General features: G+C 71.4%; 50 protein-coding genes and 1 tRNA gene (2 of these 51 cut by a window edge). 11 read left to right on the forward strand and 40 right to left on the reverse strand.

Annotated features, from left to right (window positions below):
* On the forward strand, positions 1-1107 hold the 3' portion of the coding sequence (locus BJ984_RS15320) for a class II fumarate hydratase (protein WP_179548724.1). The gene continues 351 nt to the left of window position 1, outside the view; 1107 of the gene's 1458 nt are visible here — the last part of the coding sequence; the start codon falls outside the window, past its left edge; its stop codon occupies positions 1105-1107.
* Positions 1108-1109: 2 nt separating this feature from the next.
* Here the strand turns inward: BJ984_RS15320 and BJ984_RS15325 are convergent, their stop codons facing one another.
* The 3 genes from BJ984_RS15325 to BJ984_RS15335 form a co-directional block, all read right to left on the reverse strand.
* Positions 1110-1610 (reverse strand): prepilin peptidase, encoded by a 501-nt coding sequence (locus BJ984_RS15325; protein ID WP_179548725.1) that lies wholly within the window; start codon positions 1608-1610, stop codon positions 1110-1112.
* 96 nt (positions 1611-1706) lie between these two features.
* Positions 1707-3077, reverse strand: coding sequence for a PhoH family protein (locus BJ984_RS15330; RefSeq protein ID WP_179548726.1), 1371 nt, complete (start codon positions 3075-3077; stop codon positions 1707-1709).
* Between the two features lie 204 nt (positions 3078-3281).
* The gene (locus BJ984_RS15335; protein WP_179548727.1) at positions 3282-4070 is read right to left on the reverse strand and encodes an isoprenyl transferase; all 789 of its coding nucleotides are present in this window, start codon (positions 4068-4070) and stop codon (positions 3282-3284) included.
* Positions 4071-4154: 84 nt separating this feature from the next.
* Here BJ984_RS15335 and trhA point away from each other — a divergent pair, with 84 nt between their 5' ends.
* The gene (gene trhA / locus BJ984_RS15340) at positions 4155-4913 is read left to right on the forward strand and encodes a PAQR family membrane homeostasis protein TrhA (protein WP_179548728.1); all 759 of its coding nucleotides are present in this window, start codon (positions 4155-4157) and stop codon (positions 4911-4913) included.
* On the opposite strand, the gene BJ984_RS15345 is transcribed toward trhA, so the two are convergent.
* Positions 4903-5193 carry a hypothetical protein gene (locus tag BJ984_RS15345; protein ID WP_179548729.1) on the reverse strand — a complete coding sequence of 97 codons (291 nt, stop codon included), beginning with the start codon at positions 5191-5193 and terminating at the stop codon, positions 4903-4905. The two genes, trhA and BJ984_RS15345, sit on opposite strands and share 11 nt — an antisense overlap.
* Entirely contained in the window at positions 5190-6047 is an 858-nt protein-coding gene (gene mca / locus BJ984_RS15350; protein WP_179548730.1) for a mycothiol conjugate amidase Mca, read from the reverse strand. Before mca ends, BJ984_RS15345 begins: the two co-directional genes overlap by 4 nt.
* Before the next feature lie 127 nt (positions 6048-6174).
* On the opposite strand from mca, the gene BJ984_RS15355 reads away from it, so the two are divergent.
* Positions 6175-6654, forward strand: coding sequence for a DUF4307 domain-containing protein (locus BJ984_RS15355; RefSeq protein WP_179548731.1), 480 nt, complete (start codon positions 6175-6177; stop codon positions 6652-6654).
* 60 nt (positions 6655-6714) lie between these two features.
* Positions 6715-7203, forward strand: coding sequence for a transcription elongation factor GreA (gene greA, locus BJ984_RS15360; RefSeq protein WP_179548732.1), 489 nt, complete (start codon positions 6715-6717; stop codon positions 7201-7203).
* A gap of 90 nt (positions 7204-7293) precedes the next feature.
* Here the strand turns inward: greA and ilvA are convergent, their stop codons facing one another.
* From ilvA to BJ984_RS15390, 6 genes are read right to left on the reverse strand one after another with little or no spacing between them, the layout of a single operon-like run.
* Positions 7294-8538, reverse strand: a complete 1245-nt coding sequence (gene ilvA, locus BJ984_RS15365) for a threonine ammonia-lyase (RefSeq protein WP_179548733.1) — start codon at positions 8536-8538, stop codon at positions 7294-7296.
* The gene (locus BJ984_RS15370) at positions 8531-9763 is read right to left on the reverse strand and encodes an AI-2E family transporter (RefSeq protein ID WP_179548734.1); all 1233 of its coding nucleotides are present in this window, start codon (positions 9761-9763) and stop codon (positions 8531-8533) included. Before BJ984_RS15370 ends, ilvA begins: the two co-directional genes overlap by 8 nt.
* A gap of 48 nt (positions 9764-9811) precedes the next feature.
* The gene (locus tag BJ984_RS15375; RefSeq protein WP_179548735.1) at positions 9812-10933 is read right to left on the reverse strand and encodes an ABC transporter ATP-binding protein; all 1122 of its coding nucleotides are present in this window, start codon (positions 10931-10933) and stop codon (positions 9812-9814) included.
* A complete protein-coding gene (locus BJ984_RS15380; RefSeq protein WP_179548736.1) occupies positions 10930-11877 on the reverse strand; it encodes an ABC transporter permease in 948 nt (315 codons plus the stop codon). The genes BJ984_RS15375 and BJ984_RS15380 overlap by 4 nt, the downstream gene beginning before the upstream one ends.
* Positions 11874-12764: an ABC transporter permease gene (locus BJ984_RS15385; RefSeq protein WP_271206532.1), complete on the reverse strand. Its 891-nt coding sequence runs from the start codon at positions 12762-12764 to the stop codon at positions 11874-11876. Before BJ984_RS15385 ends, BJ984_RS15380 begins: the two co-directional genes overlap by 4 nt.
* On the reverse strand, positions 12761-13909 hold the full coding sequence (locus tag BJ984_RS15390) for an ABC transporter substrate-binding protein (RefSeq protein WP_246306476.1): 1149 nt from the start codon (positions 13907-13909) through the stop codon (positions 12761-12763). The genes BJ984_RS15385 and BJ984_RS15390 overlap by 4 nt, the downstream gene beginning before the upstream one ends.
* A 149-nt stretch (positions 13910-14058) precedes the next feature.
* Between BJ984_RS15390 and BJ984_RS15395 the strand changes: the two genes are divergently transcribed.
* Together BJ984_RS15395 and BJ984_RS15400 are read left to right on the forward strand one after the other, a co-directional pair.
* On the forward strand, positions 14059-15261 hold the full coding sequence (locus BJ984_RS15395; protein WP_179548738.1) for a winged helix-turn-helix domain-containing protein: 1203 nt from the start codon (positions 14059-14061) through the stop codon (positions 15259-15261).
* A gap of 20 nt (positions 15262-15281) precedes the next feature.
* Positions 15282-17504: a hypothetical protein gene (locus tag BJ984_RS15400; protein WP_179548739.1), complete on the forward strand. Its 2223-nt coding sequence runs from the start codon at positions 15282-15284 to the stop codon at positions 17502-17504.
* A gap of 486 nt (positions 17505-17990) precedes the next feature.
* On the opposite strand, the gene BJ984_RS15405 is transcribed toward BJ984_RS15400, so the two are convergent.
* From BJ984_RS15405 to BJ984_RS15435, 7 genes are all read right to left on the reverse strand, one after another.
* The gene (locus tag BJ984_RS15405) at positions 17991-18863 is read right to left on the reverse strand and encodes a M48 family metallopeptidase (RefSeq protein WP_179548740.1); all 873 of its coding nucleotides are present in this window, start codon (positions 18861-18863) and stop codon (positions 17991-17993) included.
* 48 nt (positions 18864-18911) lie between these two features.
* Entirely contained in the window at positions 18912-19478 is a 567-nt protein-coding gene (locus BJ984_RS15410; protein ID WP_173181474.1) for a LemA family protein, read from the reverse strand.
* 96 nt (positions 19479-19574) lie between these two features.
* Positions 19575-21026, reverse strand: coding sequence for a glycoside hydrolase family 1 protein (locus BJ984_RS15415; protein ID WP_246306477.1), 1452 nt, complete (start codon positions 21024-21026; stop codon positions 19575-19577).
* Positions 21023-22411, reverse strand: coding sequence for a D-arabinono-1,4-lactone oxidase (locus tag BJ984_RS15420; protein ID WP_179548741.1), 1389 nt, complete (start codon positions 22409-22411; stop codon positions 21023-21025). Before BJ984_RS15420 ends, BJ984_RS15415 begins: the two co-directional genes overlap by 4 nt.
* 67 nt (positions 22412-22478) lie before the next feature.
* A complete protein-coding gene (locus BJ984_RS15425; protein ID WP_179548742.1) occupies positions 22479-23741 on the reverse strand; it encodes an alanine racemase in 1263 nt (420 codons plus the stop codon).
* 73 nt (positions 23742-23814) lie between these two features.
* Positions 23815-25137 (reverse strand): MFS transporter, encoded by a 1323-nt coding sequence (locus BJ984_RS15430; protein ID WP_179548743.1) that lies wholly within the window; start codon positions 25135-25137, stop codon positions 23815-23817.
* On the reverse strand, positions 25134-25838 hold the full coding sequence (locus tag BJ984_RS15435) for a TetR/AcrR family transcriptional regulator (protein WP_179548744.1): 705 nt from the start codon (positions 25836-25838) through the stop codon (positions 25134-25136). The genes BJ984_RS15430 and BJ984_RS15435 overlap by 4 nt, the downstream gene beginning before the upstream one ends.
* Before the next feature lie 266 nt (positions 25839-26104).
* Between BJ984_RS15435 and BJ984_RS15440 the strand changes: the two genes are divergently transcribed.
* Positions 26105-28675, forward strand: a complete 2571-nt coding sequence (locus tag BJ984_RS15440) for an Ig-like domain-containing protein (protein ID WP_179548745.1) — start codon at positions 26105-26107, stop codon at positions 28673-28675.
* 122 nt (positions 28676-28797) lie between these two features.
* Complete coding sequence (locus BJ984_RS15445) at positions 28798-29436, forward strand: flavin reductase family protein (protein WP_179548746.1); 639 nt, start codon at positions 28798-28800, stop codon at positions 29434-29436.
* A 47-nt stretch (positions 29437-29483) separates the two neighbouring features.
* Here BJ984_RS15445 and BJ984_RS15450 read toward each other — a convergent pair whose 3' ends face one another.
* On the reverse strand, positions 29484-30062 hold the full coding sequence (locus BJ984_RS15450) for a hypothetical protein (RefSeq protein ID WP_179548747.1): 579 nt from the start codon (positions 30060-30062) through the stop codon (positions 29484-29486).
* Positions 30063-30104: 42 nt separating this feature from the next.
* Between BJ984_RS15450 and BJ984_RS15455 the strand changes: the two genes are divergently transcribed.
* Entirely contained in the window at positions 30105-30512 is a 408-nt protein-coding gene (locus BJ984_RS15455; protein WP_179548748.1) for a hypothetical protein, read from the forward strand.
* Positions 30513-30545: 33 nt separating this feature from the next.
* Here the strand turns inward: BJ984_RS15455 and fgd are convergent, their stop codons facing one another.
* From fgd to BJ984_RS15480, 5 genes are all read right to left on the reverse strand, one after another.
* Positions 30546-31559 (reverse strand): glucose-6-phosphate dehydrogenase (coenzyme-F420), encoded by a 1014-nt coding sequence (gene fgd / locus BJ984_RS15460; protein ID WP_179548749.1) that lies wholly within the window; start codon positions 31557-31559, stop codon positions 30546-30548.
* A 71-nt stretch (positions 31560-31630) separates the two neighbouring features.
* Positions 31631-32950 carry a class C sortase gene (locus BJ984_RS15465; protein WP_338074435.1) on the reverse strand — a complete coding sequence of 440 codons (1320 nt, stop codon included), beginning with the start codon at positions 32948-32950 and terminating at the stop codon, positions 31631-31633.
* A gap of 183 nt (positions 32951-33133) precedes the next feature.
* Positions 33134-34681 carry a SpaH/EbpB family LPXTG-anchored major pilin gene (locus BJ984_RS15470; protein WP_179548751.1) on the reverse strand — a complete coding sequence of 516 codons (1548 nt, stop codon included), beginning with the start codon at positions 34679-34681 and terminating at the stop codon, positions 33134-33136.
* An 80-nt stretch (positions 34682-34761) separates the two neighbouring features.
* Positions 34762-39207 carry a beta strand repeat-containing protein gene (locus tag BJ984_RS15475; RefSeq protein WP_179548752.1) on the reverse strand — a complete coding sequence of 1482 codons (4446 nt, stop codon included), beginning with the start codon at positions 39205-39207 and terminating at the stop codon, positions 34762-34764.
* Positions 39208-39448: 241 nt separating this feature from the next.
* Positions 39449-39712: a hypothetical protein gene (locus BJ984_RS15480; protein WP_179548753.1), complete on the reverse strand. Its 264-nt coding sequence runs from the start codon at positions 39710-39712 to the stop codon at positions 39449-39451.
* A gap of 55 nt (positions 39713-39767) precedes the next feature.
* On the opposite strand from BJ984_RS15480, the gene BJ984_RS15485 reads away from it, so the two are divergent.
* Positions 39768-39956, forward strand: a complete 189-nt coding sequence (locus BJ984_RS15485) for a hypothetical protein (protein WP_179548754.1) — start codon at positions 39768-39770, stop codon at positions 39954-39956.
* 57 nt (positions 39957-40013) lie between these two features.
* Here BJ984_RS15485 and BJ984_RS15490 read toward each other — a convergent pair.
* From BJ984_RS15490 to BJ984_RS15565, 16 genes are all read right to left on the reverse strand, one after another.
* Positions 40014-40087: transfer RNA gene (locus BJ984_RS15490), tRNA-Leu, on the reverse strand.
* Positions 40088-40234: 147 nt separating this feature from the next.
* Entirely contained in the window at positions 40235-41755 is a 1521-nt protein-coding gene (locus tag BJ984_RS15495; protein ID WP_179548755.1) for an NAD(P)/FAD-dependent oxidoreductase, read from the reverse strand.
* Positions 41756-41797: 42 nt separating this feature from the next.
* On the reverse strand, positions 41798-43051 hold the full coding sequence (locus tag BJ984_RS15500) for a S8 family serine peptidase (RefSeq protein ID WP_179549506.1): 1254 nt from the start codon (positions 43049-43051) through the stop codon (positions 41798-41800).
* Positions 43051-43566 carry a DUF501 domain-containing protein gene (locus BJ984_RS15505; RefSeq protein ID WP_179548756.1) on the reverse strand — a complete coding sequence of 172 codons (516 nt, stop codon included), beginning with the start codon at positions 43564-43566 and terminating at the stop codon, positions 43051-43053. Before BJ984_RS15505 ends, BJ984_RS15500 begins: the two co-directional genes overlap by 1 nt.
* Positions 43563-44036, reverse strand: coding sequence for an FtsB family cell division protein (locus BJ984_RS15510; RefSeq protein ID WP_179548757.1), 474 nt, complete (start codon positions 44034-44036; stop codon positions 43563-43565). Before BJ984_RS15510 ends, BJ984_RS15505 begins: the two co-directional genes overlap by 4 nt.
* 88 nt (positions 44037-44124) lie before the next feature.
* A complete protein-coding gene (gene eno / locus BJ984_RS15515) occupies positions 44125-45405 on the reverse strand; it encodes a phosphopyruvate hydratase (RefSeq protein WP_173181497.1) in 1281 nt (426 codons plus the stop codon).
* 50 nt (positions 45406-45455) lie between these two features.
* Positions 45456-46064, reverse strand: a complete 609-nt coding sequence (locus BJ984_RS15520) for a TetR/AcrR family transcriptional regulator (RefSeq protein ID WP_179548758.1) — start codon at positions 46062-46064, stop codon at positions 45456-45458.
* Positions 46061-46522 carry a MarR family winged helix-turn-helix transcriptional regulator gene (locus BJ984_RS15525; protein WP_179548759.1) on the reverse strand — a complete coding sequence of 154 codons (462 nt, stop codon included), beginning with the start codon at positions 46520-46522 and terminating at the stop codon, positions 46061-46063. The genes BJ984_RS15520 and BJ984_RS15525 overlap by 4 nt, the downstream gene beginning before the upstream one ends.
* 23 nt (positions 46523-46545) lie before the next feature.
* The gene (locus tag BJ984_RS15530) at positions 46546-48273 is read right to left on the reverse strand and encodes an MDR family MFS transporter (RefSeq protein ID WP_271206529.1); all 1728 of its coding nucleotides are present in this window, start codon (positions 48271-48273) and stop codon (positions 46546-46548) included.
* A 142-nt stretch (positions 48274-48415) separates the two neighbouring features.
* A complete protein-coding gene (locus BJ984_RS15535) occupies positions 48416-49612 on the reverse strand; it encodes an MFS transporter (RefSeq protein ID WP_271206610.1) in 1197 nt (398 codons plus the stop codon).
* 77 nt (positions 49613-49689) lie between these two features.
* Positions 49690-50154, reverse strand: coding sequence for a MarR family winged helix-turn-helix transcriptional regulator (locus BJ984_RS15540; RefSeq protein ID WP_173181500.1), 465 nt, complete (start codon positions 50152-50154; stop codon positions 49690-49692).
* A 25-nt stretch (positions 50155-50179) separates the two neighbouring features.
* The gene (hisS, locus tag BJ984_RS15545; RefSeq protein ID WP_179548760.1) at positions 50180-51460 is read right to left on the reverse strand and encodes a histidine--tRNA ligase; all 1281 of its coding nucleotides are present in this window, start codon (positions 51458-51460) and stop codon (positions 50180-50182) included.
* Positions 51461-51486: 26 nt separating this feature from the next.
* The gene (locus BJ984_RS15550; protein ID WP_179548761.1) at positions 51487-52161 is read right to left on the reverse strand and encodes a nucleoside triphosphate pyrophosphohydrolase; all 675 of its coding nucleotides are present in this window, start codon (positions 52159-52161) and stop codon (positions 51487-51489) included.
* Positions 52162-52184: 23 nt separating this feature from the next.
* A complete protein-coding gene (gene mfd / locus BJ984_RS15555; RefSeq protein WP_179548762.1) occupies positions 52185-55784 on the reverse strand; it encodes a transcription-repair coupling factor in 3600 nt (1199 codons plus the stop codon).
* 121 nt (positions 55785-55905) lie between these two features.
* Positions 55906-56490, reverse strand: coding sequence for an aminoacyl-tRNA hydrolase (gene pth, locus BJ984_RS15560; protein ID WP_179548763.1), 585 nt, complete (start codon positions 56488-56490; stop codon positions 55906-55908).
* A gap of 32 nt (positions 56491-56522) precedes the next feature.
* The gene (locus BJ984_RS15565) at positions 56523-57137 is read right to left on the reverse strand and encodes a 50S ribosomal protein L25/general stress protein Ctc (protein WP_179548764.1); all 615 of its coding nucleotides are present in this window, start codon (positions 57135-57137) and stop codon (positions 56523-56525) included.
* A 217-nt stretch (positions 57138-57354) separates the two neighbouring features.
* Between BJ984_RS15565 and gndA the strand changes: the two genes are divergently transcribed.
* Positions 57355-57671, forward strand: the start of a protein-coding gene (gene gndA / locus BJ984_RS15570; RefSeq protein WP_179548765.1) for an NADP-dependent phosphogluconate dehydrogenase. 1138 nt of this gene lie beyond the right edge of the window; 317 of the gene's 1455 nt are visible here — the first part of the coding sequence; the start codon lies at positions 57355-57357; its stop codon lies off the right edge, out of view.

Here is a 57671-nt window from a genome sequence, read left to right on the forward strand (position 1 = left end):
TCCGGCACCTCGTCGAACATGAACATGAACGAGGTGCTCGCCTCGCTCGCCAGCACGGCGCTCGGTTCGAAGGTGCACCCGAACGACCACGTCAACGCCTCGCAGTCCTCCAACGACGTCTTCCCCACCTCGGTGCACGTCGCCGTGACCGGCGCGCTGATCCACGACCTCATCCCCTCCCTCGAGCACCTCGCCGAGGCGCTGGAGGAGAAGGCGGTGCTCTGGAAGACCGCCGTGAAGTCGGGCCGCACCCACCTGATGGACGCCACGCCCGTCACCCTCGGTCAGGAGTTCGGCGGCTACGCCTCGCAGATCCGACTCGGCATCGAGCGCGTGCAGAGCGCCCTCCCCCGCGTGGCCGAGGTGCCGCTCGGCGGCACCGCCGTCGGCACCGGCATCAACACCCCGGCCGGCTTCCCCCAGCTCGTCATCTCGCTGCTCGCCGAGGAGACCGGCCTGCCGATCACCGAGGCCCGCGACCACTTCGAGGCGCAGGGCGCCCGCGACTCGCTCGTCGAGGCCTCCGGCGCCCTCCGCGTGCTCGCCGTCTCGCTGACCAAGATCTGCAACGACCTCCGCTGGATGGGCTCCGGTCCGAACACCGGGATCGGCGAGCTGCACATCCCCGACCTGCAGCCCGGCTCGTCGATCATGCCCGGCAAGGTCAACCCGGTCATCCCCGAGGCCGTGCTGATGGTCTGCTCGCGGGTCATCGGCAACGACGCCTCGATCGCCTGGTCGGGCGCTTCCGGAGCGTTCGAGCTGAACGTCGCCATCCCGGTGATGGGCACGGCGCTGCTGGAGTCGATCCGGCTGCTGTCGAACTCGGCGGTGCTGCTGGCCGACAAGACGGTCACGGGCCTCCAGGCGAACCTCGAGCGCGCCCGTGCCCTCGCCGAGTCGTCGCCGTCGATCGTCACCCCTCTGAACCGCGTGATCGGCTACGAGGCGGCGGCGAAGATCGCGAAGCACTCGGTGGCCAAGGGCATCACGGTGCGCGAGGCCGTCATCGACCTCGGCTTCGTCGAGCGCGGCGAGGTCACCCTCGAGCAGCTCGACACCGCGCTCGACGTGCTCTCGATGACGGCACCCCCCGCCGCCAAGTAGCCTCAGGCGGCGAGAAGCGCGAGCGAGGGCAGCAGCCCGAGCCAGAACCCTCCGAGAAGGGCCGGTCCCACTGGGATCCGGCCCTTCTCGCCGTCTACGCGATTGCCACCGCCACCGCCACCGCCCACAGTGGCGCCGACCAGATTCACCAGCACCAGAGAGGCGACGCAGAACGCGACTCGCACGGGCGCACCCCCGTCAGCCCCCTGCACGAGGCTGAGCAGCCCCGCTAGGAGCAGCAGCAGCTTCGCATCGCCCATGCCGAGCACGCCGAGCGCCCACAGCGCCGCCGCGACCGCGCCGACCGCGAGGGCGGCAGCGGCGGCTCCGAGCGCCGAGGGCGGGTCGTGCACCCCGACCGCCAGCAACGCCCAGGCCAGCAGCAGCAGCCCCGGCACCACGTAGGCGTTCGGGAGCCGCCCGGCACGAGCATCCGTCATCGCCAGCGGCACGCTGACGAGAGCGAGGTAGACGAACGGCACCGAGACGGGCACGAGCTGCATGCCGCCACGGTAGGCGCCGGGAAAGCGGCGTGGGCGGCGGCTCCGCAGACTGTGCAGGGCCACCGCCCCCGGCGGGATGGTGCAGGAGAAGCCGGATTACGCCAGCTCGTTCGACTCCAGCATCTCGGTGACGAGCGCCGCGATGGCTGAGCGCTCCGAACGGGTCAGCGTGATGTGACCGAAGAGCGAGTGGCCCTTCAGCGTCTCGATCACGCTGGCGACGCCGTCGTGCCGGCCCACGCGCAGGTTGTCGCGCTGGGCGACGTCGTGGGTGAGCACGACCCGCGAGTTCTGGCCGATGCGCGAGAGCACGGTCAGCAGCACGTTGCGCTCCAGCGACTGCGCCTCGTCGACGATCACGAAGGCGTCGTGCAGTGAGCGGCCGCGGATGTGCGTGAGCGGCAGCACCTCGAGCATCCCGCGGTCGATCACCTCGTCGAGCACGTTCTGCGACACGAGCGAGCCCAGGGTGTCGAAGACCGCCTGCGCCCAGGGGTTCATCTTCTCGGCCGCGTCGCCCGGCAGGAAGCCGAGCTCCTGGCCGCCGACCGCGTAGAGCGGACGGAACACCATGATCTTCTTGTGCTGCTGCTTCTCGAGCACCGCCTCCAGGCCGGCGCAGAGGGCGAGCGCCGACTTCCCCGTCCCCGCTCGACCCCCCAGTGACACGATGCCGACCTCGGGGTCGAGCAGCAGGTCGATCGCCACGCGCTGCTCGGCCGAGCGGCCGTGCAGCCCGAACACGTCGCGGTCGCCCCGCACGAGCTGGAACGTGTCCCGCCCGGTGACGCGGCCGAGGGCCGAGCCGCGGTCGGAGTGGATGACGAGGCCCGTGTTGATCGGCATGTCCCGCACGAGCGGAGTGGTGAGGCGTTCGTCGTCGTAGAGCGTCGACATCGCATCCGCCGAGAGCGTGATGTCGTCGAGCCCGGTCCAGCCGGAGTCGACGGCGAGCTCGGCCCGGTACTCCTCTGCGGCCAGGCCGATCGAGGCGGCCTTGACGCGGAGCGGAAGGTCTTTCGAGACCACCGTGACGTTGAGGCCGTCGTTCGACAGGTTCTGCGCCACGGCCAGGATGCGTGTGTCGTTGTCGCCCAGCTGGAGCCCCGACGGCAGCACCGAGGTGTTGGAGTGGTTCAGCTCGACACGGAGGCTTCCCCCCTCCGTGCCCACCGAGATGGGGAAGTCGAGCCGCTCGTGCTTGACGCGCAGCTCGTCGAGGTTGCGCAGCGCCTGGCGGGCGAAGTAGCCGATCTCGGGGTCGTTCCGCTTGGACTCGAGTTCGGTGATCACGATCACCGGGAGGACCACGGCGTGCTCGGCGAACCGGAAGATCGCCTTCGGATCAGACAGAAGAACCGAGGTGTCCAGTACGTAGGTCACCTCGGCGGTCTTGGTCGAACTCGGTGCGGTGGTGCTGGGTGCTGCGTCCTCTCCGGTGCTGGTCCCGCTGGTCTTGTGAGTCATGGGCTCGGCCACATCCACTCCAACCCCGAGCGCTCGGCGCTCGGATCATCAGGCGATTCGGCCACGGTGGAGATCGTCGAAACGTACTTATGTGGCCGTCTCGATCAGGCGCCATGCCTGATGAGATGAACCTACGTCCGATGGCGGATCGGCAGGTTACGACACGCATCACAATTGATTAACGTCGTGTTACACCGGTGTAATTCAGCTGCCGAAGCGCCGCTGCCGCCGCGAGTAGTCCCGCAGCGCCCGCAGGAAGTCCACCTCGCGCACATCGGGCCCGAGCGCCTCCATGAAGTAGAACTCGCTGTGCGCCGACTGCCAGAGCATGAAGTCGCTCAGGCGCTGCTCGCCCGAGGTGCGGATGACCAGGTCGGGGTCGGGCTGGCCGCCTGTGTAGAGGTGCTCGGCGATGATGTCCTGGTCGATGGCCGCCTCGAGCTCGTCCAGCCCGTGGCCGAGACCGCGGTGCTTCTGGATGATGCTGCGGATCGCGTCGGCGATCTCCGAGCGCCCCCCGTAGCCGACCGCGAGGTTGACGTGCAGACCCTTCCGCGAGGCGGTGCGCGCCTCCGCGCCGTCGAGCGCGGCGATCAGCGGCTCGGGCAGGCCCTCGTTCGTGCCCACGTGCTTGACCCGCCAGTCGCGGTAGCGCGAGATGTCGTCGGCGAGATCGGCGATGATCTCGATCAGCTCGGTGAGCTCCGCGCCGGAACGGTTGCTCAGGTTGTCCGTCGAGAGGAGGTAGAGCGTGACGACCTCGATGCCCAGGTCGTCGCACCAGACGAGGAACTCGCGGATCTTCGCCGCGCCGGCGCGGTGTCCGTGAGCGGCGGTCTCGAGCATCCGCTGCTTGGCCCACCGGCGATTGCCGTCGAGGATCATGGCGACGTGCTTCGGCAGCACCGCGCCGCTGTCGAGACGCTTGCGGATGCGCCGCTGGTAGAGACGGTAGAGGAGGCCCTTCGCGACCCGCTTCTGTCCATTCGGCACATCGATACGTTACCCGCTCGCGCGACCCACCGCCTGCCGCCGCTCCCAGCCGGCGGACCCGCGGGCTGGCGTACTCTGAGCATCATGCCCGAGCTCGACTCCGTACCGCCCACCGGCCCCCGCCGCGACGACCCGGCCGACGGCGGGCCCGACCTGCCCAACATCCCGCTGCTCGACGACGCGCTCGAGCACCCGCCGGTCGAGCGGAAGCCGAGCTGGCGCGGCTGGATCCACGCGGGCACCTTCCCGGTCACCATCGTCGCGGGAATCGTGCTGATCTCGCTCGCCGAGGGTGCCGCGGCGAAGTGGGCGAGCGCGGTGTTCATGCTCACCTCGATGCTGCTCTTCGGCAACTCGGCGCTCTACCACCGCATCGACTGGAAGCCGAAGACGAAGCTGCTGTTCAAGCGGATCGACCACGCCAACATCTTCCTGCTGATCGCCGGCACCTACACGCCCATCGCCGTGCTCGCCCTGCCGCCGGCGAAGGGCACGCTGCTGCTCGTGATCGTGTGGGCCGGGGCCCTCCTCGGCATCGGCTTCCGCGTGTTCTGGATCGGGGCGCCGCGCTGGCTCTACGTCATCCTCTACCTGGCGCTCGGCTGGGCCGCGGTGGCGTACCTCGGCGACATCTTCGCGGTGAACCCCGCCACCATGATCCTCGTGGCCGCCGGCGGGCTCGCCTACACGGTCGGGGCGCTCGCCTACGCGCTGAAGCGGCCGAACCTCGTGCCGGGGCACTTCGGGTTCCACGAGCTCTTCCACACGCTGACCGTCGTGGCGTTCCTCTGCCACTGGACGGCCATCCTGCTGCTGGCGATCGACCCGCCGTTCAACGGCTAGGCGGCGCGGCCTCCGGACCGGGTTCCGGAACGGTGCCCTCGGGCCCGCCGGCCGACGCGTCGCGCGCCGCGATCTCGGCCTCGAGCTCCTCGCGCACCTGGGCACGGAGGTTGACCCGCCGCACCCGCCGCACCATGTCGATGACGAGCAGCAGCGTGACGATCGCGATGCCGAAGGTCACGATGAAGCCGATGATGCCCGGGGTGACGCTGTCGGGGTCGGGGATGCGCTCGTCGGCGATCACCGCGCCCACCGTCGTCGTGAGGAGCGAGAGCGTCATTCGGAGTCCTCGATCCCGTCGAACAGGTCGGTCTCCTCGGCCGGGCCGTCGACCCGCGACTCAATCAGCTGGAAGTCCTCATACGGCCAGGCGCGGCGCTGGATGTCGTTCGGCCAGAAGAAGAAGGGGTGGTCGGGAGCGACCTGGCTGGCGTGCGCCCGCAGCGCGCGGTCGCGCACGTCGAAGAAGTCGCCCGCGGGGATCTGCACGACCGTGTAGCTCGGCCGGTCTTTCATGCGCTCGCGCATCTCGGCGACCTGGGCGAGGAAGGGATGCTCGGGCTCCTCCTCCTCGAGCGCCTTCGCCACGGCCTCGAACTTCTCGGGGTTCATGATGCGGTCGTAGTAGAGCTTCGAGATCTGCCAGGCCGGGCCGGCCTCGGGGTAGGCGGCCGGGTCGCCGGCGGTCTCCCACGCGCGCATCGAGATCTCGTGGCAGCGGATGTGGTCGGCGTGCGGGTAGCCGCCGATCTCGTCGTAGGTGATGAGCACGTGCGGGCGGAACTCGCGCACGGCCTTCACGAGCGGCGCGGTCTCGATGTCGATCGGGAGCACGCCGAAGGAGTTGACGGGCAACGAGTCGCCCGAGCCGGGCTCGACGTAGCCGGAGTCGGCGTAGCCCAGCCAGCGGTGCTGGAAGCCCACCGCATCCTGAGCCGCGGCCATCTCGACCCGGCGGAGGCCGGCCATGTCGCGCTCGGCCCAGAGGCGCGGCTCGAGGCCCTCGTTCAGCACCGAGCCCCGCTCGCCGCCGGTGCAGCTGACCACCATCACCTCGACACCGCGGTCGAGGTAGTAGGCGTAGGTGGCGGCGCCCTTGCTCGACTCGTCGTCGGGATGCGCGTGCACGGCCATGAGGCGAAGCGTCAGTGGTCTCAACTCCTCGTCGATTGCGATTAGCCTGGAATGAGGCAGAAGCCTGGGAGACCAGGCCAGATCAAGACTAATCGGTCCATCCGACAGTGGGCCCCAGGGAGGGCGCGTGAGCAGGCGAGCGGCCAGCGACGAGGAGCGTGAGGACGGAGCATCCGTCGCCCCCTCGCCGGTTCCCTCTGCGGCCGCCGCCGACTCCCCCGCCCTCGCCGAGCGCTACGGACGCACGAAGGCCCGACGTGCCGGTAGCCGGCTGCTCGCCTGGATCGCCGGCGGCGCCGTCGCCGTGGTGCTCGTGGTCTGGGTGGTCTGGGCCGGGCTCGACGGCACCAACGCGACGATCGCCACCCAGGACACCGCGCACGAGGTGCTCGACGACCGCAGCGTGCGGGTCGAGTTCGACGTCACGGTGCCCACCGGCACGACCGCCGGGTGCGTGGTGCAGGCACTGAACGACCGCTTCGCGGTGGTGGGCTGGAAGGTCATCGAGCTGCCCGCCTCCGAGAACCCGACGCGGTCGTTCACCGAGGTCGTGCGCACCAGTGAGATGGCCTCGACGGGTTTGATTTCCAGCTGCTGGCTCACATAGTCTTTCCTGATCGTCCGGGCCGGGTGGCTCGGGCGTCCGCATGTTCGAGGAAGGCACTCCATGGCTGACGACACGCAGGTCACCTGGCTGACGCAGGAGGCGTTCGACCGCCTCACGAACGAGCTCGAGGAGCTCAGCGGACCGGGCCGGATCGAGATCGCCAAGCGCATCGAGCAGGCGCGCGAAGAGGGCGACCTCAAGGAGAACGGCGGCTACCACGCCGCGAAGGACGAGCAGGGCAAGATGGAGGCGCGCATCCGCCAGCTCACGCAGCTGCTGCGCACCGCCCAGGTCGGCGAGAAGCGCGAGAGCCACGGCGAGGTCGAGCCGGGCGTCGTCGTCACCGCGCTGGTCGCGGGCGGCGAGGAGCGCTTCCTCCTCGGCAGCCGCGAGATCGCGGGCAACGCCGACCTCGACGTCTACAGCGAGCAGAGCCCGCTCGGCGCGGCCATCATCGGCCTGAAGATCGGCGAGAAGACCACCTACACGGCCCCCAACGGCCGCGACATCACGGTCGAGATCACCGACGTCGAGACCTTCAACGGCTGACCTGCAGCACGGCGCCAGGCCCGCGGGCCACAGTCGACGCCTCGTACGACCAGCGGCGCCCGAGCACGGTGGCGCGACCGGCATCGACCCCTACTCGTCGACGCGCACCTCGTAGCCCGCGTCGCGGAGCTTCGCCACGACCTGGTCGCGGTGCTCCGGGCCCCGGGTCTCGATGTGCAGCTCGAGCTCGACCTGGCTGATCTGCAGGCCCTTGCCGTGCCGGGTGTGCTGCACCTCGACCACGTTCGCGTTCGCCTCGGCGACGAGCTCGGCCGTGCGGGCCAGCTGGCCGGGGCGGTCGGGCAGCATGATGCGGAGCTTCAGGTAGCGGTCGCTCGCCGCGAGGCCGTGGCTGATCACGCGCTGCATCAGCAGCGGGTCGATGTTGCCGCCCGAGAGCACGGTGACCGTGGTGCCTGCGTTCTTCACCTTGCCCGCGAGGATGGCCGCGACACCGACGGCACCGGCGGGCTCCACGACCTGCTTGGCGCGCTCGAGCAGCAGCAGCAGCGCGCGGGCGGTGTCGGCCTCCGACACGGTGACGACCTCGTCGACGAGCTCGCGGATGATCGTGAAATTCAGAAGGCCCGGGCGGGCGACCTGGATGCCGTCGGCGATCGTCGGCATCGTGACGATCGAGACGGCCTCCCCCGCGGCGAGCGAGGGCGGGTAGGCGGCGGCGTTCTCGGCCTGCACGCCCACGATGCGGATGCTGCGGCCGAGCGCCGCGGCCTGCTGCTTGGCGGCGGCCGCGATGCCGGCGATCAGCCCGCCGCCCCCGATGGGCACGACCAGGGTGTCGGCATCCGGAACCTGGTCGAGGATCTCGAGCCCGAGCGTCGCCTGTCCCATCACGACGTCGAAGTGGTCGAACGGCGGGATGATCACCGCGCCCGTCGCCTGCGAGAACTCGGCGGCGGCGCCGAGCGCCTCCTCGACCGAGTGGCCGCGCAGGATGACCTCGGCGCCGTAGGCCCGGGTGGCCTGGAGCTTCGGCAGGGGCACGCCGATCGGCATGAAGATCGTGGCGGCGATGCCGAGCTCGCGCGCCGCGAAGGCGACGCCCTGGGCGTGGTTTCCGGCCGAGGCCGCCACGACGCCGCGCGACTTCTCGGCGTCGCTGAGCGCCGAGATGCGGTTGTAGGCGCCGCGGATCTTGTACGACCCCGTGCGCTGCAGGTTCTCGCACTTGAGGTACACCGGCGAGCCGATGATCTCGGCGAGGAACCGCGAGCTCTCCATCGGCGTCACCTGGGCGACCTGCGAGACGCGGATGCGCGCCTCCTCGATCTCGAGAAGCGACGGGTAGGCGAGCCGCGTGGGGGAATCAGTCATGGGCGGGTGGGTCCTTCGGTTCAGGATGCGCGGCTTCAGGATGCGCGGGAGAAGGTGTCGCGGTAGCAGCTGCGGCGCCGCCGCCCGCCGGCGAGCCGCCCTCGGGCAGCGCGACCGCCGGCGTGAGGTCTGCGGCACGGTCGTCCCGCCAGCTCCCCCCGGCGATGTAGTTCACCATCACGTTCAGCGTCGCGACCACGGGAACCGCGAAGAACGCCCCCGCGATCCCGGCGACCATCGACCCGCCCGCCACCGACAGCACGACGGCCAGCGGGTGGATGCGCACCGCCGTGCCCATGATGAACGGCTGCAGCACGTGCCCCTCGATCTGCTGCACGAGCAGCACCACACCGAGCATGATCAGCGCGATCACCCACCCGTTGTAGACCAGCGCGATGAACACGGCGACGGCGCCGGTCAGCACCGCGCCGATGATCGGGATGAACGACCCCAGGAACACCAGCACCGCGATCGGGATCGCGAGGGGCACCTGCAGGATGGCCGCCCCGATGCCGATACCGAGCGCGTCGATCGACGCCACCAGGATCTGCACCTTCACGAAGTTCTGCAGCGTCTGCCACCCGGTGCGCCCCGCCCCGTCGGTGGCCGCGCGCGCCTTGCGCGGGAACAGGCGCACGACCCAGCGCCAGATGCGTTCTCCGTCGATCAGGATGAACAGCGTCGCGAACAGCGTCAGCAGCACGCCCGTGAGCACGTGCCCGATGCTCGAGCCGACGGCGGCCGCACCCGAGATGAGCATGCCGCTGTCCTGCTGCACCGCGTCCCAGATCTGGGTGACGTAGCCGTTGAAGTCGCTCTCCGAGATCTGCAGCGGCGACGAGGCCAGCCAGGACTTGAGGTCGTTGTACGAGGTCATCGACTGCGAGCGCAGGTCGGCGAAGCCCGACGAGACCTGGGTCGCGACGAGGAAGATGAGGGCCGCGACCACCACGAGGGTGCCCACCTCGGCAGTGAAGATCGCGAGCCACGAGGGCCAGCGGTGCCGCACCAGGAAGTTCTTGAACGGCACCAGCAGCGCCGAGAGCACCACCGCGAGCATCACCGGGATGATCAGCAGCCGCAGCTGGATGATCAGGAAGACGAGCACCGCGAGCACGCCCAGCACCACGAGGATGCGCCACGACCAGGCGCCCGCGATCTGCATGCCGGCGGGCACGGAGTCCAGCGCGTCCCGACGGGTCCTGCCCGGTTCCTTCTCGGCCATAGGGGTCAGTCTAGAAGCGGTCGTATGCGTTCGCCCGCATGCGCGGCACTACTCCCAGCGGGAGACCGCCACGGGTGCTCCGTCGAACTCCAGCACGACCCGCTCGTCGGCCGCGCAGACGAGGTTCGCGGGGTGCTGCACCGTGAGCACGGTGCCGTCCTCGAGGGCCACCGTGGTGCGGCGGTACGAGCCGAGGAAGCTCGTCGAGACGACCTCGGCGGGCACGGCTCCAGCCGCGGAGAGGGTTCCGGATGCTCCGCCCGACGCCCGGCCCAGCCGGATGTCCTCGGGCCGCACGAACGCCACGACCTCACCGTCGGGCTGCGAGGGGTCGATCAGCGGCAGCCGCACCGTGCCGAGCTGCACCGTCCCGCCGGACACCGAGCCGCGCATCCGGTTGCTCGACCCCACGAACTCGGCCACGAAGGGCGTCGCCGCGCGGGAGTAGATCTCGTCGGGCGCGCCGATCTGCTCGATCTGCCCGGAGCGCATCACCGCGACCCGGTCGGCGGCCGCGAGGGCCTCCTCCTGGTCGTGGGTGACGAAGACGGTGGTGATGCCGAACTCCTGCTGGATGCGGCGGATCTCGTCGCGGAGCTGCACCCGCACCCGGGCGTCCAGCGCCGAGAGCGGCTCGTCGAGCAGCAGCACGCGGGGCTCGGTGACGAGCGCGCGGGCGAGGGCCACGCGCTGCTGCTGGCCGCCCGAGAGCTCGTGGGCGTAGCGCCCGCCGAAGCCACCGAGGCCGACCATCTCGAGGGCGTCACCCGCTCGGAGGCGTCGCTCGTCGGCGGGCACGCGGCGCATCCGCAGACCGAACTCGACGTTGGCGAGCGCCGTCATGTGCGGGAAGAGGGAGTACGACTGGAACACCATACCGATGTCGCGGGAGCGCGCGGGCAGGCCGGAGACGTCGGTGCCGTCGATCAGCACGGTGCCCGCCGTGGCGTTCTCGAGGCCGGCGAGCACGCGCAGGGCGGTCGTCTTGCCGCAGCCGGAGGGGCCGAGCAGGGCGACCAGCTCACCGGGCTCGATCACCAGGTCGATGCCGTCGAGGGCGCGGGCGCCGCCGGCGAACTCCTTGACGATGCCGCGGAGCTCGACACGGGAGCCGGTGGCGCGGGGGTCGTCGACGACCGGGGTGGTGGGGCGCGGAGGCGAGAGGGTCATCGAAGGGCTGCTTCCTGGGTCGAGGGCTCGGCGGCGCCGGTGGCCGGAGCGAGCGGAGTGGTGGGCGCCGCCGGGGCGGCCGGAGGGGCGGTGCGGCGACGCCGGGAACCCGGGCCGCCGCCGATGCGCCCGATGGCGACGAGCAGCACGAAGGCGAACAGGAGCGCCAGTAGCGCGATGATCACGGCGATGTACGGGTCGGCCTTCGAGACGACGACGAGCGCGGTCTGCAGGTTCACCCGGTTCAGCAGGGCCGCGATCGTGTATTCGCCGAGCACCACGGCGACGGCGATGAACGCGGCGGCGAGGAGTCCGCGGCGGATGTTCGGCACCACGATCCGGAACAGGATCGTCGGCCAGCCCGCTCCGAGCGATCGCGCGGCCTCGCCGAGGGTCACGACGTCGACGGCCTGGAGGTTCGCCTGGATGGAGCGGTAGGCGTAGGGCAGCACGATGACGCCGTAGGCGAAGGCCAGGGTCCAGACACTGCTGCCGAACATCCGCGCGACCACCGAGTAGACGGGGGCGAGCCCCACGACCAGCACGATCGCCGGGATGGTGATGGGCAGCAGGCAGACGAACTCGAGCACCCGCTGGAGTTTCGGGAAGCGAATGCGCACCAGCACCATCGTCGGCACCAGCAGCACGAGCATCACCGCCACCGTCACGACGGCGAGCAGCAGCGAGTTCGTGAGCCCGGTGACGATGGGCTTGTACTCCCCCGTCAGGCCGCCGCCGAACACCGCGGCCCAGCGGTCGAGGGTGTAGCCGCCGCCGAGTCCGCCGCGCAGGGTGAACTCGATCATCGAGGCGATGGGCACGAGGAAGATCAGGCCGATGGCCGTGACGATGATCCAGCGCGTCGCGGTCGAGGGGCCCGGATGCACGCCCGAGACGTCGCGGCGGCTCACCGCTCGGGTGCCGGGGGTGTCGCGGGCGCTCATCGCACCCACCGCGCGGTGCGCCGCATCAGCAGCGCGTAGAGGGTCATCACGACGACCATCACCACGATCATCCCGAGCGCCAGGGAGCCGGCGAGGTTCTCGTGCCCGAGCACGGTCTCACTGGTCAGGGCGCTGCGGATCTGCAGGGGCACGATCTGCGAGCCCTGGCTGGTGAGCGCGGCGGCCGTGGCGAACGACGAGAAGGCGTTGGCGAACAGCAGCAGCAGGCTGCCGAGGAAGGAGGGCAGCAGCACCGGCAGGCCGATGTGCCGCCAGTAGCTGCCGATGCCGCCGCCGAGCATCGCGGTGGCCTCGGCCCACTGGGGCTTCAGGCTCTCGAGCGCGGGCGAGAAGGTGATGATCATCAGGGGCACCTGGAAGTAGATGTACGGCAGGATCAGGCCCGGCACGTCGTAGAGCCAGACGCCGTTCGCGAAGATGTCGACGCCGAGGCGGTCACGGAGCAGCACGGTGATCATGCCCTGGATGCCGATGGTCGCGACGAAGGCGAAGGCGAGCATCACGCCACCGAACTGGGCGAGCACCCCGCTCGCGGCGTCGACGACCGAGCGCAGGACGCCCGTGGGCTTCGCCCCGATCAGCGCGTAGCAGAACAGGGCGCCGACGAGGGCGCCGACCACGGCCGTCAGGGCCGAGAGCCAGAGCGAGTTGCCGAAGGTGGCGAGCAGCACGGGGTCGCCGAGGGCGGTGATGTTGTCGAAGGTCAGCGCGCCGTCGCCGTCGAAGAAGCCGGTGCCGACCGCGATGACGGTGGGGAGGGCGAGGAAGAGCAGGATGTAGGCCGTGAACGGCACGAGCCCGAGCACGCTCCCGCTCCCGGCGAACCGGGAACGGGAGCGTGCTCGGGGCAGGGTGGTCGAGGTCACTGGACCGCCGACGCCCACTTCTCGCCGAGCAGGGTCGAGGCGGCCTCGGCCTGGTCGGCGTCGGGCACGACGGTCTCGCCCGGGACGGTCGGCAGGGCCTTGAACAGGTCCTCGTCGATCGTGCCGGCCTCGGCCATGGCCTCGGCACGCACGGGGCGGGCGCCGCCGGCGAGCCAGAGGTTCTGGGCGTCGTCGCTGTAGAGGAACTCCTGCCAGAGGCGCGCGGCCGCCGGGTGCGGGGCGTCGACGTTCACGGCCTGGTTGTAGTAGCCCGCGTAGCCGGTGCCCGGGAGGATGGTGACCTTCCAGTTGCGCTGGCCCTCGAGGTCCTTGCCGTAGCCGACGTTGAGGTAGTCCCAGTCGAAGACGACGGGGGTCTCGCCGCTGGCGATGGTGGCCGGGGTCGGGTCGATCTTCACGAAGTTGCCGGCCTTCTGCAGCTCGCCGAAGAAGTCGATGCCGGGCTGGAAGTCGTCGACCGAGCCGCCGTTCTGCACCGCGGCGAGGCCGACGGCGGCGAAGGCCGCACCGGCCTGGGTCGGGTCGCCGTTGATCGCGACCTTGCCCTTGTAGTCGGCGCCGAGCAGGTCGTCGAGGCTCGTCGGCTCGGGAACCGCGTCGGGGTCGTAGCCGATCGCCATGTATCCGCCGTAGTCGCCGGTCCAGAGGCCGGACTGCTCCTTGAGGGCCTCGGGGATCTCGTCCCAGGTGGCGACCTGGTAGGGCGCGAACTGGTCGGTGCTGGCGAGGGCCACCGCGGCGCCCACGTCGAAGACGTCGGGGGCGGTGTCCTGGCCGGCCAGGTTCTCGGCGGCCTGGATCTCCTCGGCGCTGGACGCGTCGGGGGTGGCCTCGTTGATCGTGATCTCGGGGTACTTCTCGGCGAAGGCGTCGAGCACGGCGCCGTAGTTCGCCCAGTCGCGGGGCAGTGCGATGACGTTCAGCGCGCCCTCCGCCTTGGCGGCCTCCTGGAGGCCCTCCAGGCCGCCGAAGGCGTCGAGGTTCGTGGCGGTGGCGGCGTCGACCGAGCCGCCGTCGGTGCTGGATCCTCCGGAGGCGGAGGCGTCGGCGGAGCAGCCGGCGAGGCCGAGGGCGAGGGCTGCGGCGACGGCGGTGCCGGCGAGCGCGAGGCGCTTGGTGAGCAAGGGTTCTCCTTCATCGGGTGTTCGTGCTTCGGGTGTTCGTGTCTTCTTGGTGACCTCTGGACAGTAGGAGCGCCGGACGACCCCGCGCCGTCGCCGCCGTGAACCGATGGTGAACGACTGATGTCGGTGGCGATGGGTAGGGTTCTGATGTGGCCGATGACCTGTCCCCCGCACTCGCCCGGCGAGTCGCTCTCGCCGCCCAGGGCTTCGGCGGAGCATCCGTCGCCGTGCCCGGCACCAGGCAGTTCAACCTGCTGCTGCAGCGCCTCGCCCTGCTGCAGATCGACTCGGTGAACGTCTACGAGCGCAGCCACTACCAGCCCGTGTTCGCGCGGCTCGGCGGCTACGACAAGGCGGTGCTCGACAAGGTCACCTACGGGCGCGGGGTCACCGAGTACTGGGCGCACGAGGCGTCGTTCCTTCCGGTGGCGACGCTGCCGCTGCTGCAGTGGCGCAAAGACGAGTACCGCGACTACTACGCCGCCCGGCCCGACTCGTGGGCGGCGTCGAACGGGGCGACGCTCGACTGGCTGCGGGACGAGCTGGCCGCGCGCGGGCCGCTCCGGGCGAGCGAGATCGAGCACGAGAGCTCCGCGCGGCGGGGGCCGTGGTGGGGCTGGTCCGACGTCAAGCGCGGGCTCGAGACGCTGTTCCGGCAGGGCGACGTGGTGTCGGCGGGGCGGCAGCGGTTCGAGCGGGTCTACGCGCTGCCGTCGCAGGTGCTGCCGCCGGCCATCCTCGATGCTGCCGCCTCGGTCTCGCGGGGCGATGCCGTCGCGTCGCTGGTGTCGCAGTCGGCGCGGGCGCTCGGGGTCGGCACGCTCGGTGACATCGCCGACTACTTCCGGTTGAAGCAGGCGGATGCGCGTTCCGCCGTCTCCCGCCTGGTCGACACGGGCGAGCTGCGGCCGGTCACGGTTCCGGGCTGGAACCGTGAGGCCTGGCTGCACCGCGACGCCCGGCTCCCGCGGCGGATGGAGGCGGCCGCCCTCCTCTCCCCCTTCGACCCCGTGGTGTGGCGACGGGAGCGGGCGCTCCGCATGTTCGACTTCCACTACCGCATCGAGATCTACACGCCGCAGCCGCAGCGCATCCACGGCTACTACGTGCTGCCCGTACTGATCGACGACCGCATCCCAGCGCGCCTCGACCTCAAGAGCGACCGCCAGGCGGGCGTCCTCCGCGTGCAGGCGGCCTGGGCCGAGCCGAACCTCGCCCCGTCCGACGTGCCGCGCATCGCCGCCCTCCTCCGTGCGGCGGCCGCCTGGCAGAACCTCCCCGCCATCGCGGTGGCCCCCCGCGGCACCCTGGCCCCCGCCCTGGATGCCGAGTTGTCTTCCGCTTCGTCGTAGTACCGGCTATAACTGAGGATGTGTCAGCTGCTCATCGTCTCGTCCTGGTCCTCGTGGTCGCCGCGGGGCTGCTCGCCCCGCTGGCCGTGGTGGCGCCGGCGTCGGCCCTTCCCGGGGAGTGCCGGCTCGAGACACGGTGGCAGAGCGACGGCGGCCACTACGACGACGCCGGGAGCTACGTCGAGACGGGCATCCGGCCGGTCAGCAGCGTCGTCTGCGATGTGATCGAAGACCGGTGGACGGGTGGCGGCGGGGGCGAGCATCCGGGAGGTGGCGGGAGTGACCCCGGTGTCCCCGCGCCACCCGAACCGCCCGGGCCGCTGTTCCCGGCCCCACCTCCGTCGTCGCCCGCCGCGGCCGCTCCGCCCTGCGTGGCCGGCTCGAACAACTCCTCCGACCCGGGCCGGGGCGGCTCGGGTCAGACGGGCTCGGGTGAGAACCTCCTCGCCACCCTCGAGCCCATGCTCGAACGCGGCGATCTCACGATCGACCGCACCTCCCCCAGTCGCATCGTCTCGATCGACGTCAACCTCGGACCGAGCGTCGGTGGCGCGACGGAGGTCAATCCGCTCGAGGGCATGTCGCCCGAGGAGGCGGCCCGGGCGATGTACTGGCCCGGCGCCTACGACCCCACGTACACCGAGGTCGGTGCGCGGGGCAGGCTGATCGTGCAGGCGGTGAAGTTCCTCTTCCGGTCGACGATGGGCGACCGCTCCGCGCTCCGCGGTTTCCACATCATCATGCGCAACTCCTCGCCCGAGATCCGGATGGGCGTGTGGGACATGGTGCAGAAGCAGGCCGTCCACCTGAACGAGCAGTACAAGGGGAACATCCCGCCGAACATCCGGAGCATGCTCGAGGAGGCGGTGGGGGTGCTCTTCGACCTGCTCGAGTCAGGGCCGATCGGTGGGCCGGACCCGTCGGGCGCATCGGACTACCTCCGGGCCTCGACCGAGGGGGCCGCACTCGGGGCGGGTGCGACGGGAGGCGTTCGGGGCTACGGGGCGAACAAGGGCGTCTGCGGGCAGATCGCCCAGACCACTGTGAGCCCGTCGGCCACTCTGGTCGCGGGCGGGCCGTGGGTGCGCATCACGCTGCGGAGCGCCGCCTACGGCACACTCGTCGACCGCATCAAGGCGCTGCGGGCGCCGACCGTGCACTGCGCCCCGGTCCACGCCACCGTCACCGCGGGCCAGGCGACGATGGTCGACGCGACCGGCGGATGCTCGGGGCCCGTGTCGTCGCGCCGGGTGCTCACCCGCTTCGAGATCTCCCGCCTGCCGCGCGCCGTTCAGACACGGCTGCTCGACTCGAGCGACGCCGACCCGACCGCGGGCTCGATCTTCCAGTTCGACTGGTCGCGGTGGGATCATCCGGAACCCTGGCCGACCCCGTCCTCGACCGCGACATTCGCCGACGGGCACGTCGGGTTCACCGGCTTCGGCGGAGCGATGAACTACCAGGCGCCTCTCGCCGCGGGCGGCCGCGACGACCATGTCGTCGTCGGCGCGACCGACGCCTCCGGCGTCGAGCACGTCTTCCTGGTGACGGTCACGATCGTGGCGCAGCCCGCCTGCTCGGGAACTGACCGGCCGGCCGGCCCGGAGCGCGCCGGGTTCCGTCCCGTCGTGCAGGACGGGAGCCTGCAGCTGATCCGCAACCGGCCTTTCACCCTCGATCCCAGCGTCTTCTGCACGGCCGACCCCCGCACCTCCTATCGTGTGACGGTCGCGGGTGCTGTGCCGGGCACGATCGCGACCGCCCGCCCCGACGGTTCGATCGACGTCGACTGGACCGACCCCGACGTCGTCGGCGCCGAGGTCGCCGGTCTGACCTTCACCGCGTGGGACGAGTCGACCGGGGTCCCGAGCGCGCCCGTCACGATCCCGGTGACCGTCCGTGACGTGCCTCCTGCCTGTGCCGACGTCTCGGTCGTCTACGACCGTTCCGACAACCGCGGCGAACCCCTGCTGATCCCGACCTCGTGCGGCATGCTGGGCGGCTTGGCCGTCCTCGATCCGCCGTTCCTGGCACTGAGCGGCGGATCCTCCGCGCCGCTCGCCGCCGATGTCGCGGGCGGCGTCGTCCGCTCCGACGGACGTGTGCTCACCTTCACCCCCGACGGCACCACCCCGGCCGACGGCACGGCGATGGTCGTGCCGTGGACTGTCGACCCGCGCAGCTACACGCCCTACCGCGTGCACGGCGCGGCCTTCACCGTCCGCATCACCCTCGCCGACTAGCCCCGCCCTCCGCCCCGCCCCGCCCCCGCGGCCACGAGTGGTCACTTTCGGCACGAGTGGTCACTCCTAGCGCGAAACTCCCACCCCTTCGCGCCAAGACTGACCACTCGCGAGGGTGCGGGAGGGGCGGGATGGGGTGGGGACGGGCTGCCCGACACGTCGCGCCCCGGGGTCGGGCGGGTGCGGGCCCCGAGGTCGGGCGGGCGCAAGCCCCGAGGTCGGGCGGGCGCGCCCCGGGGTCGGGCGGGCGCGCCCCCGGGGTCGGGCGGGCGCGGCGGCCTCGACGGCGCGCTCGCCGGTCGGAGCCGCCAGCACGGAGGATCCCGGTCGTCACCGGCCAGGTGCGCCGCAGGGGCGGCGGCGCACAGCCGGCGGCTGCGACGCAGGGCGCGAAGCGCCCGGAGTCGGCCCGGTGCAGTGGGCGGAGCTCACGGAGCCGGGCCGATGGAGTGGGCGGAGCCCACGGAGTCGTAGCTGCCGGCGCAGCTAGAAGGCCCCGCCCATGGCGCGCAGGCGCTCGACGCGCTCGGGGATGGGCGGGTGGGTGGAGAAGAGCTTGTCGATGACGCCCGGCTTGTTGGGGTCGGCGATCCACATGTGCGACATCGACGAGGACTGGCGCTGCACGGGGCGGCCGTAGGCGGCGAGCTTCTGGAGGGCGCTGGCCAGCGCATCCGGGTGGCGGGTGGTGAGCGCGCCGGTGGCGTCGGCGAGGTACTCGCGCTGCCGGGAGACGGCGAGCTGCACGACGGTGGCGACGAGCGGCGCGATCAGGATCGCGACGAGCCCGAAGACCATGACGATCGGGTTGCCGTTGTTGTTGTTGCGTCCGAAGAACGCCATGCGCAGGAACATGTCGGCGATGAACCCGACGGCCACCACCAGCCCGAACACGATCATCGACACCCGGATGTCGTAGTTGCGCACGTGCCCGAGCTCGTGGGCCATGACGCCTTCGAGCTCCGCGTCGTCCATGATGTCGAGCAGGCCCGTGGTCGCCGCCACGATGGCGTGCTCGGGGTCACGGCCGGTCGCGAAGGCGTTCGGGGCCGGGTCGTCGATGACGTAGACCTTCGGCATCGGTGTGCCCGTGGTGATCGACAGGTTCTCGACGACGCGCCACAGCCGCGGGTTGTCGCGCTTCTCGATCTGGTGCGCGCCGCTCATCGCGAGTGCCTGACCCGACGCGGCGAAGTACTGGATGAGCGCGTAGCCGATGGCCACCACCAGCGTGATGACGACGATCGAGACGTTGCCGTAGATGTACGACGCCAACCAGCCGAGCCCGCCGATGATCAGCAGGAACAGCAGGATGATGACGACGGTGTTGCGCTTGTTCTTGGCTATCGCGGAATACATGGATTCCTATCGCGGGCAGGCCGGCGGGGCCGGGCTAGAGGGGCAGGGCTAGAACTGCACGCGCGGCGGCTCGGCGATCGCCGCGACGTCGCTGACCTCGAAGAACTCGCGCTCCGAGAAGCCGAGGCGGCGGGCGAAGATCGTGTTGGGGAACTTCTTGATCTTGGTGTTGAGCTCGCGCACGCCACCGTTGTAGAAGCGGCGCGACGCCTGAACCTTGTCTTCCGTGTCGACGATCTCGGCCTGCAGCTGCAGGAAGTTCTGGCTGGCCTGGAGCTGAGGGTAGGCCTCGGCCACCGCGAAGATGCTCTTCAGCGCGTTCTGCATGTGGTTCTCGGCCTGGGACGCCTCGGCGGGGCCCTGGGCCGACAGCGTCTCGGCGCGGGCGCGCGTGACGTTCTCGAACACGGCCTTCTCGTGCGCCGCGTAGCCCTTGACCGATTCGATCAGGTTGGGCAGAAGGTCGGCGCGGCGCTTCAGCTGCACCGTGATGTCGCTCCACGCCTCGTCGACGCGCACGTTCAGGGTGACGAGCGAGTTGTACGTGGCCCAGAGGTAGATGCCGGCGATGACGACCAGGGCGACGACGACGATGAGCGGGATCAGCCATTCCATGCCAGCAGTATATCGGCCGGGGAGCGCGCTCTCAGGGGGAAAGCGGCGCTCTCCCAGCTACCCCCGGCGCGACGTCGACGGGCCCCGCTCCGGACGTCAGCGCGATTCGGCGAGCAGCCGAAACCACTGGTACGAGTCCTTGGGCGTGCGCGTGAAGTCCTCGATGTCGACGTGCACCAGCCCGAAGCGCTGCGTGTACCCGGCGGCCCACTCGAAGTTGTCGATGAGTGACCAGACGTAGTAGCCGCGCAGGTCGATCGCCGACGCCGACCCGCCACCTGTGACCGCCGACAGGGCCGCCTCGAGGTGGCCCGCCAGGTAGTCGATGCGGGCGCCGTCCCGCACATGGGGCGTTCCGTCGTGCTCGTCGAGCTCCCGCGCATCCGGGAACGAGGCCCCGTTCTCGGTGATGAACACCGGCGGCAGCGCCTCGCCATAGCGCTCGGCCAGCTCGTCGAGGGCGACGCCGAGGTACTCGGGCGCGATCGGCCAGCCGAAGCCGGTGCTGCGGTACTCGGGCCAGGGCGCGAGGTGGAAGGGCAGCGACCCCATGGCGGTCGAACTGCCGTCGGGGGTGGCCGGGCCTCCCGAACCGGCTGCGATGCGGGTGGGCAGGTAGTAGTTCAGCCCGTAGAAGTCGAGCTTCTGGCCGATCAGGGCGAGGTCGGCCGGGTCGGCCTCGCCGAGGGCCGAGAAGAGCGGCTCGAAGCCCTCGGGGAACTCGGGGTAGCGGCCGAGCAGCACCGGGTCGGCGAAGACCCGGTTGTGCAGCACGTCGAACAGCTCGGCGAACGCCACGTCGGCGTCGGAATCGGTGGCCGGCACGACGGGCGAATGCACGTTGACGATGCCGATCCCGCCGCGCACGTCGGCCGCCCGCAGCGCCTGCACGGCGAGGCCGTGACCGAGCAGCTGGTGGTGCGCGGCCGGCAGGGCGTTGAAGAGGCGGGTCGCGCCGGGCGCGTGCACGCCGAGGCCGTAGCCGTTCAGCGTCACGGTGGCGGGCTCGTTCACGGTGGCCCAGCGGCCGATCCGCTCGCCGAAGCGCTCTCCCAGCGCGAAGGCGAGATCGCCGAAGCGCAGTGCGGTGTCACGCCGCATCCAGCCGCCGGCGAGCTCGTTCGGGGTGTCCCAGTGGAAGATCGTCGCCATGGTGTCGATGCCCGCCTCGTCGAGGCGGTCGAGCATCCGCTCGTAGAAGTCGACGCCCTCGCGCCGCAGCGGTCCCCTGCCCTCGGGCTGCAGGCGCGGCCAGGCGAACGAGAAGCGGTACGAGTCGGCGCCGAGGTCGTGCAGCAGCTGAACGTCCTCCTCCACCCGGTGGTAGAAGTCGGATGCGCGGTCGGCGGTCGAGCCGTCGACGATGCGGCCCGGCTGGCTCGTGAACGCGTCCCACACCGACTGGCCTCGCCCGCCCTCGTGGGTGGCGCCCTCGATCTGGAAGGCGCTCGTCGCCGTGCCGAGCACGAAGCCGTCGGGCAGGCGGCCGCCGAGGTCGCGGGCGAACTCGCGGCGCTCCTCGGGCGTCATGCGGAGGGCGCCGCTCATGCGCCGGCCGCCCCGCCGGTGCCCGTCGCCGCCTCGGATGCGGCCGAGGCCGAGGCCGCGGCCGGCGCGCCGAGCACGCGGTCGAGATAGACGTTCGTGAACAGGCCGCGAGGGTCGAGGCGGTCGCGCAGGGCCACGAAGGCGCCGTGCTGCGGGTAGAGCTCCGAGAGATCGGCGGCGGTTCGGGTGTGCAGCTTGCCCCAGTGGGGGCGGCCGGCGTGGGCGGTCATGATCTCCTCGACCGCTTCGAAGTACGCGCGGTGGTCTTCGCGATAGTAGCGGTGAACGGCGATGTAGCCGCTGTCGCGTGCGGAGGCGGTCGAGAGCCAAAGCTGGTCGGCGGGGGCGAACCGCACCTCGATCGGGAAGGAGATGCGCCAGCCGCGCTCCTCGATCAGGGCGTCGATCGCGCGCAGCACCTCGGGCACGTCGGCAGCCGGCACCGCGTACTCCATCTCGCGGAAGCGCACCGTGCGGCGGGTGGCGAACACGCGGTGCGACCGGTCGGAGAACTCGCGGTTCGACCACAGCCGCTCGGCGAGGCCGTTCACCGTCGGGATGATCGCCGGCACCATCCGGCCCGCGGCGCAGGTCACCCCGTAGACGCCGTTCGCGAGCAGGGTGTCGTCGACGAACGAGCTCAGCCGCGAGAGGGGGCGCGTCGGGGCGCCGGCGTCGAGGCGGGTGTTCGTCTTGGTGACGGCCGAGCGGGTGTGCGGGAACCAGTAGAACTCGAAGTGGTCGCTCGTGTCGACGACGCCGTCAGGGCCGTGCAGCCCGGTGAGCACCTCGTCGAGGGGCAGCGGCCGCTCGACCGCGTGCAGCACGAACTCCGGCACGCACTGCAGCGTCACCTCGACGATGATGCCGAGCGCACCGAGCGACAAGGCGGCGGCCGGCAGCAGCTCGGCGTTCTCGTGCTCGTCGATGCGCAGCAGCTCGCCGTCGGCGGTGACCAGGGTGAGCCCGACGACCTGGGTGGCGAGGCCGCCGAAGCGCGCGCCGGTGCCGTGGGTGCCGGTGGAGATGGCGCCGCTGATCGACTGCCGGTCGATGTCACCCATGTTCGCCAGAGCGAGCTCGTGCGGGCCGAGCAGGGCGGGCAGCTGGTGCAGGCGGGTGCCGGCGAGCAGGGTGACGCGGGAGCGTTCCCGATCGACCGAGACGAGACCGGTCAGCTCGTCGAGCTCGAGCAGCACCCCGGTCGCCACCGCGATGCCCGTGAAGCTGTGGCCGGCGCCGACCGCCTTGATGCGCTGACCGCCGCGGGCCGCCGCACGCACGGCGCGCTGCACGGCGCCGATGCTCGTGGGGCGCTCGACCCGCTGGGGCTTCACCCTCTCGGTGCGCGCCCAGTTGCGCCAGGTGCCGTTCGCCGCCGTCATGCGTCCATCCTCTCCGCTGCCACCGACATGATCTTGCGCGCGAAGACGGGCCGGGCGAGCATCCGCGTCACAGGAACGCCTGCCCCTCGCCGCGATAGCTCGGCACCTCGTCGACCACCGCGCCGTCGTCGACCACCGAGAACCCGTTCACGTGCTCGGCCAGCTCCCCCGACTTGGTGTGCCGCAGCCAGACGCGGTCGCCCACGGCGAGCGCCGCCGCCGTGCGACCCGAGAGCGGCGTCTGCACTTCGCCCGCCATCTCGCGGGCCTGCATGCGGGTGCCGCGCGGCCAGACGACCTCGGGCAGCCGATCGGGCGCGGGCGGTCCCGACGCGATCCAGCCGCCGCCGAGCAGCGTCGCCATGTCGGGGCGCGGCTTCCGCACCACGGGCAGCGCGAACGCCGCAGCCGGCGCGGGCGTGAACCGCGAGTAGGTGTCGAAGAGGTGCCCCCCGAACAGTCCCGACCCGGCCGCCACCTCGGTGACCGAGGGGTCGGCGCTGGTGGTCTCGAGCGATCCGGTGCCGCCGCCGTTGACGAACTCGAGCGGGGCCACCGCGCGCACCGCCGCCACCACGGCGCCCCGGCGCTCGGCGAGCTCGGCGGCTGAGTTCCGCTGCATCCAGTCGATCACGTGCCCCTTCACGAGACGGTCGGCGATCCCTCCGCGGGGGCGGTTGCCGACGCCCGCGATCTGCGACTCGTAGGCCATCATCCCCACGAGGGCGAAGCCCGGTCGCCGCACGATCTCCTCGGCCAGCGCCCGCGCCTGGTCGACGCTGGCGACGGGCGAGCGCCAGACCCCCAGGCGGCCGAGCCCCGGGGCGGTGAACGAGGCGTCGAGCTCGATGGCCACGCGGATGTCCGGCCGCGCGCCCGGGGCGACGGCCGCGTCGATCAGGTCGAGGTGGGCGAGCGAGTCGACCATCAGCGTCACACCGGCCGCAGCGTGCTCGTCGGCGGCGAGGGCGGCGATCGCCATCCGGTCGGCGGTCGGGTAGCCCACCACGATGTCGGGCACCTCGTCGGGGCGGCGGGAGGCCAGCCAGAGCGCCTCGGGGAGCGTGTAGGCGAGGATGCCCGCGTATCCGGGCAGGGCGAGCACCGCATCCTGAACCGCCCGCACCCGGATGGACTTGCTCGCCACCCGGATCGGCATGCCACCGGCCCGTCGCAGCATCGAGTGGGCGTTGTGACGGAGGGCCTCGAGGCCGATCACCGCGACCGGCGGCTCGCGGTCGGCGGTGGTGGCGGTGAGGCCGCGCCAGTAGCGCTGGGCGTCGCGCCACGGCTGCCCGTCGGCGGGGTGGGGACTGAGGTCGAGGGTCATCGCACGCTCCTCGCGCCGGGGTTGGTCGGGTGGGCGGATGCGCGGCCCGCGCCGAGGGCCGGGGAGGGGTGGTTCATCGCACGCTCCTCACGCGGCTGACGGCGAGCGCGCCGGCGAAGCCGAACAGTGCCGACACGAGGAAGAGCATCGGGAACCCGCCGAGCAGCGTCACGATCGCCGCCCCCGCGAGCGGCGCGACGGCCTGGGGCACGGCGGTGGCGATGTTCATGATGCCGAGATCCTTGCCGCGGGACGCCGGGTCGGGCAGCACCTGCGTGGCGAGCGCCTGGTCGACCGAGAGGAAGCAGCCGTAGCCGAGGCCGAGCAGCGCCGCCCCGATCATCGTGGCCGTGAGCTCGGGCACGAACGCGAGCAGCAGCGCCGCCAGCGCCTGCAGCACCGCGGCGGCCAGCACGAACACGCGCCGTCGCCGCAGCCGGTCGCTCAGCGCCCCCGCCACCACCGAGGCGAGCACGACGAAGATCGTGTAGATCACGATCAGCACGAGCAGGTCGTCCTCGGCGTTCGGGTCGTTCAGCCCGAACATCAGGAAGTAGAGCAGCAGCGTCGTGCCGAGCGCGTTGCCGATGTTCACGAGGATGCGGCTGAGCAGGGTGAAGCCGAAGTCCGGATGCTCGCGCGGGCTCACCCACATGCCCTCCACCAGGGCGCGGAGGGTCAGCGGCGGTCGCTGCCCGGGGTGCAGCCGCGCATCCGGCACGAAGAGGCAGAACGGGGCCACGAGCAGCACCAGCAGCACCGCCATGGCCGCGTAGCCGAGCAGCTGGCCGGTGAACAGGAGGGTCGCCAGCAGCACGCCGAGGATGAGGCCGACCGCCTGGGGCGCGGAGATGAACGCCGAGACGAGGCCGCGCTGGTCGACCGGCACCTGGTCGCTGATGGCGGCGGTGAGGGCCGAGGAGAGGATGCAGAAGCCGATGATGGCGAGCGTCCAGAAGACGCCGATGCCGAGGAGCTCGGTCTGCAGGCCGAGGAGGAGCAGGGAGGCGGCGAAGAGGAGGGTGCCGCCGGCGATCCAGGGGCGGCGGCGGCCGAAGCGCGAGGTGGTGCGGTCGGAGAGGGCGCCGGTGACGGGGAAGGCGATCAAGGCGAAGACGCCGGCGATGGCCGAGATGACGCCGAAGGCGACGACGCTGTCGGTCCAGGCCGGGGTCGTGCTGCCGGCCTCCGCGGCCAGGCGCTGGTCGATCTGGAGCGGGAGGAGGAGCTGCACGGGGGTGAGCTGGGCCATCCAGATGCCGAGCCAGGCGGCGCCGAACAGGGCGACCCAGCGGCCGCCGACCCGGCGGGTGGGTTCGGCGAGCGCGTGCGGCGGGGCCGGGGGTGTCGGCGGGGGCGTCGGTGGGGTGGATGCGGCGGGCGGGATGGCGGTCATGCGGGCTCCCCGGGTCGGTCGGGTGGTGCGGGCGCAGTGCGAGTGGCGGGTGCGGTGTGGGGCGAGGGTGCCGGGTGGGCGGGCGACGCGGGGCGGGACTCCGGTGGAAGGGGGCGGGCCTCCGCCGCGAGGGCGCGGGCCGCGAAGGCCGCGGTGCGGTGGGCGCGGGCGTCGTCGGCGTCAGCGAGCCACGCGAGGGCGAGGCCGTCGGTGAGGGCGACCAGGTGCGCGGCGATCTCGTCGAGGGGGCGCTGCCACGCGCATCCGGTTCTCTCGGCGGCCTCGGTGAGCGACACCGCGGCGAGCGCCCGGTAGCCCTCGTACTGACGGGCGGCGAGGCGCTCGAGCCCGGGCGTGCGCATGGAGTACTGGGTCAGCTCGAACATGGCCCGCTCACGCTGCGGGGCCTCGCGCACGGTGTCGAGGTAGCGCAGCAGCCCGCGTTCGAGCAGCCGCTCGAGGCTCTCGCCCTCGGCCGGCGGCACCGTGAGCACGACCTCGGTGCGCCCGATCACGTCGGCGACGAGCTCGGCGAGCAGCTCCTCGCGGGAGGCGAAGGCGTAGTGGAAGCTCGCGAGCTTCATGCCGGCCTCGTCGACGACCGCGCGGGTGGTGGCCCCGGCGACGCCCGATCGCGAGATCACCGTGAAGGCCGCCACGAGCAGCCGGCGGCGGCGCTCGGCGACGGGCAGGCGGGCCATGCGCGCTCCTCGCGGTCGGCGGTTCCGGATGCGGTGAGTGGGTCAGATGACCCAGTTGCGCCAGTATGGCGTGGCGCGGGTGCCGGCGTCTACGGCTGTCGTGTGAATTCCATCCGAAACGCGGCGAGGGTGTTTTGCGCCCGCGGGCCCGTCTGGCTGAATGGTGCGTGGTGTCGGCATCGCGGAGCAGGTGGGAACGAACGCCGTCGCCCCGCCGCGACGGCGCCGGACGGGCGCGCGCGGCACGGACGCGCTCTGCGCTCGTCGTGGCCTCGGCGCTCGCCCTCGCGGGCTTCGCGGCCCTCGGCGCGCTGCCGGGCCTGGCCGCCTCGTCCGCCTCGGCGACACCGCTCCCCGCCTCGGCCGCACCTCCGGCCGCCTCGGCCACGCCCCTGCCCGCCTCGGCTGCGCCCCTGCCCGCCACGGCCGCTTCGTCCGGACCGCTGTCCGCCACCGCGCCGGGTGAGGTCGCCGAGCCGACCCCGACCCCCACACCGCCCCCGTCCGATTCCGTCGCGCCGTCGCCCGTGCCGTCGGCCGACCCCGATCCGGTGCCGGCCCCCGCCCCGCCCGGCGCCACCCCCGACCCGGGCGACACCGCTACGCCCACACCGCCGCCGGTCGTGAACGAGCAGCCGAGCATCCTGAGCCCGGTGGCCGGCGAACTCGTGACGAGCGGCGTTCTCGTGCAGGGAACCGCCACGCCGGGCGCCTCGGTGCAGCTGCTCACCGGTGGATCGTCCGAGCCGCTCTGCATCGTCACGGCCGACGCCGACGGTGCCTGGAGCTGCGCCGCGCCACTCGAGAGCTCGCCCACGACCTCGCTGCGCGCCATCGCCCTGCTCGCCGGGGCCGACCCGGCCGAGACCTCGATCGACGTCGCCGTGCTGAACGCCCCCGTCGTCACCGGCGGCCCGCGCGGACGCCTCACCAACGGCGTCGTCGCCGGCACGGCGTTCCCGGGCGCGACCGTCACCGCGACCGCCGGCGACGTGGCCTGCACCGGCACGGCCGACACCTCGGGCGCCTGGGTCTGCCCCCTCGCCGACGGGATCGCCGACGGAGAGTACTCGGTCACCGCCACGCAATCCACCGCCTGGAGCGGCAGCGCCTCGTCGCCCGCGAGCGACCCCGTCGCCATCACCGTCGACGTCACCGTGCCGGCGGCCCCCTCGCTCACCTCCCCGTCGTCGGGCGTGACCGTATCGCTCGCCGGGCAGGGCTTCACCGGCCGCGGTGAGCCCGCCGCGACCGTCTCGGTGTTCGCCGACGCCCAGGTGCTCTGCGAGACCACGGTCGGCCCCGACGGCAGCTGGTCGTGCGCGGCCGCAGCGGCACCGGCCGGCCGCCACCGGGTCGCGGTGCTGCAGCAGGATGCCGCCGGCAACGTCAGCGTGCAGTCCGGCCCGCTGACCCTGATGTTCCAGGATGCACCCGCCACCGCGACCCCGCCGGCCACCGCCCCCGGCACGCCGGCCTCGCCCGCGAGACCCGCGGCCGGCACCCCGGGAGCGGCTCCCTCCTCGCCCGGCGGCGCCGCGGGGGCGCCGGGTTCGCCCAGCTCGCCCGCCTCGCCCGCCGATCCCACCCCGGGCGACGCCGCGCCGTCCGCGCCCGGCACTCCCGCGGCGCCCGGCACCGGACAGACGCCCGCCGCCCCCGCGCCCGGCACTTGGTCGGACGCCACCCGCTTCACCTCCGCCCTCCAGCCCGCCCTCGGCCCGGCCACGTCGGGACTGTGGTGGCTGGCGCTGCTCGCCGGGGTACTGGCGCTGGTGCTGATCGCGCTGCCGACGCGGCTGCTCGCGGGGGCTCTGGGAACGCTGCGCGCGCTGGCGCCGGCCGCGACGCCGACAGCTGCGCCGACCGCTCGGGCGTCGGCCGGGCCGGGGCATCGCACGCCCTCCCACGCTGTCGCTCCTGTCCTGACGCCTGCGCCCGGAGGCGCTGCGGCCGCCGTCGCCGCCCGGCTCATCGCCGCCAGCGACCGCGTGCTCGGCCGCAACCGATCCCCCGTCGAGTACGAGCGAGCGCCGCAGCTCACCGTCGGCCCGGTCGCCCGCGGTCTGCTCGTGCTCGTCGCCTCGGCCGCGGCCGTGACCCTGTCAGCACCGGTCTCGGGCGAGCCCGCCTACCTCCGCCTGTTCCTCGCGGTGGCCGCCGCGCTCGCGGTCGTCAGCGCGGTCGCCACGGTGGTGCCGTCGGCGGTGGCGCGGGCGGCTTTCGGTGTCGCGAGCCGGGTGCACGTGCATCCGTCGTACCTGTTCGTGTCGGCCCTCGCGGCCCTCGTCACGCGGATGCTCGACCTGCAGCCCGCGCTCGTGTTCGGCCTCGTCGCGGGGCTCGTCGTCGCCGAGGGCGCCCGCCGCGCCGAACGCGGTGCGCTCGCGACGATTCAGGTCGTGGCGCTGCTCGTGCTCGGCGGGGCGGCCTGGCTCGTGTCGGGCGCCCTGCAGCCCGGAGCGGATCTCGTCGGGTCGTCGCTCGGCTCGACCTCGACGGCCGCCCTGCCCGGCGACCCGGTGCTGGCCGCTGTGGCCGAGTTCGTGCACGTGGTGGCGCTCGCGTCGTTCGGCTCGGCGGCCGTGCTGCTGGTGCCGCTCGGACGCTCGCTCGGGCGGCGGCTGCTCGACTGGTCGCCGGCGACGTGGGTGCTGCTCACGGTTCCGTCGTTCGCGGTGCTCGCGATGCTGTTCACGCCGTGGTTCGTGGAGCGGACGGCCGCGAACCCGGGGTCTGCGGTGCTGCTTCCGGTGCTCGCGGCGGGCTTCGCGGCGGTGTGCGTCGCGGTGTGGGCGTGGACGCGGTTCATCGCGACGGCCGACGCCGAGGACTAGGCCCCGCCCGTCGACGCGCCCGGCGGTTCTCGCGCCTTGCCCCGGCGTCCCTTGCATCCGCGACATCGCGGAATGTTACGCCCCCGGCGCCGCTCGCCCCGAGGCCGACTTAGGCTTGACGCGTGACGAACCCGCAGCACTCCCCCGGATCCGACGACCAGTCCGGCCGCCTCACCGCCGCAGCGCCCGGCCACGGCGACAGCGCGCGCGATCACCGGCTCGTCGCCCACCCGAGCGCCCCCACCGTCACACCCGACGAGTTCAAGGCGGCCTTCCGCAACCACCCGGCCGGTGTCGCCGTCATCACGGCCGACGCCGGGGACGGCCCCGTCGCCCTCACCGCGACCTCCGTCTTCTCGGTCAGCGTCGAGCCCCCGCTCCTCGTCTTCTCGATCTCGGAGCTGTCCTCCTCGACCCCCACGATCCGCCGCAGCGAGACCGTCGTGGTGCACCTGCTCGGCGCGGCCCAGCTCGACATCGCCAAGCTCGGCGCCACCAGCGGCATCGACCGCTTCGCCGACACCTCCATCTGGACGCGCCTGCCCACCGGCGAGCCCTACTTCCCCGCGGCGCACGCCTGGATCCGCGGCCGAGTCGTCAACACCATGGAGGCGGGCGGCTCGACCGTCGTCGCCGTCCAGGCCCTGGAGACGAAGGCCCCGCCCGCCGACGACCCGGCGGCCGACGCCTCCGCCGCCGAGCCGCTCGTCTACCACAACCGCACCTGGCACCGTCTCGGCGACCACTCCAAGATCCTCTGACCCGTCCGGCCTCCCTGGCCGGTCACCCGGCGTCAGAAGCAAGGCCGTCAGCCCTGCAGCCTGGCGATGAGTTCTGAGGTCACCTCGAGCGGCACTGCTTCTCCCAGCAACCCCGAATCGACGAGCACGGGGTGCAGTTCGAACGAGCCGGGCACGAGGGCGGCCCCCGAGGCCGTGATGACCCGCACCGGCACCAGCAGGCTGCCGCCTGACGGAACGGTGACGGTCTCGCCGAGCACGCCGTAGTCGCTGTACCCGAACGAGAACTCTGCGGTGCCCGGACCGGTGACCACCGCGAGGACCGCGAGCTCGCTCGACCAGAGCTCCACCGGCGCCGACCCCCGGTTGACGATCTCGATGGATGACGGGAAGCCGCTGGAGGGCCAGCGGAGCTCCAGTGCCCGCCGGCGCTCGGCGCGGGACGCCCGCACCGGATGAGGCTGCGGGTCCATCATCACGACGGGGCGCGGTGCCGCCGGTGGCCCATCGGGCTCCTGATCCAGGTAGGCGAGCTGCAACTGGCCCAGCCACCACCGCCGCTCGCCGTGCACAGTCTCCGGCGAGCCGACGACGACCGAGTCGGGCGAGTACCGGCGGAGCACCCGCCAGAATGGGCACGCGCCCATGATGCCACTCCCGAGCTCGCGCGGCGCGACTATCGTGGGGCCATGCGAATGCGTCGGATGGCGACGGCGGCGGCCCTGGCGGCGATGACCGCAGGTCTCATGAGCGGATGCGCGCTGCTCTCCGGCCCGAACCCGTGCCTTCCGGAGCTCGCCGTCACCCCGTCCCCGGCCGTCGCCGGCGAGACGGTCACCGTGACCGGCGGCGAGTGCGACGTCGCCGTGCCCGACGCGGGCTGGACGGTCGTGCTCGGACACGCCGAAGGCGCTCCGATCGTCACCGAGTCAACCTCGCAGGCCTTCGACGGGACGTTCGAGCTGACCGTCGAGCTGCCGTCCGACTTCCCCGAGGGCCCGGCCTACGTCGGCATCGCCAACTGGGTCTACGTGCCCTGCAATGACACCGGCAGCTGCGCCTCGGCCGACCGGCCGTTCGACGTCATCGCGCCCTAGCGAGCCCGCGCATCCGGAAGCCGGGCCGGCGGGTCAGGCGCCGTGCTGCGCGCGGAGGCGCGGGAGGATCTCGGCGCCGTAGAGCTCGATGAAGCGGCGCTGGTCGGCGCCCGGGCCGTGGAAGACGAGGTGCTTGAAGCCCATGTCGATGTACTCGTTGATGCGGGCGACGTGCTCGTCGGGGTCGGTCGAGACGATCCAGCGGGAGGCCGCGCGCTCGATCGGAAGGGCGTCGGCGAGGCGCTGCATCTCGATCGGGTCCTCGACGCCCATCTTCTCCTCGGGCGTGAGGGCGAGGGGCGCCCAGTAGCGGGTGTCCTGCAGGGCGCGCTCGCGGTCGTGGTCGAACGAGACCTTCATCTCCATCAGCGTGTCGACGTCGTCCGCCGTGCGGCCGCCCTTCTCGATGCCCTCCTCGAGCGCCGGCAGCAGCGTCTCGGTGTAGAGCTCGCGCTTCTTGCCCGAGGTGGTGATGAAGCCGCTCGCCATGCGCCCGGCGAGGCGGGTCGCGGCCGGGCCCGAGGCGCCGATGTAGATCGGCACCGGGGCCGCCGGCTTGTCGTAGATCGTCGCGTCCTGCGTGCGGAAGAACTGCCCCTCGTACGTCACCCGGTCCTCCGCCCAGAGGGTCTCGATGATCGTGATCGCCTCCTTGAGACGGGCGAAGCGCTCCTTCATCTCGGGCCAGGGCAGCCCGAGCACGACCTCGTTCAGCGCCTCGCCGCTGCCGACCCCGAGGATCACGCGCCCGGGGAAGAGCGCCCCGAGCGTGCCGAACGCCTGCGCGACGACACCCGGGTGGTAGCGGAACGACGGCGTCAGCACGCTCGTGCCCATGATGATCTTCTCGGTGCGCGCCCCGAGCGCCCCGAGCCACGGCATCGCGGCCGGAGCGTGCCCGCCCTCGTGGTTCCAGGGCTGGAAATGGTCGGAGACGAAGATCGAGTCGAAGCCGGCCTGCTCGGCGAGCACCCCGTACTCCAGCAGCTCGGCGGGGCCGAACTGCTCGGCCGAGGCCTTGTAGCCGAAGCGGAAGGGGATGGTCATGCGGTGCTCCTCGCTCGAGTGCGGGGCCGCGACGGCATCGAGGCCCGATCGTCAGTCTAAAGCGCGGGCGGTCAGTGACGGATGCGCGACAGCGCTTCCTCGAAGCTGAGGACGGGCGTCATCATCGCCCCGACATCGGGCTCGAACCGGCCGCCGTCGTCACGCTCACCGTCGGGGTCCGAGACGACGATCACCCGCGCATCCGCCAGCCGGCACACCCGGATCTTGTAGTTGACGCTCACCCGTTCGCCCGGCCGCTGCTCGACCACGACGACGTCGGGCGGGAAGCTCGGCGAGGTGAGCAGCTGCCCGAGCGAGCTCGCGGCGACCGTCACCTCGACGCCGTCGACCCGCGCGAGCCGCTCGATCTTGGCGGCGAGAGCGTCGGCGTCGGCGTCGAACAGCCCCACCTTCACCATCTGCGTCGCCACCCTCATCCCCCGGTCTGACCGGGCATCGTCGCTCGCCAGCACTCGCGTCTGCGCCGCTGCCGACCCTTTCGACGGTACACCCTTCGGCGCAGGGCGAGTCGCCCCCGGCCCGCCGGCGGCGGCCGAGGCCCGGGCCGGGCGGGCGGGGCGGCCCGACCACCAGACGTACAGGGCGGCGGCGGTCAGCACGGCGACGGCGATGAGCACCCACCACGGAAACGTGGGGATCTCGGGCCGCTCGCCGGCCCCGTCGACGTCGACCTGGGGTGTCGGGATGACCCGCTCACCGGTCACGAGGATGCGGTGGCTGTTCACCCCGAGCGGCGTGCAGGTGACGAGGGTGATCAGGTCGCGCCCGTCGACGGGCAGGAGGCTCTGGGTCTCGGTCGGCTCCACGACCCGGGTGTCGATGACGCGGTAGGTGAGCACCTCGCCGAAGACCTCGACGGTGAAGGTGTCGTCGAGCTCGACCCGGTCGAGGTGGGTGAAGAGCTCGGAGGTCGCGAGGCCGCGGTGCGCGGTGAGCACCGAGTGGGTGGTCACCCCGCCGACGGGGACGGCGGTGCCCTCGAGGTGGCCGACGCCGTGATCGAGCACGTCGGCACTCGTGCCGTGGTAGATCGGCAGGTCGACGTCGATGGCGGGGATCTTCAGCCGGGCCATCAGGCCGTTCGCATCGGCGCGGAGCACAGCGGCGTAGTCGCCTTCCTGCTCGGGCTGCTCGGCCAGCGGCAGGCGCTCGTTCGCCGCGATGCTGGCTCCACCGTCGACCAGCTCGGAGTTGTACCGGCGGGCCTCGCGCAGGCGTTCGGCCAGCGTCTCGGCGCTCAGGTCGGCGACGTCGTCGGTCAGTTCGGTGATGCGCTGGGACTGCTCGTACTGGCTGAACCACGAGACGATCGTGGGGAACAGCAGGAGCCCGGCCCCGATGACGCAGACGATGGCGATCGCGAGCGGCACGGTGGGGAGACGCCAGCGCCGGGCCAGGCGGAGCGCCCGGCGGGACGGCGTTCCCGCGACCGGCGCCGGGCCCGGAACCGGCGAAGGTGGAGCCCCCGACGGGGACCCCACCTTCGCCGGGCCCGGAACCGGCGAAGGTGGAGCCCCCGACGGGGACCCCACCTTCGCTGTCATCGCTTCAGCCTACGCAACCGTGTGGGTCACGACCGGCTCGGCCGCCACGGCGGACGAGCGGCGGCGGGCCACGACGATGGCGGCGCCCAGGGCCAGGACGACGAGCGCCCCTCCCCCGACACCGAACCACAGTCCGGCGTCACCACCGGTGAGCGGCAGCAGGAAGTTCGCCACCGACACCTGGGTGTGGTTGAACTCGACGTAGTTCTGCACCGGGGCGGTGGTCGAGGTGGGACCGGCGACCACGACGGTCTGCACCGGGTTGGACTGCGGCAGGTTGAATCCGGTCGGCGGCGTGATCTCGCGCACGTAGTAGTTGCCGGGCGTCACGATCGGGATGGCGACGAGGCCGTTGGCGCCCGTCGTCCAGTTCGTGATGCCGCCGATCGAGATCGGGTTCTGCTGCAGGTTGGCGTCGTTCTGGTTCAGGTAGACCTGGTAGACCGCACCGCCGAGCGCGACGCGGGGGCTGCCGTTGTTGCTCTCGTAGGCGAACACCGTCAGCTGGCCGATCGGGGTGGTGCCCGTCACGGTCTCGGTGGCGCCGTTGATGTTGGCCGTCGCGCTGTTCACGATCAGGCCGTTCGCGGGGATGGTCACGGCCCGGGTGAGCACGTTGAACGACACCACGCCGCCCTGCAGGGCGGTGAGGCGGGTCAGACCACCGGGCGTGAACGTGAGCGTCGACGTGCTGGCGGTGGTGACCACGTTGTAGTCGGTGCCGCTGACGAAGTTCTGCACGATGCCCGCGGCGCTCGTCACCGTGACCGTGGTCGGCGAGACGCCGGTCGGCGGGGTGGCGACGAACTGGAGGTCGGTCGGCACCTCGTCGACGAGCGTGAAGTTCGAGATCGCGTCACCCGCGGCCAGGGTGGGGATGCTCGACGCGATCGCCCACCGGATGAGGTCGGGGTTGCGCGCCTCGACCGAGTTCGCCGGAGCCGGGACGCGGGTCTTCGTGAGTTCGGTCACCGCGTTCTTCGGGTACACGTGCACGTCGTAGATCCACTGGTTCGCCGGAGCGCCGACGGGGCCGGTGGGCAGCGGCAGCGACACGAGGAAGGGGGCGGTCGGGTTGGTCGCGTCGGCGGGGAGCACCGTCTCCTGCACGTAGTACAGGCCGATGGGCATCCCGGTCGGGTACAGGGCCGGGTCGACCGTGAAGTTCGCCGTGCCGTTCGCCGCCGAGGGAGTCGAGGTGAACGACGTGGTGCCCAGTCGGGTCGATGCCGTCTGCGGGGTCAGGCCGGTCGCGAGTGCCCAGCCCTCCGGAGTGGTGAGGTCGACGCCGGCGACCTGGGTCGCCGTGAAGACCGCGCCGGGCAGCGGCGTGCCGAGGTTGGTCGAGGAGGGCAGCTCCTGGCCGGTGCCGGCGATCGCGCCGTTGTTCGGGCCGAGCGCGAACTTGTGCACGGTGAGCGTGCGCTGCTGCGTCGAGTCGATGTTGCCGGGCAGGATGACGGCCTGCGCCGGGGCGACGGCGACGATCGCCGCGCCGGCGGCCAGGGCGACGGCCCCGATCGCGGCGGTGACCCGCCTGAATGCGGTTCTGGACATGAGATTTCTCCGTTCGGTGAAGAGGTCGGGTGGTGCAGGGGTTGAGTGGGGATGGCTTCCGGTCACGAGGGGGCGGCGTCTCAGGCGGTGCTCCTTCGTCTCCGGCGACGCCCGTGCCAGACGGCGAGGGCGAGTGCGAGGGCGAGCACGGCGAACCCGGAGATCAGGTAGGCGTCGGTGCTCTGTCCGCCCGTGAGGGGCAGGGTCGTGGGGGCGACGGGGGCGTTGACGAAGCGGTACACCGCTGCCTGTCCGGCCGTGGGCGCGGTGATCGTCGCGGAGCTCACCGGGGTCCAGCTGCCGTTCGCCTGGCGCTGCTCGAGCCGTACCTGGCGGTAGGCGAGGCGCGTGCCCGACTTGGCCAGCGCCTCCGTCAGGGTGTACGCGTGGCCGGGGCGCACGTCGAAGGTGCTGGCGGCGTTGCCGGCGGCCTGGAAGTCGGCGCCCGCCACCGTCTGCGCGGCGAGACCGGCCAGGGTCGACGGGGTCGCGGTGAGGTTCCAGGTCGAGGGCACGAAGCCGGTCGAGGGGTTCTGCACGTTCTTCAGCAGGGTGAGGGATGCGGTGGCGTTCGTCACCGTGCAGGTCACGGCCGCCGCCCGCGAGAGCGTGATGTCACCGGCCGCCGTGACGGGCACGGTGGCGCCCGAGGCGGTGACGCACGACCAGGCCCCGACCTGCACGTAGGTGGCGGGCCCGCCGGTCTCGGAGAGCCGGTAGGGGGTGTCGGCCGAGACCGGCACCGCGTTGATCGTGCCGCTGCCGCCCGCACCCCTGGGCCCGGCGAGAGCCGTCGGCACGCTGCGCGCGGCCTCGAGCTGCCAGGCAGACGGGAGGGCGGACCCGAACGAGACCCTCTTGACGAGGGTGAGCGTCGCCACGGGACGGTTGGTGAAGGTGCAGTCGACGGTGTTGCCGGGGGCGACCGTGCCGGTGATCGCACGCACCGCGTAGCCGCCGGCATCCGTCGCCGAGTTCGCGTCGGTGAACGAGCTCGTCGCCGTGCCGCGGGTCACCGTGCAGGCGAGGCCGTCGAGTCGGTAACCGGCCTGCTGCCGCTCGAGCACCGAGACGGTCGCGGTGCCGGTGGCCGAGCCGTAGAGCACGAAGAACGAGGCGAGGCCGTTCGCGTCCGTGGTCACCTCCGAGCGACCGGCCGCCGCGCCCGTGCTGGAGGGGTCGACGGGCAGAACGACCGTGCCGCTGCCGGTGGAGGCGACCGAGGTGCCCACGGTCCAGCCGGCCGCCGGCCGGGGGTTCGCGCCGAGGCCATCGACCGTGCTCTTCCGTACGGTGATCTCGGCGACCGGTTGGGCCGTGTTGTAGATCGTGCAGGCGACGCCCACGCTGACCTGGTTCGGGATGGTCACCGTCGCGGTGCGGGTGGCGTCCATCCGGGCCGAGGCGATGCGGATGCCGTCGGCCCAGCACTCGTAGATGACCGTGTACGTCACGGGCACGGCCGCCGTGGTCGTCGTGCTCGTCTGCAGCAGCTCGGAGATGGTCATCACCGTGTTCACGGGCGCGGTGATCGGTCCGAGGCTCGCCGTGGTGCCGGTCGTGCCGGTCGTGGCCGCCGCGATCTCGGAACCCGCGGTCGCGACGGCGACGCGGAAGTTGTGCGCCTGCCCCGTCACCCGGCTGAGCACCGTCTTGCTCAACGAGAAGGTCGAGGGCGAGGCGCAGGTGGCGAGGTCGGTACTCGGCACCGCGTCGGTTCCGAGCACGATGGTGGGCGTGTTCGCCACCGCGGTCCAGGTCACCGGGTCGAACTGGTAGGCGTTGGTGCCGGTGCCGACGTACGCGGTGCCACGCGGCGAGAACGCGAGGCCGTTCAGCGGGCCCGCGCCGATGCCGGCCACCGTGCGCTGCGTCGTCGCCGTGGCCGGGATCTCTCCTCCGCCGGCCGTGGCGGCGAGCGTCGGCCCGGCCACGCTGAAGAACTGCACCTGCGTGCCCTCGCTGCGGAGGATGTGCAGGTTGCCCTTGGCGTCGAAGGCCATGTCGCCGTTGCCGGCCGAGTTCGCTCCGGTGTTCACGTAGCCGAGCAGGGTGAAGATCGGATTCGCGGCGGCACCGTCGAAACGCCAGAGGTTGATCCGGCCGACGTTGTTCACCACGCTCGTGGTGCCGACGACGAAGTCCCGTCCGACGGGGTCGAAGGCCCCCATCGTGATCGAGGCCGCGGTACTGAGGGTCTGCCCGGTAGCGAAGGGGGTGCGGGTCGCGGTGAGCGTGCCTGACGCCGACACCGCGTACGTGATGACGCCCGTGGCCGTGTTCGTGTTGGTCGAGGTGCTCCGCGTGATCGCGTAGGCCGTCTGGCCCTCGACGTCGATCGCGAGCGAGTTGGCGTTCACCGTGCCGGCCGGGCCGGCGGCGACGACCGTGGCGTTCAGCGCGGTCGACGAGCTGAGGGCGTTCGTCTGGGTCAGCGCGCCGTCGGAGCGCACGCTGTAGAGGTAGCTGCCGTCGCAGTAGAGGCTGGCGGCCGCCTGGGCGGTGTTCGTGAACGTGCAGACGATGCCGACGCCGGCCTCGTCGGGGATGGTCAGCGAACCCGAGACGGAGGTGCCGCGGGCGATCACGGTGCTGCCCCGCGCGCATTCGTAGCTCGTCGTGTACGTGCGCAGCTGGGCCGACGTCACGACGGTCTCACCGACGGTGTAGGTGGCGCCGCGCGTGACGTTCACCGGGCCGACCTGCTGCGTCTGCAGGCCGAGCGCCGAACCGCTCGTCGTGGCGCTCGCGACCTCGGTCGCGCCGGAGACCAGGGCGAGCCGGAACTGGTCGGCCGCCTGTGCCCGACTGACCACGTTCTTGCGGATGGTGACGGTCGTGGGCGGCTCCACGGTGAGCGTCGTCGCGTCGGGCGCGTTCAGGATCGAGGTGACGTTGGCGGGGCCGTTTGTGTACGTGCCCCCGCTGTTCGACAGCACGGCGACGGTGACCGTGCAGGAGGCGGAGCCCGCCACGAGGTCGCCTCCGGTGACGGTGATTGTGGACGAGCCCTCGGCGGCGGTGACGGCGTAGGCCGCGCCCGTCGTGCTCGTGCAGGTGCCCCCGACGGCCGGTGAGCCGGAGCTGCTCGGAGCGACGACGAGGCCGGCGGGCAGGGCGTCGGTGAAGCTCCAGTCGGACTTCGCCGCCAGCTCGGTGGTGTTCGTGACGGTGAAGGTCAGGGTCGACGCGATGCCCGCCGGCACGGTCGCCGGGCTGAACGCCTTGTCGAGGCTCGGCGTCGAGTCGAGCAGTCGCAGGTTGTCGAAGGAGAAGTCGTTTCCGGCGACGTCGGACTCCTGATTCGACAGCCGCACGCGGGCTGCAGCGACCTGAGCCGGTGTCAGGAGCGCGGACGCGTCGGTGAAGAAGCGGCCGGCCCGCGTCGAGGGGCTGCCGGTTCCCCACGGGTCGGTCTGGTTGTCGCCCGCGAAGACGTTGGAGGTGTAGCGGCCGTTGACGACGTTGCAGGCGACGATCGGGGCGGCCGTCAGCGGCCGGGTCGTGGTGCCGGTGATCAGCGCCAGATCGAGCCGGGAGTTGTTGTTCTGACCGCCCGGGCGGAGGGCGCAGGAGTCTTCCGAGACGTCGACCGACATCGAGTAGTAGCGGTCGGTGGTCGGCACGGGCGTGGCACCGACCGCTCCGATCGACTCGAGCACGACCTGGTTCGCGGCCTGGGTGCCCTGAGCGGCGCTCGTCATGGCCGTGACGGCATGGTTGGTGCGGGTGGCCGCCGTGGAGCCGTTCACCGGAGCGGTGTCGGATGCTCCGCCGGGGTTCGTCGCACCGGCGGCGACGGCGGCCTGCACCTGACCGAGCACGTCGGCCATGCGGGCGACCTTGAACCGCGACGCCGTGGCGTCACCGAGGGTGCAGAACGGTGTGGCGGGGAAGGTCGCGCTGTAGTTGACGACGACACCGTTGCAGTTGTTCACGTTCAGCCAGAACGCGGATCCCGTGTACCGGTTCGTCGCGTACTGGTCGACGCGGATCGGGGTCGTCGTGACACCTTGCTCGAAGGTCTCGATCCACGCCTGGGTGGGCGTCTCGGGGATGCCCGCGGCGAAGATCGACACGTCGGCGGCAGCCCTCAGGAGCTGCTCGGGAGGGTCGTTCGCCGACGGCTCGACCGTCTGCACGGGCGCGGCGGTCTCGGCCGGGGTCGGCGGGGCGGGCGCGGGCGGGGCATCGGGAACGTCCCCGCCGTCGGGGAGGATGACGTCGGGCTGGTCTAGCGTGAGGTCGGTCTCGTCCGGGGACGGCGGGACCGGATCGGCCTCGGGCGCCGGCGCCACCGTTTCCTCGGGTGCGGGCGCGGCCGTGTCCTCGGGTGCGGGCGTCGGATCGGGCTCAGCCGTGGCCTCGGGTGTCGGCGTCGGCGTCGGAGCAGCGGTGGATCCGACGGCCTCTTCGGGGAGAACGGAGGCACCGGCGACCGGAACGGCTCCGAACGTGAGGAGACCACCCACGAGCGAGATCGCGACCACGCCGGAGACGGCGCGGAACCTCGTGCGGTGGATCATCGGATCTCTCAGTGCTGTAACGGATGCGAGCGTCGGCAGCCCACAGCAGAGAGAAACGCGTCGAGCGTCGACGACGGTGGAACCCAGATCCCCGTCGCCGGCTCCCCCAAAGATTTGCCGACAGCACTCACCCTAAGAGACCGGATGCCCCAAAACCAACACAAGTCGAAGTGCCCCACTACTGACTTACTACTGATCCCCTCCGGACCCCTCTGCGCTCACCGCACGCACCCCACGACGCTCACCGCACAGGCCGCTGCACGCCGGCACCAGGACCGTGCTCCCGCTCGAGCGCGATCCGCCGCCGCCGCGATCGCGTGAGGGCCACGACCCCGGCGACCACCCACGCCGCGAACACCACGGCGCTGATCGGCACCCCCGGACCACGCGCGATCGACGACCACACCCCGAGCCCCGTGCCCAGCACCCCCAGGCACAGCAGCACGATGCCCACCACCCGCTGCCGATCGATCGAGATGCGCTGCTGGATTACCGACCGCCCCATCCCCCCACGCTAGCCCCCGCGCGCCTCCCGCGCGGCCCGGAGTAGTGTCGGCCCCATGGGGGACGCGACGGAGCCGCAACAGAAGCGGGACTGGCTCGACGTCGTAGCGCCGGTGAAACAGGATGCAGTGCGCGAGGCGGCCGGAGGCCTGTTCCTCTTCGCGAACCGGGCGTCTCGCAACGCGTCGGCCGTCATCGCCCTGGTGATCGCCGGTGTCGGATACGCGGCCAGATGGTTCGGGTGACACAACCCTTCGCGCCCTGGCCGATGCGCTCGGCAGCGCCGGGCTTTAAGGCCGTTGTACCCCCAGAGGGACTCGAACCCTCACTGAAACGATTTTAAGTCGTCTGCCTCTGCCGATTGGGCTATGGGGGCGGAAGCCTCAGCGTACCGGGCGCGGCCGTCGGAGCGGCGGGCGCGCGGGCCGTGGCGAGGCGGGAACGAGTGCGCCGCGCATCCGGAGCCCGTGCGGGGCAGCGGATGCGCGGCGCGCGTCGTGGCAGGCCGGAGGGCCCGGAACGGCTACTCGCCGGCCGGGGCCTTCGCGGCGGCCTTGGTGCGGGGCTTGGTGGCCTTCGCCTTGGGCGCCTCGGGCGAGGAGTCGGTGGCGGCCACGCCGTTGACCTCGGCGGTCGCCGCGGGCTCGGACGAGTAGGAACCGGGCAGCTCGGGGTTCGCGGGCTTCTCGGCGGCCACGGGCGGCACCGGCGCGGCGGCGGGGGCCGCCGGACGCGGACGCGAGGCGAACTCCTCGAACACGGCCCGGGGGTGCACGCGCGCCTCGAGCGAGACGTTGTCGCGGCCGAGGAAGAAGTTGTTCACCCAGCCCCAGATGACGCGCAGCTTGCGCTCCCACGACGGCATGGCCAGGCCGTGGTAGCCGCGGTGCGCGAACCAGGCCGGGAGGCCCTTGATCGCGAGCTTGCCCGACTGGAACACGCCGACGCCGAGGCCGAGGCCGGCGACCGCGCCCATGTTCTTGTGGAAGTACTCCTTGACGCCCTCGCCGCGCAGCGACGCGACGATGTTCTTCGCGAGCAGCTTGCCTTGACGCACGGCGTGCTGGGCGTTCGGCACGCAGAAGCCTCCGACGCCGCCACCGGTGAGGTCTGGCACGGCCGACACGTCGCCGGCGCCCCAGGCGCCCTCGACGATGCCGTCGTCGCCCTCGACCCGCAGGTCGGCGCGCACGCGGAGGCGGCCGCGCTCCTCGATCGGGAGGTCGGTGCCCTTCAGCATCGGCGAGGCCATGACGCCCGCGGTCCAGATGATGAGGTCGCTCTCGAAGCTCTCGCCGGTCGACAGCTCGACCACGCCGGCGACGGCGGACTTGAGCTGCGTGTCGAGGTGGATCTGCGCCCCGCGCTTGGCGAGGTTGTCGATCACCCAGAGGCTCGTCTTCAGGCTCACCTCGGGCATGATCCGGCCCATGGCCTCGATCAGGTGGAAGTGCGTGTCGTCGAACGAGATCTCGGGGTAGCTCGAGATGAGCGCGCTGACGAAGGAACGCAGCTCGGCGAACACCTCGATGCCCGCGAAGCCGCCGCCGACGACGACGACGGTGAGCAGGCGGTCGCGCTCGGGGCCGGGGGCCATCTGAGCGGCCTTGTCGAAGTTGACGAGGATGCGGTCGCGGATCGCGGTCGCCTCCTCGATGGTCTTGAGGCCGATGGCCTCGTCGGCCACACCGGGGATCGGGAAGGTGCGCGACACGGAACCGGCGGTGACGACGATCTGGTCGTACTCCTCTTCCCACGTGTCGCCCGCGTTCGAGGCGATGGTGGCGGTCTTCGAGGCGTGGCTGATGCCCGTCACCTTGCCCGCGATGATGCGGGTCTTCTTCAGGTGACGACGGATGCCGACCACGGCGTGACGGGGCTCGATCGAGCCGGCGGCCACCTCGGGGAGGAAGGGCTGGTACGTCATGTACGGCAGCGGGTCGACGACGGTGACGTCTGCCTCACCGGCACGAAGCCACTTCTCCAGCTTCCAAGCGGTGTAGAAACCGGCGTAGCCGCCGCCGACAATCAGGATCTTGGGCACAGTGAAACGATCTCCTCAGTACAGGGGCCTGCGAACAGGGTACTACTTGCGAAGCACGCCTCTGAAATGCGAGACGGCCCCCAGCGCGAAAGCCGCCATCAGCATGAGGAACCCGAGCAGGAGCCCCAGCGGCACCGCCCAGTGGCTCAGAGTGTACACCCCGCCCGCGGGCTCGATGGCTCCGGCTCCCGGGCTGCCGCCCTCCGTGTCGCGGCCGTCGGGGGCGGGGATGGTGAGGGTGTCGAGCGAGGTCTTCGCCGATGACGGCCGGTAGGTGGCGATCCAGGCATCGAGGTCGCCCATGGGGTTGGCGGCGACGGGGGCGACGGATGCGCTGACCGCCGCCTCGGCGTCGACCAGACCGTACCCGTAGATCGGCCCGGGCACCGGCTCGCCCTTGGGCACGGCCGTGGCGACGATGCGGTTGATCACGTCGTCGGCCGAGAGCTCCGGATGCGCGGACTTCACCAGCGCGGCCAGTCCGCTCACCAGCGGGGCGGCCGCGCTCGTCCCGTCCCAGATCACGTGGGTGCCGCCGGGGATGACCCCGACCAGCTGCTCGCTCGGTGCAGCGACCGCGATGGTGATGCCCTGCGAGGACGCGTCGAAGCTCGCCTCGCCCTGCTTGTCGACGCCGGCCACCGCGACGACCCCGGGGATGGTGGCGGGGGCGCCGACCTCGGTCGTGCCGCTCCCCCGGTTGCCGGCGGCCGCGACCACGACCACGTCGTTGTCGAAGGCGTAGGAGAAGGCCTCGTCCCAGCTCTCGGGCCAGTCGAGGCTGTTGCGGGTGAGCGACATGTTGATGACGTCGGCCCCGTGGTCGACGGCCCAGCGCACCGCCTCGGCGATCTGCTCGTCGGAGTCGACCGAGCCCTCGCCGAGCGCCACCGAGATGGACAGCAGGGAGGCCTTCGGGGCCACGCCGAGCACGCCGTCGCCGAAGCCGGTGCCGCGCCCGGCGATCAGCGACGCCACCATCGTGCCGTGCTCGGGGCTCGTGCCCACGGGCTTCTGGCCGTCGGGCGAGCCGATGCCCGAGACGTCGGTGCCGTCGACCACCGCGTCCCGGAGTTCGGGCACGCTGCCGTCGACTCCGGTGTCGATGACGGCGACGGTCGCGCCCTCACCCTCCGTGACGTCCCAGGCGGCGCGGTAGCCGTAGTCGCTCAGCCAGTACTCGGCGTCACGGATCGAGTCGGCCCGGGCCGGGGCAGCCGGGGCCGTCGCCGCGAGCGGGGCGGCCGCGAGGGCGCCGACGACGAGCAGCACCCAGCTCCTCCGCCGGGCGCGCATCACTCGCCGAGTTCGTAGTCGACGCACTCGCAGACGAGCGGCGACCAGTCGCCGCGCTCGAGCGCGAGGTCGCCCACCGGGTTGACCCCGGGGCCCGCCGCGAGGGCGTGGGCGGCGAGGGCGTGCAGGCACTTGACCCGCACCGGCATGCCGCCGGCCGAGATGCCGGCGATCTCGGGCACCTCGCCGTAGACGGCGCGGTCGGCGAGGTAGGCCTCGTGGGCGGCGAGGTAGGCGGCGTTCAGCTCGGGGTCGGCGAGAGCATCCTGGAACTCGACCATCACGTGCTCGGCCTCGAGGTCGCTCATCGCGGCCGTCGCGGCGGGGTGCGACAGGTAGTAGAGGGTGGGGAACGGCGAGCCGTCGGCCAGGCGCGGGGCGGTGGCGAGCACGGTCGGGTTGCCGCAGACGCAGCGGGCGGCGATGCCGAGCACGTTGCGCACGGGGCGGCCGAGCTGGGAGCCCGCGACCGCGAGGTCGTGCTCGGAGGCCGGCTCGAAGGGAGGCGTGCTCACGGCAGCACTCCGTTCTGCTCGAGTTCTTGAGGCGTAGAGGTGGACAGGCCGGCGGTGACGCCCGAGGCGAAGAGCGACGAGAGCCAGTCGACCCGGGTGGTGCTGATGGTGTCGCTCACGTCGGAGCCGGGCTCGGCCGGGGCGGGCACGTCGTCGACGACGAGGAAGCTCGTCTCACCGGGCATCACGTAGTAGAGCCGGTCGCGCGCCTCGGCCTTGATGTAGGCCGGGTCGCTCCAGCGGGCGATCTCGGAGGTGAGCGCGTCGTTCTCGGCGTCGCGGGCGTCGACGGCCGCGTGCAGGGCGGCGAGCTGCTGGCGCTGCTCGATGTAGACCCGGAGGCCCGGCGCGATGATGATCACGAACATCACGATGACGACGAACATCAGCACCGTGAATCCCGAGAAGCGGATGCTCCGGAGCCAACCGGCCCCGGCGGCACCCGCCCCCGAGGGCTGCGGCAGCGCCACCGGCATCCGTGCCGGACGTGATGCTGATGTGCGCTGCCGCATGAATCCCTCGGGTGGTGCTCGGGTGGTGCTCGGGCTGCTCCGGCTCTTAGGCGGAGAAGCGGGGGAACGCGCCGCGGCCGGCGTAGACGGCCGCCTCGGCGAGCTCCTCTTCGATCCTCAGGAGCTGATTGTACTTCGCGACGCGCTCGCTGCGGGCAGGCGCACCGGTCTTGATCTGGCCCGCGTCGGTGGCGACGGCGAGGTCGGCGATCGTGGTGTCCTCGGTCTCACCGGAGCGGTGCGAGAGGATCGCGGTCATGCCGGAGCGCTGCGCGAGCGAGACCGCGTCGAGCGTCTCGGTGAGCGTGCCGATCTGGTTGACCTTCACCAGGATCGAGTTGCCGGTGCCCTTGGCGATGCCCTCGGCCAGACGGGTGGGGTTGGTGACGAACAGGTCGTCGCCGACCAGCTGCACCTTCGAGCCGATCTCGGAGGTGAGGTGGGCCCAGCCCTCCCAGTCGTCCTCGTTCAGCGGGTCTTCGATGGAGACCAGCGGGTAGTTCGCGACGAGGTCGGCGAAGTAAGCCGACATCTCGACGTTCGAGCGCTGCTGCCCCTCGAAGGTGTACGAGCCGTTGTCGTAGAACTCCGACGCGGCGACGTCGAGCGCGAGCCCGATGTCTTTGCCGGGGGTGAAGCCGGCCTGGGTGATGGCCTCGAGGATGAAGTCGAGCGCCTCGCGGTTGTTCGGCAGCTCGGGGGCGAAGCCGCCCTCGTCGCCGAGGCCGGTCGAGAGGCCCTTCGACTTCAGCAGCGACTTCAGCGAGTGGTAGGTCTCGACTCCCCAGCGGAGGGCCTCGGAGAAGCTCTCGGCGCCGAGCGGCACCGCCATGAACTCCTGGATGTCGACGCCGGTGTCGGCGTGCGCGCCGCCGTTGACGATGTTCATCAGCGGGACGGGCAGCGTGTGCGCGTTCGGGCCGCCGATGTAGCGGAACAGGGGCAGGTCGGAGGAGTCGGCCGCCGCGCGGGCCACGGCGAGCGAGACGCCGAGGATCGAGTTGGCGCCGAGGCGCTTCTTGTTGTCGGTGCCGTCGAGCGAGATCATCGCGGCGTCGACGAGGCGCTGGTCGGTGGCGTCGAAGCCCTCGATCGCCGGGCCGATCTCGTCGATCACGGCGTCGACGGCCTTCTGCACGCCCTTGCCGAGGTAGCGGCCCTTGTCTCCGTCGCGGAGCTCATAGGCCTCGAAGGCGCCGGTGGAGGCTCCGGAGGGGACGGCGGCGCGCGAGACGATCCCGTCGTCGAGGAGCACCTCGACCTCGACGGTCGGGTTCCCTCGGGAATCCAGGATTTCGCGAGCGCCAACGGCTTCGATGAGTGCCACGGGTGGTTTCTCCTCTGTTTCAGGCAAAGGCCTGCTGTATCAGGCGATGGCTAGTCTAACGATTCGCGCGCGATGGCCTGCATGGTCATCACGGCGTCGAACAGCCAGGCGGAGAACTCCTCGTCGTAGGCCGCGTCGAGCGGGCGGTGCAGCGCCGAGTCGACGGCCGACATCACGAGGGTGACCGCGAGCCGGGCGCGCGCGGGCGTCGTGCGCTGCTCGGCCAGGGCGACGATCTCGTGCCGCAGCTCGGCGGCGAAGCGGATGACGTCGGGCGCGAGCTCCGGACGCCGGCCGAGCAGGTCGCGGATCGCCTCGCGGTCGACGCCGTCGCGCGCGGTGGCGTCCATCACCGAGCCGACGAGGGTGCAGAGGTCGCGGACGAGCCAGCGCTCACCGTCGCGCTCCAGGAAGCGCTGCCGCTGCGCATCCGTCACCGTGAACGCGGACAGGCCGACGATCGCCGAGACCTTGGAGGGGAAGTAGTTGAAGAAGGTGCGGCTCGACACGCCCGCCTCGGAGCAGATCGCGTCGACCGAGGCGTGGCCCGCGCCGTTCTCGGCGACCAGGCGCAGGGCCGCGTCGTGGATCGCGGCGCGCGTCTCCACCTTCTTGCGCTCCCGGAGGGGCAGCTCGTGGTCGGACTTCAGCGTCGTCATCGTCGCTCCGTTCTGTCGTTGAACTCGCCGAGCAGGCGCACGAACTCCTGCACGTCGGGGGTGGGCCACCCGTCGAGGGCGTCGGCGTAGAGCTCCTTCGTCTCTGCGCGCATGTCGTCGAGGCGGGCCAGGGTGAGGTCGGTGGGGGCGTAGAGCTGGGCGCGCCCGTCGCCCGGGTCGGGCACGCTCGAGACGAATCCGAGCTCCTTGAGGCTGCGGAGCTGGCGGCTGAGGGCGCTCTTGTCCATGCGGGTGGCCTGGATGATCGCCCCGGGCGCCGTGGGGTGGTGCTTGACGATGTACTGCAGCACCGAGTAGCCCGAGGGCTGGAGCTCCGGGGAGAACCGCTCGGCGTTCTGCAGCACCGCGCGGCGGAGGGTGCGCACGAGGCGGGACATCTCGCTCTCGATGGCGGAGACGGCCTCGCCGCGGGGGTCTGCCTGGGGGTCGTCGGTCACGACCCCCAGGCTAGCGTGGGTGATCACCGGCGCTCGGGCGCCTCCTCGGCGTGACGCGGGGCGTGCGGCCGCGCATCCTGACCATCGTCGTCGCGGTCGGCGCCGCCGAGTCGGCCGGTGCCGTCGCGGCGCTCACCGTTCTCGGTGCTCTCGCCCGCGATCTCCGCGGCCGAGACGTTCACGACGGTCTGCTCGAGGTCGGCGATCTGCTCCTGCGAGGTCTTCGTGCCGAGGGCACGGTTCGGCAGCAGCGCGATCGCGACGATCGACAGCAGCGCGAGCGGCACGGCCAGCAGGAAGATGTCGGCCACCGCCTCGCCGTAGGCCGACTCCACGAGGGTGCGGATCGGGGCGGGCAGAGTGGTGAGGTCGGGGATGCCGCCGCTCTCGAGGCCGCCCGTCTGCGAGGGGTCGACGCCGAGCTTCAGCAGCCCGTCGGCGATCAGCGAGGTGATGCGGTTGCCGAGCACGGCACCCATCACGGCGACGCCGATCGTGCCGCCGAGAGAACGGAAGAAGGCGACGGATGCGCTGGCCACGCCGATCTGACGCGGGTCGACCGCGTTCTGCACGATCAGCACCAGGTTCTGCATGACCATGCCGACACCGGAGCCCATGACGAACATGTAGAGGAACACCAGCCAGAAGCTCGTGTCGTAGCGGATGGTGCCCATCAGCGCGAGGCCGATGGTGAGCAGCACCGAGCCGATCACCATGTAGCGCTTCCAGATGCCGGTGCGGCTGATCACCTGACCGATCACGATGCTCGAGACGAGCACACCCGCGATCATCGGGATGGTGAGGAGGCCGGACTCGGTCGGTGTCTTTCCGCGGGCCAGCTGCATGTACTGGCTGAGGAAGATGCTCGTGCCGAACATGGCGACGCCCACCGAGATGCTCGCGATGACCGCGAGCCAGAAGGTGCGGTTCTTGAAGAGCGTCATCGGGATGATGGGCTCCTTCACCTTGAGCTCGGTGACGACCGCGGCGGCCAGCAGCAGCACGGCGCCGACGACCATGGCGATCGACTGCACGGAGCCCCACTCGAAGTCGTTGCCCGCGAGGGTCACCCAGATCAGCAGCAGCGAGACCCCGGCGGCGATGAGGGCCGCACCGAGGTAGTCGATGGTCACCTTGCGCTTCTGCGTGGGGATGTGCAGCGTGCGCTGCAGCACGATCAGCGCGGCGACGGCGAAGGGCACGGCGATGTAGAAGTTCCAGCGCCAGCCGGCGGAATCGGTGATGACACCGCCGAGCAGCGGGCCGCCGACGGTGGCCACGGCCATCACGGCGCCGAGCAGGCCCATGTACCGGCCGCGCTCGCGCGGCGGGATGATGTCGGCCATCGCGACCTGCACGAGGGCGGTCAGGCCACCCGCGCCGAGGCCCTGCAGCACGCGGAAGAAGATGAGCATCTCGGTGGACTGCGCGAGCCCGGCGAGACCGGAGCCGACGACGAAGATGATCAGCGAGAGCTGGATGAGGCGCTTGCGGTTGGTGAGGTCGGCGAGCTTGCCCCAGATGGGCGTCGAGACGGTGGTGGCGAGCAGGGTCGCCGTGACGACCCAGGTGTAGCCGGACTGCGTGCCACCGAGGTCGGAGATGATCTTGGGCAGCGAGCTCGAGACGACGGTGCTGGCGAGCATCGCGACGAACATGCCGAGCAAGAGTCCCGACAAGGGCACGAGCACCTGCCGGCGGGTCTTGGCGCCCTCCGCGGGCGCCGGGGCTTCGATGGTCTGTGAGGGCACGGTTCTCCTGTACGCAAAAAGTTGATCTGGATCAACGATATACCCGTTGTTGACCCAGATCAACTAATTACTGCAGAAAGTGCAAACTTTTATGCTGTGCACGGTTCCCGCCCGTGCGGCTCATCCGGCTCAGGATGCGCGGCTACTCCCCCGCCGTGATGGCCTCCGCCTCGACGAGCTCGTCCTCCTCCTCGTGGTCGATGTGCGCGATGGCACGATGACCGGCGATGACGATGATCGAGGCGATCACCACGGAACCCGCGGCGACGTAGAACGGGGTCGCGGCGGTGAACAGGCCGGCGATCAGCGAGGCGGCGGGCGGGGCGACCGCGCCGCCGATGAAGCGCACGGCCGAGTAGGCCGACGAGGCCACCGGGCGAGGCAGGTCGGTCGCGGCCATCACCGACTCCGTGAGCACGGTGTTCATGACGCCGAGCAGGGCTCCGCCGACGACCACGCAGGTGATCAGGCCGGGCACGCTGTCGACGAAGACGCCCGCGAGCACGAGGTCGACGCCGAGCAGGAGCAGCACGCTCCAGAGCACGCGGCTGCGCGGGATGCGGCGGGTCAGCCACGGCGCCACCCAGACCGAGGTGATCGCGACCGCGATCCCCCAGCCGAAGAAGGTGAGGCCGAGGCCCATCTCGTCGAGGCCGAGCGGGAACGGCGTGTAGGCCAGCAGGATGAAGAAGCCGATGTTGTAGAACAGGGCGGCGATCGCGAGGATCGACAGCGCCGGTTTCGCGAGCGCCTTGAACGGAGCCGACAGCGAGGTCGGTGTCGGCCTCACCGGCTCCTTCTTCATCAGCGTCGCGATGGCGATGAAGCCGATGGCCATCAGCACGCTGGTGCCGAAGAACGGCCCCCGCCAGCTGATCGAACCGAGCAGCCCGCCGAGCAGCGGACCGATCGCGATCCCGAGGCCGAGCGCGGCCTCGTACAGGATGATCGCCGAGCTCGCTCCCCCGCTCGCCGCGCCCACGATGGTGGCGAGGGCGGTCGAGATGAAGAGCGCGTTTCCGAGGCCCCAGCCGGCGCGGAAGCCGATGACCGACTCCACGTTCTGCGAGAGACCGGCAGCGAGGGCGAACGCGACGATCAGCGCGAGGCCGATCAGCAGCGTCGTGCGGGCGCCGATGCGGGTCGAGAGCCAGCTCGTGAAGAGCATGGCCACGCCCGTGATGAGCAGGTAGCTGGTGAACAGGAGCGAGGTCTGGGTCTGGGTGGCGTCGAGGCTCTCGGCGATGGCCGGGAGGATCGGGTCGACCAGGCCGATGCCCATGAAGGCGATGACGCAGGCGAAGGCCACGGCCCAGACGGCCTTGGGCTGGTGCAGGATCGAGTTCGTCGGGGCGGGCTTCCTGGCGGGGTGCTTGGTGGTGGTGGCGGTCGTCGCCGTGTCGGTGGCCGTCGGGATCACGCGGCTTTCACGACGTCGGCGGCGCGCACGTCGGTGCACTCGTGCAGCAGGTCGACCGCGCGCGAGATGACCTCGATCTCCTCGCGGTCGAGGTCGTCGAACAGCGGGGCGAGGGCGGCGCCGAGCTTCTCGCGCCAGTCGGCGAGGGCGCGGATGCCCTTCGGGGCGAGGGCGATCTGCCACGCACGGGCGTCGTCGACGTCGGCGATGCGGCGGATCCACTCCACCTCGTTGAGGTTCGCGACGATCTTCGTCATCGTCGGCTGGCTGACGCGGCTCTGCTTGGCGAGCTCGCCGAGGCGCATGGGGCCGAAGCTGCTGAGGACGCTCAGCGTGCGCCAGGTGGCGGGGGAGGTCTGTTCGCCGGTGGCCTGGGCGGCGATGCGGGTGAGGCGGTGCGTGACCGAGACGAGGTCGGAGAGCAGCGTCTGGAGTTCGGGGGTGGGATTTTCGTTAGTCACGGTTAATCATTATTGCATAGCCAAACTATGCAATGACGACTTCGCCGGATTCAGTACCTGGTAGTCGCTTGATGGGAAGTGTCGACGCATCAATGGTGTCCGGGTACACGACAGCGAACTCCGTGAAGCCGGCGGACGCCACTCGGTCCAATAGATTAGCCAAATTCTTCGTGCGACGCTCCAACCGCACTCGAACACCGTCAGCGACCAGTTGCCTTTTCAGGGAGAGCAGCTGCGTCGGATCAGCATTCTTCTCATGGACGAGAACGACTGACCGGACATTGCCGGCTGCCGGGTCGGCGACCAGGTCGATGATGCGCTCGAAGCCGATCGAGAAGCCGCAGGCCGGCACCGACTCGGTGAGGAACCGGCCGATCATGCCGTCGTAGCGGCCTCCGCCGCCGAGCGAGAAGGTGAAGTCGGGGTGCTCGATCTCGAAGATCGTGCCCGTGTAGTAGCCCATGCCCCGCACGAGGAACGGGTCGAAGACGAGGGCGCCGTCGACGCCGGCCGCGGCCAGGGCGGACTCGATGCGGGCGAGGTCGGCCACAGCATCCTGAGCCACCCCCTCGGGCAGCACGGGCGGGGACACCGCGAGGAAGCGCTCGATCGCCTCGACGGCCTCGGGGCGGGAGCCCTTCTCGCGCAGCTCGGCGACGACGCCTTCGGGGCCGACCTTGTCGAGCTTGTCGATCGTGATCAGCACGGAGTCGTTCTGCGACGCCTCGAAGCCGAAGTGCTCGAGGAGCCCGAGCAGGATGCGGCGGTCGTTGATGCGGATGCGGCAGTTCTCGAGCCCGAGCGCGTCGAGCGTGGCGAGGGTCGCCGTGAGCAGCTCGATCTCGGCGAGGATGCCCGCCTCGCCGATGATGTCGATGTCGCACTGCACGAACTGGCGGTAGCGGCCCTTCTGCGGGCGCTCGGCGCGCCAGACGGGAGCGATCTGCACGGAGCGGAACACCTGCGGCAGGCTCGCGCGGTGGCTGGCGTAGAACCGGGCGAGCGGCACGGTGAGGTCGAAGCGGAGGCCGAGGTCGGCGAGCGCGTCCGGGTCGTCGCTCTCGGCGGCCGCCCGGAGCGCCTCGGCGTCGAGGCCGCGGCGCATCACGTTGAAGGCGAGCTTCTCGTTGTCGCCGCCGAGGCCGGCGTGCAGGCGGCCGAAGTCCTCCATCACGGGCGTCTCGATCTCGTCGAACCCGTGCGCCGCGTACGTCTCCCGGATGACGCCGAGCACGCGCTCGCGCTTCGCCTTGTCGGCGGGCAGGAAGTCGCGCATGCCGCGCGGTGGGGTCACCGGAGAAGCCATCCCCCGATTCTATTGAACGGCGGCGGTCACTCCGTGCGGGCGGGGGCCTGGGTGTCCGACTCGGCGGCGGTGATGTCGGCGCGGAGGGCGCGGAGGGCTGTGCGGAGGGCGCGCTCGGCGTCGAGGCCCTGGGCCTTCGCGCCCGCGACGAGGGCGAGCAGCTCGGCGCCGAGCTCGTCCTCGGTGGCAGGCACGGGGGCCGCGGCAGGGGCGACGCCCAGCTTGGCCGCCTTGCCGAGCAGCTTGTCGGCCAGGGCGAGGGCCGGCATGCCGAGCGGCACCCCGTCGAGCACGCTGGTGCGCTCGGGCTTCTCGACGGCCTTGAAGGAGTCCCAGGCGTTCTCGACGTCGCCCGCCGTCGAGAGGTCGAGGTCGCCGAAGACGTGCGGGTGGCGGCCGACCATCTTCGCCGTCATGTGGGCGGCGACATCCTGGATCGTGAACTCCTCCCCCGGCGTGTGGGCGGCGATGTCGGCGTGGAAGACGACCTGGTAGAGAACGTCGCCGAGCTCCTCGATCAGTTCCTCGCGCGATCCGGCCTCGATGGCGTCGATCAGCTCGTGGGTCTCCTCGGTGAGGTACTGCACGAGGGAGGCGTGGGTCTGCTCCGCGTCCCACGGGCAGCCGCCGGGAGCCCTCAGCAGCGCCGTCACCGCCACGAGGCGGTCGAGCTCGGTTCGGGCATCCGGGATCTCAGGCATGCTGCAAGCCTAGGTCGCGGGGATCAGACGGCCGCCTTGGCCGGCGCGAAGATGGCTTCGAGCAGCTGGGCCACCCACGCGATGAGCTCGGCGTCGGCGAGCGGATGCCCGTCGACGACCGGCATCGGGACGGAGACCGCGTTGGTCTGCGCGAAGTACTTCGACCCCGGGTACATGCGCTGCAGCCGCACCTGGATGCTGTCGGCCAGGTCGGCGGGCGCGACGCGGAGGTTCGAGCCCATGGTGACGACCTCGCCGAGATTCGACTTCTGGGCCAGCCGACGCAGGCGCGAGACCGCGATGAGGTTCTGCAGCTCGGTGGGCGGTTCGCCGTAGCGGTCGGTGAGCTCCTCGATGACCCGGTCGATGGCGTCGTCGGAGGCCGTGGGCGAGGACGCGGTGGAAAGCTTCTGATAGGCCTCGAGGCGCAGCCGCTCGCTGTCGACGTACTCCTCGGGGATGTGCGCGTCGACCGGCAGCTCGAGCCGCAGCTCGGTCTGGCCCTCGGCGACGTCGCCGCGGAAGGTCGACACGGCCTCGCCGATCATGCGCAGGTAGAGGTCGAAGCCGACTCCCGCGATGTGCCCGGCCTGCTCGCCGCCGAGCAGGTTGCCGGCGCCTCTGATCTCGAGGTCCTTCAGCGCGACCTGGATGCCCGAGCCGAGCTCGTTGTTCGCGGCGAGGGTGCTGAGGCGGTCGTTCGCGGTCTCGGAGAGCGGCTTGTTCTCGTCGAACAGCAGGTAGGCGTAGGCGCGTTCGCGACCTCGGCCGACGCGGCCGCGCAGCTGGTGCAGCTGGGAGAGGCCGTACTTGTCGGCCCGGTCGACGATCAGCGTGTTCGCGTTCGCGATGTCGATGCCGGTCTCGATGATGGTCGTCGAGACGAGCACGTCGAACTTGCGCTCCCAGAAGTCGACGATGACCTGCTCGAGCACGTTCTCGTTCATCTGCCCGTGCGCCACGGCGACCCGGGCCTCGGGCACCAGCTCGGCGAGCTGCGCGGCGACCCGGTTGATCGACGAGACGCGGTTGTGCACGAAGAACACCTGGCCCTCGCGCAGCAGCTCGCGGCGGATGGCGGCCGCGATCTGCTTCTCGGAGTAGGGCCCGACGAAGGTGAGGATGGGGTGCCGGTCCTCGGGCGGGGTGGCGAGCGTCGACATCTCGCGGATGCCCGTGACCGCCATCTCGAGCGTGCGCGGGATGGGCGTGGCGCTCATCGCGAGGATGTCGACGTTGGTCTTCAGCTTCTTCAGCTGGTCTTTGTGCTCGACGCCGAAGCGCTGCTCCTCGTCGATGATGAGGAGGCCCAGGTCTTTGAAGGCGATGTTGTCGCTCAGGATGCGGTGGGTCGCGATCACGACGTCGACGGTGCCGTCGGCCAGCCCCGCGATGGTCTCCTTCATCTCCTTCTCGGTCTGGAAGCGGCTGAGCGCCTTCAGGTGAACCGGGAAGCCGGCGAACCGCTCCTGGAACGTCTCCATGTGCTGGCGCACGAGCAGGGTGGTGGGCACGAGCATCGCGACCTGCTTGCCGTCCTGCACCGCCTTGAAGGCGGCCCGGATGGCGATCTCGGTCTTGCCGAAGCCGACGTCGCCGCTGAGCAGCCGGTCCATCGGGATGGGCCGCTCCATGTCGGCCTTCACCTCGTCGATCACCGTCAGCTGGTCGGGCGTCTCCTGGAACGGGAACGCCTCCTCCAGCTCGTGCTGCCAGGGGGTGTCGGGGCCAAAGGCGTGACCCTTGGAGGCCATGCGGGCCGAGTAGAGCTTGACGAGCTCGACGGCGATGTCGCGCACCGCCTTGCGGGCCTTGCCCTTCGCGGCGGCCCAGTCGGAGCCGCCCATCTTGCTGAGCGTGGGCGCCTCGCCGCCGACGTAGCGGCTGAGCAGGTCGAGCTGGTCGGTGGGCACGTAGAGCTTGTCGCCCGGGTAGCCGCGCTTGGAGGGCGCGTACTCGATGACGAGATACTCGCGGGTGGTCTTCACCGCGTTGCGGCCACCGCTCGAGACCTCGCGCTGGGTCAGCTCGAGGAACTTGCCGATACCGTGCGTCTGGTGCACGACGAAGTCGCCGGTCTTCAGCTGCAGCGGGTCGACCACGTTCTTGCGGCGGCTCGCGAGCTTCTTCACTTGGCGGGTCTCGTAGCCTGCGGTGCGGCCGTAGAACTCGGTCTCGCCGATCAGGCTGAGCTTCAGCTCGGGCAGCTCGAAGCCGTGCTCGACGGCGGCGCGCACCAGGTAGGCGACGCCGGGCTCGGCGTCGGCCGGGAACTCCTCGACGAGCCGGGCCGGCACCTCGTGCTCGGCCAGCACGTCGGCGGCGCGCTCGACGAGGCCCTGGCCCTTGGCGGCGACCGCGACGGTCCAGCCGTCGGCCAGGCGGGATGCGACGTGGGCGATGGCGCCGTCGGCGTTGCCCTGGAAGCTCGGCACGCCGTCGGCCTTGAGGCGGAGGGTGAGGTGCTCCTCGATCTCGCGGTGCTCGGGCAGCACCTCGTCGTCGGCGGGGCCCTGCTGGAACTCGCTCAGCGTCCACCACGGCCGGTTCGTCCCCGCCGCGTGGCGCAGGTCGGTCAGCGTGATGAACTCTCCCGAGGCGAGGTCGATCGGGGCCTCGGCGCCGGCGGTCGCCGCTGTCCAGGCGGCGGCGAGGAACTCGCGGTTCGTCTCGCTCAGGTTCACGGCCCGGGTGGCCACGCGCTCGGGCGAGAGCACGGCGACGGCGGCGCCGTCGGGCAGGTAGTGGGCCACCGTCACGAGCTCGTCGAGCAGGGCCGGGGCGAGCGACTCCATGCCCTCGACCGGGATGCCCGCGCCGATCTTCTCGAGCATGCCGGCGAGGCTCGGGAACTCGTGCTGCATCTCCCGGGCACGCTGCCGCACCCCCTCGCTGAGCAGCAGCTCCCGGCTCGGCGGCAGATCGACGGCACCGACGGCGTCGGGCAGCGAGCGCTGGTCGGCGACCGAGAAGGCGCGGATCTCGTCGACCTCGTCACCGAAGAAGTCGACCCGGTAGGGGTGCTCGGCGATCGGCGGGAAGACGTCGAGGATGCCACCGCGCACCGCGTACTCGCCGCGGCGGGTGACCATGTCGACCCGCGAGTAGGCGAGCTCCACGAGCTGCAGCGAGAGCGCCGAGAGGTCGAAGCCGCGAGCGCCCTTCTCCAGGTGCACGGGCTCGAGGTCGGCGAGGTTCGAGGCGATGGGCTGGAGGGCGGCGCGGACGGAGGCGACGGCGACGATCGGGCGCCGTGGCGCCGCGTCGGCCTGCTGCCAGGTGCTCAGCCGGCGCAGGGCGTCGATGCGCTTGCCGACGATCTCGGCGCTCGGGCTGAGTCGCTCGTGCGGCAGGGTCTCCCACGCGGGGAACTCGATGATGTCGGCGTCGGGCATGAAGCTCGCGAGGCTCTCGCGCAGCTTCTCGGACTCGCGGCCGGTCGCGGTGACGACGAGCATCGCGGCGGGCAGTCCGCGCTCGATGCGGCGCCCCATCATCGCGGCGAGGAACGGCGCCCGGAGGCCTTCGGTCAGCGAGAAGTCGCTGTCCCGGCCCGCGTTGCCCAGGGCCTTTTCGACAGTGGAGGCGCGCGACAGCGCTTGCACAAGACCCTGAAGTATCACTGTGCTTATCTTACGCGCCGCCGCCTCTGCGGCGCGTCTGGCGGCGAGATCCGGTCGCCACCTCGTGGCCGCTCCGACCGCGGAATGCGCCGTCGAGGCCGCCGCATTCCGCCGATCGCGACTAGGAGGCCGTGTGGAACTTGAGCTGGGCGGTCGTCAGGCCCGAGCCGGCGATGAGCTCCACCGCATCCGCCGCCTCGTCGATGAGGTTGGGGAGCGTCTGCTTCTCGGTCGAGCTGAAGTCCTTCAGCACGAAGTCGGCCGCGTCCATGCGGCCCGGCGGGCGGCCGATACCGACCCGCACGCGGATGAAGTCGTTGCTGCCGGTGGCCGCGATGATGTCGCGCAGGCCGTTGTGACCGCCGTGGCCGCCGCCCTGTTTGAGCTTCAGGGTGTCGAACGGGATGTCGAGCTCGTCGTGCACGACGATGAGCTTCTGGGGCGTCAGCCCGTAGAACTTCAGCAGGCCGTTCACCGGCCCACCCGACACGTTCATGTAGATGTTCGGGTTCGCCACGACGAAGCGCGGGCCGCCGGGGACGATGCGTCCCTCGGCCACCCGCGCGTTCGCCTTGTGGCTCTTGAACGTCGCACGCAGACGGGCCGCCAGTTCGGCGGTGACCATCTGACCCACGTTGTGACGGTTCCCCGCGTAGCCGGGCCCGGGGTTGCCGAGCCCGACCACGAGGTGCAGATCGTCGTTCACTCGATCGGCCGTCGTCTCAGGAACTGAGGTTGCTACTCGGCGTCGGCCGGGGCCGGGCTGGTCGACTCGGCGGCGCCCTCGCCCTCGGCGGGCTCGTCGTCGGGCTCCTCGGTCGGGATGGTGACGCCGACGATGACCGTCTCCTCGTCGGTGATGAGGGTGGAGCCGGCGGGCAGCTCGATGTCGGCGGCACGCACGACCGCGCCGTCCTCGAGGCCCTCGATCGAGACGGTGACGCTCTCGGGGATGCTCGTGGCGAGCACCTCGAGCAGCACGGTCTGCGAGTCCTGCGTGGCCATGGTGCCGGGGGCCGACTCGCCCTCGAGGTGCACGTTGACCTCGACCTGGACCTTCTCACCCTTGCGGATGACGATGAGGTCGATGTGCTCGATGATCTGGGTCACCGGGTCCTTCTGCACGTCCTTGACCAGCGCGAGCGACTCGACGCCGTCGATGGTCAGCTCGAGCACCTGGTTCGACTTGCGCAGGATGAGCGCGGTCTGGTGGCCGGGCAGCGAGATATGCTGCGGCTCGGTGCCGTGGCCGTAGATGACGGCGGGGATCTTGCCGGCGGCACGGGTGCGGCGGGCGAAGCCCTTGCCGAACTCGGTGCGGGTCTCCGCGGTGACGCGAGTGTCTTCTGACATTGTTCTGCTCCTTCGCGGCCCGATCGGGCTCGCAGTTGTGTGAGGGGTTTCAACTCGACCGCATGAAGCGAGAGGAAAGACTGCTGAGGCCTGATCCACCGCGTCGATAACGGATGCGCGGCAGTCGCCCGCATCCCTCGCCGAAGTTCAGTGCCCGAGTCTAGCGCATCGCCTCCACTACTCTGGAGACGTTCGCTTTCTACGAGGAGTAACCGGCATGTCATCAGCTGCAACCGCCAACATCGGAGTCGTCGGGATGGCGGTGATGGGCTCCAATCTGGCCCGCAACCTCGCCAGCCGCGAGGGCAACACGGTGGCCGTCTACAACCGCTCCCCCGAGCGCACCCGCAAGCTCGTGTCCGAGCATCCCGAGGCCGGCTTCGTCGCGTCGGAGTCGATCGACGACTTCGTCGCGAGCCTGCAGAAGCCGCGCACGGCGATCATCATGGTGCAGGCCGGAGCCGGCACCGACGCCGTCATCTCCGAGCTGGCCCAGCGCTTCGAGCCGGGCGACATCATCGTCGACGGCGGAAA

It is taken from the genome of Herbiconiux flava (assembly GCF_013409865.1).
Taxonomy (GTDB): domain Bacteria; phylum Actinomycetota; class Actinomycetes; order Actinomycetales; family Microbacteriaceae; genus Herbiconiux; species Herbiconiux flava.

Coding starts and splice junctions, on each gene's coding strand:
- BJ984_RS15405 (WP_179548740.1), bottom strand. CDS start 18,863: ATGTATTCCGCGATAGCCAAGAACAAGCGCAACACCGTCGTCATCATC.
- hisS (WP_179548760.1), bottom strand. CDS start 51,460: ATGGCTTCTCCGGTGACCCCACCGCGCGGCATGCGCGACTTCCTGCCC.
- BJ984_RS15345 (WP_179548729.1), bottom strand. CDS start 5,193: ATGACGCTCTCGCTCCTCACGACGACGGTGGGCGCGGTGATCGCCGAC.
- BJ984_RS15550 (WP_179548761.1), bottom strand. CDS start 52,161: ATGCCTGAGATCCCGGATGCCCGAACCGAGCTCGACCGCCTCGTGGCG.
- BJ984_RS15470 (WP_179548751.1), bottom strand. CDS start 34,681: ATGTCCAGAACCGCATTCAGGCGGGTCACCGCCGCGATCGGGGCCGTC.
- BJ984_RS15565 (WP_179548764.1), bottom strand. CDS start 57,137: ATGTCAGAAGACACTCGCGTCACCGCGGAGACCCGCACCGAGTTCGGC.
- BJ984_RS15370 (WP_179548734.1), bottom strand. CDS start 9,763: ATGGCCGAGAAGGAACCGGGCAGGACCCGTCGGGACGCGCTGGACTCC.
- BJ984_RS15485 (WP_179548754.1), top strand. CDS start 39,768: ATGGGGGACGCGACGGAGCCGCAACAGAAGCGGGACTGGCTCGACGTC.
- BJ984_RS15520 (WP_179548758.1), bottom strand. CDS start 46,064: ATGACGACGCTGAAGTCCGACCACGAGCTGCCCCTCCGGGAGCGCAAG.
- BJ984_RS15375 (WP_179548735.1), bottom strand. CDS start 10,933: ATGACCCTCTCGCCTCCGCGCCCCACCACCCCGGTCGTCGACGACCCC.
- BJ984_RS15475 (WP_179548752.1), bottom strand. CDS start 39,207: ATGATCCACCGCACGAGGTTCCGCGCCGTCTCCGGCGTGGTCGCGATC.
- BJ984_RS15500 (WP_179549506.1), bottom strand. CDS start 43,051: ATGCGCGCCCGGCGGAGGAGCTGGGTGCTGCTCGTCGTCGGCGCCCTC.
- BJ984_RS15330 (WP_179548726.1), bottom strand. CDS start 3,077: ATGACTCACAAGACCAGCGGGACCAGCACCGGAGAGGACGCAGCACCC.
- BJ984_RS15455 (WP_179548748.1), top strand. CDS start 30,105: ATGCGAATGCGTCGGATGGCGACGGCGGCGGCCCTGGCGGCGATGACC.
- BJ984_RS15480 (WP_179548753.1), bottom strand. CDS start 39,712: ATGGGGCGGTCGGTAATCCAGCAGCGCATCTCGATCGATCGGCAGCGG.
- BJ984_RS15430 (WP_179548743.1), bottom strand. CDS start 25,137: ATGACCGCCATCCCGCCCGCCGCATCCACCCCACCGACGCCCCCGCCG.
- fgd (WP_179548749.1), bottom strand. CDS start 31,559: ATGACCATCCCCTTCCGCTTCGGCTACAAGGCCTCGGCCGAGCAGTTC.
- greA (WP_179548732.1), top strand. CDS start 6,715: ATGGCTGACGACACGCAGGTCACCTGGCTGACGCAGGAGGCGTTCGAC.
- BJ984_RS15415 (WP_246306477.1), bottom strand. CDS start 21,026: ATGAGCGGCGCCCTCCGCATGACGCCCGAGGAGCGCCGCGAGTTCGCC.
- BJ984_RS15325 (WP_179548725.1), bottom strand. CDS start 1,610: ATGCAGCTCGTGCCCGTCTCGGTGCCGTTCGTCTACCTCGCTCTCGTC.
- BJ984_RS15425 (WP_179548742.1), bottom strand. CDS start 23,741: ATGACCCTCGACCTCAGTCCCCACCCCGCCGACGGGCAGCCGTGGCGC.
- mca (WP_179548730.1), bottom strand. CDS start 6,047: ATGGCCGTGCACGCGCATCCCGACGACGAGTCGAGCAAGGGCGCCGCC.
- BJ984_RS15435 (WP_179548744.1), bottom strand. CDS start 25,838: ATGGCCCGCCTGCCCGTCGCCGAGCGCCGCCGCCGGCTGCTCGTGGCG.
- BJ984_RS15450 (WP_179548747.1), bottom strand. CDS start 30,062: ATGGGCGCGTGCCCATTCTGGCGGGTGCTCCGCCGGTACTCGCCCGAC.
- trhA (WP_179548728.1), top strand. CDS start 4,155: ATGCCCGAGCTCGACTCCGTACCGCCCACCGGCCCCCGCCGCGACGAC.
- BJ984_RS15410 (WP_173181474.1), bottom strand. CDS start 19,478: ATGGAATGGCTGATCCCGCTCATCGTCGTCGTCGCCCTGGTCGTCATC.
- ilvA (WP_179548733.1), bottom strand. CDS start 8,538: ATGACTGATTCCCCCACGCGGCTCGCCTACCCGTCGCTTCTCGAGATC.
- BJ984_RS15420 (WP_179548741.1), bottom strand. CDS start 22,411: ATGACGGCGGCGAACGGCACCTGGCGCAACTGGGCGCGCACCGAGAGG.
- BJ984_RS15380 (WP_179548736.1), bottom strand. CDS start 11,877: ATGAGCGCCCGCGACACCCCCGGCACCCGAGCGGTGAGCCGCCGCGAC.